This is a genomic window from Foetidibacter luteolus (assembly GCF_009650435.1).
GTDB lineage: Bacteria > Bacteroidota > Bacteroidia > Chitinophagales > Chitinophagaceae > Foetidibacter > Foetidibacter luteolus.
On the sequence record NZ_VVIP01000050.1, the window covers coordinates 18,697 to 76,367 of the forward strand.

General features: G+C 43.7%; 55 protein-coding genes and 2 pseudogenes (1 of these 57 running past the window's edge). 33 read left to right on the forward strand and 24 right to left on the reverse strand.

What is annotated here, in order from left to right:
* Positions 1–66: 66 nt before the first annotated feature.
* From F0364_RS15825 to tnpC, 13 genes are all read left to right on the forward strand, one after another.
* Positions 67–540, forward strand: coding sequence for a hypothetical protein (locus F0364_RS15825; protein WP_153798776.1), 474 nt, complete (start codon positions 67–69; stop codon positions 538–540).
* Between the two features lie 227 nt (positions 541–767).
* On the forward strand, positions 768–1,406 hold the full coding sequence (locus F0364_RS15830) for a hypothetical protein (protein ID WP_153798777.1): 639 nt from the start codon (positions 768–770) through the stop codon (positions 1,404–1,406).
* A 266-nt stretch (positions 1,407–1,672) separates the two neighbouring features.
* Positions 1,673–2,134: a hypothetical protein gene (locus F0364_RS15835; protein WP_153798778.1), complete on the forward strand. Its 462-nt coding sequence runs from the start codon at positions 1,673–1,675 to the stop codon at positions 2,132–2,134.
* 218 nt (positions 2,135–2,352) lie between these two features.
* Complete coding sequence (locus F0364_RS15840) at positions 2,353–3,132, forward strand: hypothetical protein (protein WP_153798779.1); 780 nt, start codon at positions 2,353–2,355, stop codon at positions 3,130–3,132.
* 227 nt (positions 3,133–3,359) lie between these two features.
* Positions 3,360–4,133 carry a DUF1444 family protein gene (locus tag F0364_RS15845; RefSeq protein ID WP_207632712.1) on the forward strand — a complete coding sequence of 258 codons (774 nt, stop codon included), beginning with the start codon at positions 3,360–3,362 and terminating at the stop codon, positions 4,131–4,133.
* A gap of 233 nt (positions 4,134–4,366) precedes the next feature.
* On the forward strand, positions 4,367–4,858 hold the full coding sequence (locus tag F0364_RS15850) for a hypothetical protein (protein ID WP_153798781.1): 492 nt from the start codon (positions 4,367–4,369) through the stop codon (positions 4,856–4,858).
* Between the two features lie 221 nt (positions 4,859–5,079).
* On the forward strand, positions 5,080–5,646 hold the full coding sequence (locus F0364_RS15855; RefSeq protein WP_153798782.1) for a hypothetical protein: 567 nt from the start codon (positions 5,080–5,082) through the stop codon (positions 5,644–5,646).
* Between the two features lie 213 nt (positions 5,647–5,859).
* Positions 5,860–6,486 carry a DUF4241 domain-containing protein gene (locus F0364_RS15860; RefSeq protein WP_153798783.1) on the forward strand — a complete coding sequence of 209 codons (627 nt, stop codon included), beginning with the start codon at positions 5,860–5,862 and terminating at the stop codon, positions 6,484–6,486.
* Between the two features lie 223 nt (positions 6,487–6,709).
* Positions 6,710–7,177 carry a hypothetical protein gene (locus tag F0364_RS15865; protein ID WP_153798784.1) on the forward strand — a complete coding sequence of 156 codons (468 nt, stop codon included), beginning with the start codon at positions 6,710–6,712 and terminating at the stop codon, positions 7,175–7,177.
* A 309-nt stretch (positions 7,178–7,486) separates the two neighbouring features.
* Positions 7,487–7,909 carry a GCN5 family acetyltransferase gene (locus F0364_RS15870; protein ID WP_153798785.1) on the forward strand — a complete coding sequence of 141 codons (423 nt, stop codon included), beginning with the start codon at positions 7,487–7,489 and terminating at the stop codon, positions 7,907–7,909.
* 306 nt (positions 7,910–8,215) lie between these two features.
* Entirely contained in the window at positions 8,216–8,509 is a 294-nt protein-coding gene (gene tnpA / locus F0364_RS15875) for an IS66 family insertion sequence element accessory protein TnpA (protein ID WP_153798786.1), read from the forward strand.
* Between the two features lie 2 nt (positions 8,510–8,511).
* Positions 8,512–8,877 carry an IS66 family insertion sequence element accessory protein TnpB gene (gene tnpB, locus F0364_RS15880; protein WP_153798787.1) on the forward strand — a complete coding sequence of 122 codons (366 nt, stop codon included), beginning with the start codon at positions 8,512–8,514 and terminating at the stop codon, positions 8,875–8,877.
* A gap of 50 nt (positions 8,878–8,927) precedes the next feature.
* On the forward strand, positions 8,928–10,121 hold the full coding sequence (gene tnpC, locus F0364_RS15885; protein WP_153798788.1) for an IS66 family transposase: 1,194 nt from the start codon (positions 8,928–8,930) through the stop codon (positions 10,119–10,121).
* A 418-nt stretch (positions 10,122–10,539) separates the two neighbouring features.
* Here the strand turns inward: tnpC and F0364_RS15890 are convergent, their stop codons facing one another.
* From F0364_RS15890 to F0364_RS15905, 4 genes are all read right to left on the reverse strand, one after another.
* Positions 10,540–11,103 (reverse strand): hypothetical protein, encoded by a 564-nt coding sequence (locus F0364_RS15890; protein WP_153798789.1) that lies wholly within the window; start codon positions 11,101–11,103, stop codon positions 10,540–10,542.
* Positions 11,103–12,644, reverse strand: a complete 1,542-nt coding sequence (locus F0364_RS15895; protein WP_153798790.1) for an RHS repeat domain-containing protein — start codon at positions 12,642–12,644, stop codon at positions 11,103–11,105. The genes F0364_RS15890 and F0364_RS15895 overlap by 1 nt, the downstream gene beginning before the upstream one ends.
* Before the next feature lie 7 nt (positions 12,645–12,651).
* Complete coding sequence (gene xylA, locus F0364_RS15900; RefSeq protein ID WP_153798791.1) at positions 12,652–13,980, reverse strand: xylose isomerase; 1,329 nt, start codon at positions 13,978–13,980, stop codon at positions 12,652–12,654.
* 675 nt (positions 13,981–14,655) lie between these two features.
* Positions 14,656–16,140 (reverse strand): xylulokinase, encoded by a 1,485-nt coding sequence (locus F0364_RS15905; protein WP_153798792.1) that lies wholly within the window; start codon positions 16,138–16,140, stop codon positions 14,656–14,658.
* A 242-nt stretch (positions 16,141–16,382) separates the two neighbouring features.
* On the opposite strand from F0364_RS15905, the gene F0364_RS15910 reads away from it, so the two are divergent.
* The 6 genes from F0364_RS15910 to F0364_RS15935 all read left to right on the forward strand — a co-directional run bounded on the left by F0364_RS15910 (position 16,383) and on the right by F0364_RS15935 (position 20,186).
* Positions 16,383–17,243 carry an AraC family transcriptional regulator gene (locus F0364_RS15910; protein WP_153798793.1) on the forward strand — a complete coding sequence of 287 codons (861 nt, stop codon included), beginning with the start codon at positions 16,383–16,385 and terminating at the stop codon, positions 17,241–17,243.
* Between the two features lie 74 nt (positions 17,244–17,317).
* A complete protein-coding gene (locus F0364_RS15915; RefSeq protein ID WP_153798794.1) occupies positions 17,318–17,785 on the forward strand; it encodes a hypothetical protein in 468 nt (155 codons plus the stop codon).
* An 85-nt stretch (positions 17,786–17,870) separates the two neighbouring features.
* Positions 17,871–18,131 (forward strand): Ada metal-binding domain-containing protein, encoded by a 261-nt coding sequence (locus tag F0364_RS15920; protein WP_153798795.1) that lies wholly within the window; start codon positions 17,871–17,873, stop codon positions 18,129–18,131.
* Between the two features lie 4 nt (positions 18,132–18,135).
* Positions 18,136–18,741: an alpha-ketoglutarate-dependent dioxygenase AlkB family protein gene (locus F0364_RS15925; protein WP_153798796.1), complete on the forward strand. Its 606-nt coding sequence runs from the start codon at positions 18,136–18,138 to the stop codon at positions 18,739–18,741.
* A gap of 65 nt (positions 18,742–18,806) precedes the next feature.
* Positions 18,807–19,418 carry a GDSL-type esterase/lipase family protein gene (locus F0364_RS15930; protein WP_153798797.1) on the forward strand — a complete coding sequence of 204 codons (612 nt, stop codon included), beginning with the start codon at positions 18,807–18,809 and terminating at the stop codon, positions 19,416–19,418.
* Positions 19,419–19,460: 42 nt separating this feature from the next.
* On the forward strand, positions 19,461–20,186 hold the full coding sequence (locus F0364_RS15935) for an esterase family protein (protein ID WP_153798798.1): 726 nt from the start codon (positions 19,461–19,463) through the stop codon (positions 20,184–20,186).
* A gap of 6 nt (positions 20,187–20,192) precedes the next feature.
* On the opposite strand, the gene F0364_RS15940 is transcribed toward F0364_RS15935, so the two are convergent.
* The 10 genes from F0364_RS15940 to F0364_RS15985 all read right to left on the reverse strand — a co-directional run bounded on the left by F0364_RS15940 (position 20,193) and on the right by F0364_RS15985 (position 28,721).
* The gene (locus F0364_RS15940; protein ID WP_153798799.1) at positions 20,193–20,459 is read right to left on the reverse strand and encodes a DUF6496 domain-containing protein; all 267 of its coding nucleotides are present in this window, start codon (positions 20,457–20,459) and stop codon (positions 20,193–20,195) included.
* A 103-nt stretch (positions 20,460–20,562) separates the two neighbouring features.
* Positions 20,563–21,618 carry an ATP-grasp domain-containing protein gene (locus F0364_RS15945; protein WP_207632713.1) on the reverse strand — a complete coding sequence of 352 codons (1,056 nt, stop codon included), beginning with the start codon at positions 21,616–21,618 and terminating at the stop codon, positions 20,563–20,565.
* 14 nt (positions 21,619–21,632) lie between these two features.
* Positions 21,633–22,364: an NRDE family protein gene (locus F0364_RS15950; RefSeq protein WP_153798800.1), complete on the reverse strand. Its 732-nt coding sequence runs from the start codon at positions 22,362–22,364 to the stop codon at positions 21,633–21,635.
* A complete protein-coding gene (locus F0364_RS15955) occupies positions 22,352–22,852 on the reverse strand; it encodes a DinB family protein (protein WP_153798801.1) in 501 nt (166 codons plus the stop codon). The genes F0364_RS15950 and F0364_RS15955 overlap by 13 nt, the downstream gene beginning before the upstream one ends.
* A gap of 79 nt (positions 22,853–22,931) precedes the next feature.
* Positions 22,932–23,330, reverse strand: a complete 399-nt coding sequence (locus F0364_RS15960; RefSeq protein ID WP_153798802.1) for a DoxX family membrane protein — start codon at positions 23,328–23,330, stop codon at positions 22,932–22,934.
* 377 nt (positions 23,331–23,707) lie between these two features.
* Complete coding sequence (locus F0364_RS15965) at positions 23,708–24,844, reverse strand: NAD(P)/FAD-dependent oxidoreductase (protein ID WP_153798803.1); 1,137 nt, start codon at positions 24,842–24,844, stop codon at positions 23,708–23,710.
* Positions 24,837–25,532: a methyltransferase domain-containing protein gene (locus F0364_RS15970; protein WP_153798804.1), complete on the reverse strand. Its 696-nt coding sequence runs from the start codon at positions 25,530–25,532 to the stop codon at positions 24,837–24,839. Before F0364_RS15970 ends, F0364_RS15965 begins: the two co-directional genes overlap by 8 nt.
* Positions 25,529–26,611, reverse strand: coding sequence for a type III polyketide synthase (locus F0364_RS15975; protein ID WP_153798805.1), 1,083 nt, complete (start codon positions 26,609–26,611; stop codon positions 25,529–25,531). Before F0364_RS15975 ends, F0364_RS15970 begins: the two co-directional genes overlap by 4 nt.
* Positions 26,604–27,470, reverse strand: a complete 867-nt coding sequence (locus tag F0364_RS15980) for a UbiA family prenyltransferase (protein ID WP_235921126.1) — start codon at positions 27,468–27,470, stop codon at positions 26,604–26,606. Before F0364_RS15980 ends, F0364_RS15975 begins: the two co-directional genes overlap by 8 nt.
* Before the next feature lie 75 nt (positions 27,471–27,545).
* Positions 27,546–28,721 (reverse strand): RsmB/NOP family class I SAM-dependent RNA methyltransferase, encoded by a 1,176-nt coding sequence (locus F0364_RS15985; protein ID WP_153798806.1) that lies wholly within the window; start codon positions 28,719–28,721, stop codon positions 27,546–27,548.
* 330 nt (positions 28,722–29,051) lie between these two features.
* Between F0364_RS15985 and F0364_RS15990 the strand changes: the two genes are divergently transcribed.
* From F0364_RS15990 to pgi, 3 genes are all read left to right on the forward strand, one after another.
* A complete protein-coding gene (locus F0364_RS15990) occupies positions 29,052–29,402 on the forward strand; it encodes a VOC family protein (RefSeq protein ID WP_153798807.1) in 351 nt (116 codons plus the stop codon).
* 115 nt (positions 29,403–29,517) lie between these two features.
* Positions 29,518–30,327: a class I SAM-dependent methyltransferase gene (locus F0364_RS15995; RefSeq protein ID WP_153798808.1), complete on the forward strand. Its 810-nt coding sequence runs from the start codon at positions 29,518–29,520 to the stop codon at positions 30,325–30,327.
* A gap of 280 nt (positions 30,328–30,607) precedes the next feature.
* On the forward strand, positions 30,608–32,266 hold the full coding sequence (gene pgi, locus F0364_RS16000; RefSeq protein WP_153798809.1) for a glucose-6-phosphate isomerase: 1,659 nt from the start codon (positions 30,608–30,610) through the stop codon (positions 32,264–32,266).
* Positions 32,267–32,463: 197 nt separating this feature from the next.
* Here the strand turns inward: pgi and F0364_RS16005 are convergent, their stop codons facing one another.
* The 3 genes from F0364_RS16005 to F0364_RS16015 form a co-directional block, all read right to left on the reverse strand.
* Complete coding sequence (locus tag F0364_RS16005) at positions 32,464–33,660, reverse strand: NAD(P)/FAD-dependent oxidoreductase (protein ID WP_153798810.1); 1,197 nt, start codon at positions 33,658–33,660, stop codon at positions 32,464–32,466.
* Positions 33,661–34,135: 475 nt separating this feature from the next.
* Positions 34,136–35,812 (reverse strand): amino acid permease, encoded by a 1,677-nt coding sequence (locus F0364_RS16010; protein ID WP_153798811.1) that lies wholly within the window; start codon positions 35,810–35,812, stop codon positions 34,136–34,138.
* Between the two features lie 250 nt (positions 35,813–36,062).
* The gene (locus tag F0364_RS16015) at positions 36,063–37,088 is read right to left on the reverse strand and encodes a Smr/MutS family protein (RefSeq protein WP_153798812.1); all 1,026 of its coding nucleotides are present in this window, start codon (positions 37,086–37,088) and stop codon (positions 36,063–36,065) included.
* 401 nt (positions 37,089–37,489) lie between these two features.
* Here F0364_RS16015 and F0364_RS16020 point away from each other — a divergent pair, with 401 nt between their 5' ends.
* The gene (locus F0364_RS16020) at positions 37,490–39,331 is read left to right on the forward strand and encodes a BamA/TamA family outer membrane protein (RefSeq protein WP_235921127.1); all 1,842 of its coding nucleotides are present in this window, start codon (positions 37,490–37,492) and stop codon (positions 39,329–39,331) included.
* On the opposite strand, the gene F0364_RS16025 is transcribed toward F0364_RS16020, so the two are convergent.
* Complete coding sequence (locus tag F0364_RS16025; RefSeq protein WP_153798813.1) at positions 39,332–39,478, reverse strand: hypothetical protein; 147 nt, start codon at positions 39,476–39,478, stop codon at positions 39,332–39,334. It abuts the gene before it with no gap.
* A gap of 259 nt (positions 39,479–39,737) precedes the next feature.
* On the opposite strand from F0364_RS16025, the gene F0364_RS16030 reads away from it, so the two are divergent.
* Entirely contained in the window at positions 39,738–40,331 is a 594-nt protein-coding gene (locus F0364_RS16030; RefSeq protein ID WP_153798814.1) for a superoxide dismutase family protein, read from the forward strand.
* A gap of 99 nt (positions 40,332–40,430) precedes the next feature.
* Here the strand turns inward: F0364_RS16030 and bla are convergent.
* Positions 40,431–41,319 (reverse strand): annotated as a pseudogene (gene bla / locus F0364_RS16035) (subclass B3 metallo-beta-lactamase).
* 210 nt (positions 41,320–41,529) lie between these two features.
* On the opposite strand from bla, the gene F0364_RS16040 reads away from it, so the two are divergent.
* The 4 genes from F0364_RS16040 (at position 41,530) to F0364_RS16055 (ending at position 46,238) form a co-directional block, all read left to right on the forward strand.
* Positions 41,530–42,990 carry a TonB-dependent receptor gene (locus tag F0364_RS16040; RefSeq protein ID WP_153798815.1) on the forward strand — a complete coding sequence of 487 codons (1,461 nt, stop codon included), beginning with the start codon at positions 41,530–41,532 and terminating at the stop codon, positions 42,988–42,990.
* A gap of 517 nt (positions 42,991–43,507) precedes the next feature.
* Positions 43,508–44,446: an alpha/beta hydrolase gene (locus tag F0364_RS16045; protein WP_153798816.1), complete on the forward strand. Its 939-nt coding sequence runs from the start codon at positions 43,508–43,510 to the stop codon at positions 44,444–44,446.
* A 118-nt stretch (positions 44,447–44,564) separates the two neighbouring features.
* The gene (locus F0364_RS16050; protein ID WP_153798817.1) at positions 44,565–44,957 is read left to right on the forward strand and encodes an ACT domain-containing protein; all 393 of its coding nucleotides are present in this window, start codon (positions 44,565–44,567) and stop codon (positions 44,955–44,957) included.
* Between the two features lie 216 nt (positions 44,958–45,173).
* Complete coding sequence (locus tag F0364_RS16055) at positions 45,174–46,238, forward strand: DUF2652 domain-containing protein (protein ID WP_153798818.1); 1,065 nt, start codon at positions 45,174–45,176, stop codon at positions 46,236–46,238.
* Here F0364_RS16055 and F0364_RS16060 read toward each other — a convergent pair.
* Complete coding sequence (locus F0364_RS16060) at positions 46,233–47,129, reverse strand: bestrophin family protein (protein ID WP_153798819.1); 897 nt, start codon at positions 47,127–47,129, stop codon at positions 46,233–46,235. The two genes, F0364_RS16055 and F0364_RS16060, sit on opposite strands and share 6 nt — an antisense overlap.
* A gap of 272 nt (positions 47,130–47,401) precedes the next feature.
* Between F0364_RS16060 and F0364_RS16065 the strand changes: the two genes are divergently transcribed.
* A complete protein-coding gene (locus tag F0364_RS16065; protein WP_153798820.1) occupies positions 47,402–48,280 on the forward strand; it encodes a MerR family transcriptional regulator in 879 nt (292 codons plus the stop codon).
* Positions 48,281–48,282: 2 nt separating this feature from the next.
* On the opposite strand, the gene F0364_RS16070 is transcribed toward F0364_RS16065, so the two are convergent.
* Entirely contained in the window at positions 48,283–49,002 is a 720-nt protein-coding gene (locus F0364_RS16070) for a head GIN domain-containing protein (RefSeq protein WP_153798821.1), read from the reverse strand.
* 637 nt (positions 49,003–49,639) lie between these two features.
* Between F0364_RS16070 and guaA the strand changes: the two genes are divergently transcribed.
* Together guaA and F0364_RS16080 are read left to right on the forward strand one after the other, a co-directional pair.
* A complete protein-coding gene (gene guaA, locus F0364_RS16075; RefSeq protein WP_153798822.1) occupies positions 49,640–51,175 on the forward strand; it encodes a glutamine-hydrolyzing GMP synthase in 1,536 nt (511 codons plus the stop codon).
* Positions 51,176–51,200: 25 nt separating this feature from the next.
* A complete protein-coding gene (locus F0364_RS16080) occupies positions 51,201–52,382 on the forward strand; it encodes an ABC transporter substrate-binding protein (protein WP_153798823.1) in 1,182 nt (393 codons plus the stop codon).
* A gap of 7 nt (positions 52,383–52,389) precedes the next feature.
* On the opposite strand, the gene F0364_RS16085 is transcribed toward F0364_RS16080, so the two are convergent.
* Positions 52,390–52,965, reverse strand: a complete 576-nt coding sequence (locus tag F0364_RS16085) for an RNA polymerase sigma-70 factor (protein ID WP_207632714.1) — start codon at positions 52,963–52,965, stop codon at positions 52,390–52,392.
* A 104-nt stretch (positions 52,966–53,069) separates the two neighbouring features.
* Complete coding sequence (locus F0364_RS16090; protein WP_153798825.1) at positions 53,070–53,651, reverse strand: hypothetical protein; 582 nt, start codon at positions 53,649–53,651, stop codon at positions 53,070–53,072.
* Between the two features lie 408 nt (positions 53,652–54,059).
* Between F0364_RS16090 and F0364_RS16095 the strand changes: the two genes are divergently transcribed.
* Both F0364_RS16095 and F0364_RS29235 read left to right on the forward strand, forming a co-directional pair.
* Positions 54,060–54,401 carry an ArsR/SmtB family transcription factor gene (locus tag F0364_RS16095; protein WP_153798826.1) on the forward strand — a complete coding sequence of 114 codons (342 nt, stop codon included), beginning with the start codon at positions 54,060–54,062 and terminating at the stop codon, positions 54,399–54,401.
* A 67-nt stretch (positions 54,402–54,468) separates the two neighbouring features.
* Positions 54,469–54,884: pseudogene (locus F0364_RS29235) on the forward strand (SRPBCC family protein).
* A gap of 275 nt (positions 54,885–55,159) precedes the next feature.
* Here F0364_RS29235 and F0364_RS16105 read toward each other — a convergent pair.
* Positions 55,160–57,671, reverse strand: the 3' portion of a protein-coding gene (locus tag F0364_RS16105; protein WP_153798827.1) for a family 78 glycoside hydrolase catalytic domain. 191 nt of this gene lie beyond the right edge of the window; 2,512 of the gene's 2,703 nt are visible here — the last part of the coding sequence; its start codon lies beyond the right edge, outside the window; its stop codon occupies positions 55,160–55,162.

Sequence of the window (57,671 nt, forward strand, 5' to 3'; positions counted from 1 at the left end):
ACCGTTAGGTGCAAGCAAAGCCACAGTCAGATTTCCTTGTTTTGCCCCAACTCTTAGACTGACCTTATGACAGAAAAAGATTTTATAGACGTAGTAGAATCAACTAACTGGAAAGCATTTAGAGGACCAGAATATTTTAACCCAGACAGTGTCGCTCCAGCGTTATCAAGCCTTATTCACTTGAGACAGGACAATGATAAATGGAAAGTCTATAATAACGTCTTATTTGCCATCGGAAATAATCATGGAGGAACATATTACCCAGCAGTTTTGTCTGCCCTTCCGCTACTTGTGCGACTATTGAAAACTACCGAAAATGAAGTAACTCGAAACTGCATTTTTGAAATATTCAGTGAATGGTATTACAGTTTCGACCCTGAAATAGGAACATACAAACTCATGACAGAGATTCAATTGGAGAGTTATGTCAGGACAAATATTAAAAGCTGTATAGCTGGGAATGTATGGAATGAGAGTGAAAGAAATATGATACTTATTGCTGACTTCCTTAACTACTTCAACGAAGAAGCAAGCACCTAACATTGGGCTTTACGCAAGTTAGGCAAGACATTTTAAAATCAGCTAATTGCAAATCCAGGCTGTAGTTCGTGCAGGACAAACACTTTCAACTTTACTTCTTAAATTCAACTTTATATTTTCAATCAGCAGCGGTTGTGGGCAGACGGAATGCTAATTCCCAACCTGCATAAAGCCCTGTTCGTTGGCTGCTATAATTTGACCACCCTACTAACTGACGATTTATTAAAGTGATTACGACAACAATTAGAAATCTGACACAAGACGAAACGCAACGACAGATTAAAAGATTACCAAGTGTCTATAAGCGGTTTGAGAACTTCGTTCTTAAACTGATAGTTGTTGTTTTAGTGTTACTTGCTCCACTTCTAATTTATGACCGCTTCAACCCAGTTCCATCACATACACAAGCGGTGTACTGTATTGTAATCGTCATTCTTGCCGTCCTTATTGTATTTTGGGTAACAAAAAAATTTGAGGGTGGACTGACAAACTCAAAACAAATTGACAATATAAAATCAGGACAAGTTGAAGTTGTTAAAGTACAAACCACAAGAGCAATTAAGAGAGAAGATTTTGAAGACTTTGGAGTTGCATTTTATCTCGCTGTTGTTGACAATGGACAACCCAAAACACTGTTTTTATGGGGACAATACTTAGACGAACTTGAATATGAAAAAACTTTTCCAAATACAGAGTTTGAATTTATAAGAAAAGTTGGAAGTGACGAATTTATAGACTTTAAAACATCTGGACAATATTTTATAGAGGAGAAAGTTCTACCAGCGTTTGACAAGGAAGTATGGAAAACTGGACGTTATCCTGTAAATGGACAATTGCTTGACCAAGTAATTGACGATATAGTGTAGTGCGACTAATTCAGCAGCCAACATTTGGTTTTATGCAAGTTGGGCTTGACCTTGCAACGTCAGCTAATTGCAAATCCCAGCGCCAGTTCAAGCAGACGAACATCTATCAGCTTTTGTACTTAACTTCATCAACATATTTTCAATCAGCAGCGGTTTTGGGCAGACGGAATACTAATTCCCAACCTGCATAAAGCCCTGCACGTTGGTAGCAATTGTAAATGGACACACCGCAAATTTTCAAAGGATTTTATTGACAGATACTTTTAATGCAAAAGACTGAAGACTTCATGGTAAATAGGTTGAAATGGAAAGCAGACAAATTCGGTTTACCAACAGAATTTGCGTTTTACTTTAATGACCTTTCTTTGGAAACAAAAAATAATTTAGTTAGTTACATCAACAAAATGAATAGTGGGACACCTGTTTTGTTTTTTACCAAGCCGACATATGAATGGACATTGGTTTGCACTCGCCAAGTAATTTGTAATGACAATACAAAACTGGTGACGCTTAACATTAGTGATATAAAACGGATTCTGCCTACTGCTTTTGACATTACTTTAATTGGACAGCCAATTGATATTACTACTGTGAAAAAGAAAAGTGAGTGGGACACAATCAATATAGTTGACAAGCAAGATGAATCAACTATTTTTTACGCAAACAAAGGCGACGACTTGTTTGCATTATGGAATATTTTATTGATGGCAAAACAGCTATACGAGTGACAGAAAACAACTGCTACCAACATTGGGTTTTATGCAAGTTGGGCATGACCAGCAAATAGCAACCAATTGCAAATCCTGGCAGTGGTTCGGGCTGGACAAACAACATTCAACTTTAGTTCTTAAATACAACTTTATATTTCAATCGGCAGCGGTTATCAGCAGACGGAATATTAGTTCCCAACCTGCATAAAGCCCTGCCCGTTGTGTGCTATATTAAAATGACTCCTCGTTTAAAAATATCAATCGAAAATCTTTACGACACCTTCGCAAAGTATCATGGCAACCCAAACATGACAGGGAGTCCTTTGTATGACGACTTAGCGAAATGGAATAAATCTTTATTTTCCAAGTCACTTCAAAATTTAACAAGTGAAGACCTTTCAAGATTTGCTGGCAAGGTTATTTCTACGTGGGGTGACACAAACGACTTGAAACATTTCTTGCCAAGATTATTTGAATTGACAGCACTGCTTGACACGCCATACGACGTTTGGATTTTGTATCAGAAACTTCAAGATGGCAACTTTCAAACATGGGACACAGAAGAACAAAATGCAATCAATGAGTTTAGCTTAGCCTTGTGGGACAATTTGCTTTCTGACAACAGCGAAAAAGCAGAATGGGAATTTGATGATTATTTTGCTGCACTTGCACACTTCTATCCGAGTTTTAATGACTTGACAGATTTATGGATGATAAATGATTCTTTCAGCTCCATTAAACATTTGAGCAACTATATTTATGACGAAGCTCACACTCTTTTCCAGAAAAATCATATCAAAAGAAATGAGAAAAGTACAAGAAACGTTGTTGTATTTAAAATTTGGTTGCTCTCTAACAGCTTAATTGAAAAACTAACTAAAGCTTTCTATCAATTTGAAAAGACAGAATTAGCAGAAAGAATTTCATGGGTATTAAAAATACTTGAGGACGAGAAATACAGCACACAACAGGCAGTTTTGCGTCAACAGGGGGCGACGAATAAATCCTCATCTTAGTGCTACTATTAGCTGAATATCCGGCTGACCGAACACGGATGAGCAACAGAATGTATTTTCAACTTTTGTAACTTACATCGGCTGCAGTTCCGGGCTGAACGTTTTCCAAATGCCCTGCCGAACGCAAAGCTGTGGCCGTTGCCCGTAATATTAAAATGACTATGCGTTCAATTTCAACATTTCTACTTGGACTTTTCATTTTTAGCTGTAACTCTAAAAACTCAATAATGACAGAGAAAGATTTTGCCAAAGTGTATCTAGATTCTCTGAACAAGAAATATCCGTCTGTAAAATTTGAGTTAAACGCTGACTTGACAATTACATCGAAAAAAGGAGACTTAGAATACAAGCACTATATTGATAATGCTTTTATAGCTTACAAAGCAGAACCTGATTCCATTAATGACATTATTAGTAGGTATGTTGCTTCGACAACGGACTTATATGTAGACCAAAAGGCGGTAAATGTCGAAAATGTAGTTCCAGTAATAAAACCCGTTGAGTACTTAGACGAAATAAATTCTTTAAGTAAAGACGGTAAATCATTCCCAATGATTACGGAAAAGTACAACGGCCAATTAATAATTGCCTATGCCGAAGATTCTAAAAACAGCATCAAGTATTTAACAGAAGATGATTTCAAGACCCTTTCAATTTCAAGGGACACATTAAAGTCTATTGCTTTAAGAAACTTTGACAAAATAATACCTAACATCCAAAGGCAAGGTGACAACGGCTTATTTATGGTAACAGCAGGCGGGGATTATGAAGCCAGCTTAATTCTATTATCTTCCATTTGGACAAAGGAAAACTTTCCTGTTGACGGGGATTTCATTGTTGCAATTCCTAATAGAGACATGCTAATGGTTACGGGAAGCAAAAACAAAACTGGAATTGCCAAAATAAAAGAGATTGTAGCTGATTCGTATAAGACAGGGAATTACCAAGTTTCTGACCAATTATATAGGTGGACAGGAAACAAATTTGAGAAGTACGACTAAATACTACGGGCAACATTCAGTTTTGCGTCAGCAGGGGGACGAACAAATCCTCGTCGACAATGCTACTATCAACTACGTATCCGGCTGACGTAACACGGATGAGCAGCAGAATATATTATCAACTTCAGTAACTTACATCGGCTGCAGGTTCGGGCTGGACGTTTTTCAAATGCCCTGCCGAACGCAAAGCTGTGGCTGTTGGTGGCAACCTTAAAATTACATTACGCTCCTATATGTGGACAACAATAAAATCCTTATTTTCTTCAAAAGGGCCCAAGTTTGATCAGCCATTGCCAAGTGACTTTGACAAACAAGTAAAACGGGCAATAGTTTTAGTCAGAAATACCAATACTGTCAAAACTGACGAAGAGTTTTTAAATTATCTCATTGAGAATGGAATAGAATTTAAAGCAGCTGTAGAAATCCTGCTATTCTTACCAATTGCATTCGTTAGACATTTAATTGCCACACTAAAATGGCCTGACACATACTTGGAGCTTATAAACGCCGACAAAAAGATTGAAAGAAGGTACAGTGAGACAAAGTCTTATCAAATTATTTGGAACGTAACATCAGAATACTTTAATGACAATCCAGACAAAGACACTGTTTTCAAAATTGCTGGAAGGAGTGCCGAATTCAATGCTCTTAATAATTTGTTGAACGAAAATCCAGATTCAAAACTGGAGGACGTAGAAGTATCGTCGACTGTAATTGTGAGATAGTACGAAAGGCTGCCACCAACATTGGTATTGCTGTAATACGGGCAGAAGGAAGTAAAATTGGCAGTTATGCGCTATTGCACTTCATTCACGGCTTGACCGTTTTCAATCGTGGTTTCGTTTAAATAAATAATTTCGTTTCTTATTTTACATTCGTGGGTGGGCAGACTCAGCAACAAATTCCCGTACTACAAGCAATACCTGCCCGTTATAAGCCATTTTAAATGAAGCTGCTTCTCTTATTCATGTGTTTGTTGACATTTTCCTGTAATACTGGACAAACTGGCAATGTTGACAAACCAAAAGTATATTCCGACACTTCAAGTTTGTTTTGCAAAGGGACACCACTTTTTGTTTTTAATGAAAGTATTGACAAACTTGGTTCAAGAGCATCCTTTTACAAAGACACAGTAAATAGACAAGGTGGTTGTTATTCATATTTGATCGTTGACACATTCTTTACTGTACGACAGAGTACTGGGACAATGATTGGTAACTTACTTATAGAAACAAATAATCTTAGACAAATTCAAAGAGTTCGTGGCTATTGGGAAATTAGTGTTCAAATGAATGACAAAACAAGACAAGAAGCGATTGACTCGATTAGACAAAGGTTTTTTCCAAATATGCCACAAAACTTTTTACTTACGGAGGCTGATACAACTAGACATAAAAGCTTTGTAGAAGAGTTTAAATTTTTCCCATCGCCTGACAGTGGTGACATAGACCATGGTTATGTACCACATTGGAGTTTTTACTATGACGCTAAACGTTCAAAAAACGGCTTATAACACTGGGTTTTATGCAAGTTGGGCATGACCAGCAAACATCAACAAATTGCAAATCCAGGCTATAGTTCGGGCTGGACAAACAACTTTCAACTTTAGTTCTTACATTCAACTTTATATTTCCAATCAGCAGCGGTGGCGGGCGGACGGAATTCTAATTCCCAACCTGCATAAAGCCCTGCTCGTTACATGCAAGCCTAATTGACACATCATACTATGCAAGATTTTTTAGAGAACGCATTTCAGAACAACTTCTCTCATTTAGAGGAAGAAAAGAATGAGTATAAATTTTATCGAGTAGACATCGGGAAGCTAAATGTTGCGAATGGACAGATTATTGCCTGTGACCCATTTTTATTCAATGACGACAAGCCTTTTGACACAGTTTTTCCAATCGGACACTTCCCTATTGAATTAGCAATTGCTTGTATTGATGATGACGAACGAATAGGTTTTTCGAGAATTAAGTTCTCCGACAAATCCCCAGTTCGCTGGACAATTGCTGTTACAGTTGACCAAGACGCAACTAAATTAAGTGATGATGAAATATTTGGATACGGTGTTGACTCTGGCACCGGTTGCTTCATGGACACTTCTGGTGCAGAAAAATATTCTGATTACTTAAACCAAAAAGAGGACAATTTCAACGTTGTAATTGACGAAATGGAGGCAACCTACAAACATACTCGTTCATGGCTTATATGGGACAGAGACGGTTTTAATGTTGCAATGTATTCTACTGGTTGGGGTGACGGACTTTATGCAACTTACATTGGCTATGACAGTGAAAACTCAATTTGCAGGCTTGTATCTGACTTTGGACTTTTAGAATGGCAGCAGTAGAAGGCTATGCATGTAACATTGGGTTTTATGCAAGTTGGGCACGACCAGCAAACTTAAGCCAATTGCAAAGCCAGGCTGTAGTTCGGGGCTGGACAAACATACTTGAGCTTTTGTACTTAATTTCATCATTAGTTTTTCAATCGGCAGCGGCGCCGGGCGGACGGAAGACTATTTCCCAACCTGCATAAAGCCCTGCCCGTTACATGCCATTTGACAGACCACTATGCCTAACATAAATTCCTTTGACATACTTGACAGTGAAATTCAAAAAGCTTCAGGACGACCTACTGTATTGGAGGCTCTATGGGACGGTGACACGCAAGGTTGGTTCTTGATTTTGAATTTATATACGGAAACAGGCAAATTCTTTTGGAAAAGAGAGACAAGACAGCATTTAGGCACTGTAAGTTTTGGTGGCGACATAAGACTTTTTAACGGAGAAGTTCCTTCATGGCCAGAAGCCGAATTAACTAAAGAATGGGGACAAAAAGCAGCGAGCAAATACGGTTTGACATTTTATTTTCCATCGGACTCAGAGCCAGACGACGATTGCCCAAATTGGACTCAAAGACATTTAGCGATTAATTGTGCTGACTGTAACAAGCTCATTATTCCTACTGACAGTGAGTACTTACCAAAGGACATATGTTACAACTGTCACTTAAAAAGAGAGTTTAGAAACAAGGATTAATTGCATGCATAGCTTGACAGAAAACGGCATGTAACATTGGGTTTTATACAAGTTGGGCTTAACCTTATAACATCAGCTAATTGCAAATCTCAGCTTCAGTTCCAACAGACGAATATCTATCAGCTTTTGTACTTAACTTCATCAACATACTTTCAATCAGCAGCGGTTGTGGGCAGACGGAATACTAATTCCCAACCTGCATAAAGCCCTGCTCGTTGCAGGCAATGCCGACACAAACACTCTAAACATTCGACAGACATATTTTGACTCCAAAAATTAATTGACATTTCTAAAACAGGCAAGTGCCAAATGACCGTCTATCCAAAAGCTAAAGACCCCGATTTAGTAGGTGAATACCCTGGACTTGTAAAATCGGGTGGCGGTTTTGTTTGGGACGAAGTATTAGAATATAGAGTTTGGCGTCATCCGCATGACGGAGCACCTGACACAGAGGACGGTGACCACTATTATTATGCCTTTGCAACTTATGAAGAAGCACTTGCATATTCACAATCAAATCACGGCTGCGAAGAACCGCTTGCATTGGTTTTGCAAGAAGAGTATATTGACGAACCAGAGCCAGGAAAGTATGTGCATGTAAAAGAACGTCGGTTGACAGAATGGCCAGTGGACTTTTTGAAAAGACCTATACGAACGGACAAAACAATCCCTGACTTTTTTTCACCTCATGCACCATCAAACCGACTTGACATTTTGCGTGGACTTGCCTAAGCAGATGTTATTAGGCTGACAAACTTAACGACAAGGCACATGCCTGCAACATTCAGTTTTGCGTCAGCAGGGACGACGAATAAATCCTCATCGGCAGTACTACTAGCTACATATCCGGCTGACCGAACACGGATGAGCAACAGAATATCTTTTCAACTTTTGTAACTTCGGTCGGCTGCAGTTCCGGGCTGGATGTTTTCCAAATGCCCTGCCGAACGCAAAGCTGTGGCCGTTAGCAGGTATCCCTGCCAGCAAGTACATCTTGTTGCGCCTTTTAATTGACCGTTACTTTGCCAATAAAAAATTATGCAAAAGGATATTGAGGTCAGAGAACAAATGTTTAGTATGATTGGAGACTGGCAGCAAAGCGGGCTTAGTCAGAAGGCGTTCTGTGCTCAGCACGGTATCCGCTACCATGTTTTTCACTATTGGTACAAAAATTATCGCAATAGCCATGTTTTGCCCGAGGCTTCTTTTGTTAAGTTACGGGTTGCTCCATCGCCTGGCTTGTCGTCGGCAGAATTGATTTGCACCGATGGCAAACGCCTGGTGTTTCATCAGCCGGTGAGCGCTGATTACTTAAAGGCATTGATCAGTTAAGCATGCTGCACCTTTCAGCAAACTGCAGCTATTATCTGTATACCGGTCCGGCCGATATGCGCAAGGGCTTCGACAGTTTAAGCGGGCTGGTAACTTCATGCATGCAACTCAATGTGTTCTGTGGTTCAGTTTTCATCTTTTTAAATAAAAAACACAACCAGGTTAAACTGCTGTTGTGGGAAGGCGATGGCTTTGCCATATATTACAAACGGCTGGAAAAAGGAACCTATGAACTGCCTGCTATTGATAATAAAAATGATAGCCTTTCCATCAGTTCCCAGCAACTTCAATTCATCCTGCAGGGCATCTCATTAAAGAGTATCCGAAGGCGTACACGTTATCAACATTTAGCCCGCGAAAGTGGATAAAACCTGCATTGATATTGCAGGTATATTTCTTTGTTTTGCCTTAATAGAAAATGCAGCAAACCACCATTATACCTGTTGATTACAAAAGCCTGTACGAGGGTTCGCTTGTGCAGATAGAGCAGCTAAAACTTCAATTGGCACAGTTGCAAAAGATGGTGTTTGGCAGCCGTCACGAACGTTTTATACCCGACAGCGCAGCAGTGGTTCAACAGATGGCCTTAGGTTTACAAGCCGAAGCTGTAGGTGAGCGTACTGTTACCACACAAGAAGTAACAGTTACAAAAACCAACATCAAGGTAGAAAAGAAAGCACATCCCGGCCGCATGGCATTACCTGCCGGTCTGCCCCGCGAAGTGATTGTAATAGAGCCTAAAGAAGATGTAAGCAATCTTACAAAAATTGGCGAAGAGATTACCGAGCAACTGGATGTAACTCCTTCTAAATTTTTTGTGCGCCGCTATGTTCGCAACAAATATGCGCTACCCCAGGGCGAAGGTGTTGTTATTGGTAAACTGCCCTGGCAGCCTATCGACAAATGCATGGCAGGCCCGGGCTTGCTGGCGCAGGTCATCATTGATAAATACGTTGATCATCTTCCCTTGTATCGCCAGGAGCAACGCTTTAGCCGGGTGGGTATTACACTGGCACCTTCAACGCTTTGCAACTGGAAAGGCAGTGTCTGCAACCTCATCACTCCATTATACGATGCATTGGTTAAAGAGGTATTACAAACCAATTACCTGCATGTGGATGAAACACCCATCAAGGTGCTTGATCAGGACAAGGCAGGTACCACACACCGCGGATATTTTTGGGTGTATCACAACAGTCATCAAAAGATTGTCATCTTCGATTATCGAAAAGGACGGGACAGAGAAGGCCCTTTGAAAATACTGAAAAATTTTATAGGGCACCTGCAGGCAGATGGCTACCAGGTGTATGAAGATTTTGAGGACAGTTCGGGTATTACGTTGCTGCACTGTATGGCCCATGCCAGGCGAAAATTTAGTGAAGCCCTGGACAACGACAAAGCCAGAAGTGAATATGTGCTTCAGCACATGCAGCAATTGTATGCCATAGAGCAACAGGCGCGGGATAAAAAGATGTCCTTCGATGAAATATATCAATTACGTCAGCAACAGGCCATACCTATACTTGAGCATCTGGGCAAATGGATGAAAGAATCTTATGTGCAGGTAACGCCCAAAAGCAGCATAGGCAAAGCGCTTGCGGCGGAACTATAAAATGCTTCACATACTCATTGGTGCTGCCGGGATAGAATACAAAAACCAATTCTAATACCAGCGACGGGCTTCGGTTTGGTTTTTTATGTTCTGTTTTGGCTTCTTTTGGTTGTTCTTTTTTGGTTGTAGTGGTTTGGTTTTTGGTTTGTTTTATTTGTTCGCTTCCTGCCTTAAAAGCCTTGTGGAATGGAGGTTTTAGAGAGAAAAGAAGAAAAATGAAAATACAATCACAAAGCCTTGACAGTAAAGGTTTTGAGAGAAAAAATAAGATTGTGGAAAACTTTTTTAAAAGCAATGATTTGAAGCCCCTAAAACGACCTTAAAAGTGAAAAATTTGCAAAGCAATTAAATTGTAATGTGGCAAAGCCACACATTTTTTTGCCCCCTTTTTTTGAACACAGCGAAGCTGTGTTTATTATCAATTAGAATATGGATTTATCCAAGAGTATTTAGAATTTTGTATTGGTGATTTTATTACTTGTATTTTATCATTAAAGTTTGAAAAGTATTTTTTATAAACAAGATATATTTTATTTACTTCCTTTTTAGATTTTGTTATTTTTATATTAGTGTCATTACCATTAGTATAATCTAATAAAATATTTTTACTTTTATTGTTTAAAATGTACTTTTCTTCTAATAATTTTCTTGCTATTATACATTCAATAATCCACATTTTTTTTTGCAAATTACTTTTGGAATACTCAGTCTCATAGCTTCCTTGACGATATTTTGCATCGTCTCCTATTATTACTTTTTTAGACGTATCAGTTTTTACCCATTCATTTGTGTCGTAACCTTTATCCTCAACTAACAGTTCTTTGATTGCTAATATTCTTGTACTGTAAGTTGCAGTATCAAGCCAATTACTATGCTCAATAATTTTTATTAAATCTTTTAAATTTTGAGCATTTGCATATTCAAATTGCATTACAATAAAACTTGTTAGTAAAAAAAAATTACTAATAACCTTAAATTTCATTACTTCTTCTTTTTGGGTTTCATAGCTTGTTGCACTTTGTTCATATCACTACTGCTTACTTCTCTATATCCTGCACTATTTGTAGTGTTTGATGATAAAGTAACTTTTACATCTCCTGTTGCAGAAACAACTTTATCTTTCATTGACTTCTTATATACTTTATATTTATTCCCTTTTGAAAAGGTTTCATTAGTGCCAGGTTTGGCTTCAGCAGGAATGGCAGCAATACCTCCTTTTCCAGCTACATTGCCATTTGCTAAAAATTTCTCAACGTGATGAAATACTCCATCTGCCCCAACGTAAGCCCCAACATCTCCTTCTGTTGCATTTTTTACATCTGACAAAACGTAGCTATCTTGCTTCATAAATTGTTCAGTCATAGCAGCACCATTTTCTCCAAATGCACCGTATATATTAATTGTAGATGCTGCATCAGCAATGCAATTTCCTACACAATTATAAGAATTGTCTAACCCTTGTGTTTCTTGATTGGTTATGTATTGAGCTTCTCCTAATTGTTCTTTGCCATTTGCTCCTTTGGTAACTTCTTGAATTTTAATTTGTACTTGATTAGAAGTTGCAATCATAATTTCAACTTTTTTACCTGAGTTGTCTAAAGCATATCCTTTATCAACTGTAAATCCGACAGTGTATTTATAAACTTTTCCAGTATTAGGGTCTTTATAGGTTTGTGGTTGCATTGTAGTCCACCATACTCCAGATTGTGTCTTTGTGAAAATAATTCTACCACTTTCATCCCTAACAAGATTTCCATCAAGGTCTGTAAATTTTATAGGATTATTTAATGAATATCCGTAAGGTGTCATATCAGGATACTTATCGGCTTGTTTATCTATGCTCAACCATCTTCCAAGCCTACTATCATACATTCTAGCACCATAATCAATTGAGTTTCCCTCTCCTTTTATCTCATCATCTTTCTCTTTGCCTCCATATCCAAACCTATAACTCCCCGCATTAAACTTCCTCCCCGGCATCAACATGCCAAAAGGATAATAATCATTCGCACTCACCACATCCGCCACATAGTAATCCGCTTCAGGGTCACTGTCGTTGTTAACACCCGTCACCTTATCACTCACCGTAGCCAAAACATTACCTAAATGATTGCTCAACTCAAAGAACTTATCACCGCTCCGGCCCCAGGCTGTTTTGGAATCCCCAATCCCATTCTGCTTCGCCACAATGCCCGGCTTCCATATACCCAAACGGCTGCTGCCATACAGGTGCTGCTCATCCCAGGTAAAGTTACTGCCTGCAGATGTATAAACAGCCATCGTATTGCCCTGCGCATCACGACTATAAAATGTAGTGGTGGTGGTACTGCCCGCAGCTACCGTTTTCGTAATACGGTTGCCGGCAGCGTCATAACCATAACTGATCGTTTTACCCGTCATGGTTATCTGCTTAATCTTGCCATATACCGTCCACTGTATGCCGGTTATCTTTTCCTTCGTGTCTTTCCAAGCCCCCCCAACAAAAAAGCCCCTTCTTTCGAAGAGGCTTTTTTTCAAAGTCATCCAATCACTATATAAACCGGTTGATCAGATTCTCAAAATGTTCCTGTTTGCCGCTCCTCACTTCGGGTTCGCCGTTGGCGAGGGCATAAGCACGCAGGTCTTCCAGGGAGAGTTGCTTGGCTTCAAACTCGGCGCCTTTGCCAGTATCGTAAGAGGCATAACGCTCTTTGCGCAGCCTGCTGTATTCGCCGTGTTGCAGCACTTTATCTGCCGTAACCAGCGCCCTGGCGAATGTATCAATGCCGCCGATGTGGGCGTAGAACAGGTCGGCAGGGTCGGTGGAGTTGCGCCTTATCTTAGCATCGAAATTAATACCGCCACCGCCAAAGCCACCAGCCTGAAGAATGATAAGCATCGCTTCAGTAAGTTCATTAAGATCGTTGGGAAACTGGTCTGTATCCCAGCCATTTTGGTAATCGCCGCGGTTGGCATCAATGCTGCCGAGCAGGCCGGCATCTGCAGCCACCTGCAGCTCATGCGTAAAAGTATGGCCCGCCAGTGTTGCATGGTTCACTTCCACATTCAGTTTAAAATCGCCCAGCAGGTCATGTGCCCGCAGAAAGCCGATAACTGTAGCGGAATCATAATCATACTGGTGTTTGGTTGGTTCGCAAGGTTTGGGCTCTATAAAGAAACTGCCTTTAAAACCGTTAGCCCTTGCATATTCTTTGGCCTTGTGTAAAAATATGGCCAGGTGTTCCTGTTCACGTTTCATGTCTGTGTTCAGCAGGCTCATGTAGCCCTCTCTGCCACCCCAGAAAACATAGTTTTCGCCACCCAATGCAATGGTGGCATCCAGTGCAGCTTTTACCTGCGCGGCGCCATGTGCCAGTACATGAAAATCAGGGTTGGTAGATGCCCCGTTCATATAACGCTTGTGAGAAAACAGGTTAGCAGTGCCCCACAACAGTTTAACGCCGGTTTGCTGTTGCTTGTCTTTGGCGTAATCTACCAGTGCCTGCAATCTTTTATCGTTATCCTCTATGTCGTTAGTATAGTCCACCACGTCTACATCGTGAAAGCAGTAGTAAGGAAGGTTAAGCTTGGTAATAAATTCAAACGCCGCATCCATTTTGTCTTTTGCACGGGCTACAGCGTCTGTTTTTTTATCCCATTCAAAATCGTGGGTGGGACCGCCAAAGGGGTCGCTGCCATTGCCGCAGAAGCTGTGCCAGTAAGCAACCGCAAATCGCAGGTGGTCTTTCATGGTTTTACCGGCAATAACTTTGCTTTCATCATACCAGCGGTAGGCAAGCGGGTTATCTGTTTCCGGGCCCTCGTATTTTATTTGCCCGATTCCTTTAAAATACTCTTTTTCACCAATTAGTACTGACATGGTTTTACAGTTTGTAGTTTATAATCGAATGTACGATGTTTGAGATAAGATGTTACGTTCAGCACGGCCCGCTCCCTTCAGCTTCCCTCTCCCCTATTTGCCCTCATAGTAATATTTTTAAAATCCCACTTACAACTCCCTACTCCCCACTTGCTTTTTATGATACCAACCCTAGCCTTTCATGGCATCTTCGTTGCGTCGCAATCCGTTCATCGTCCGGTTCATTGGGCAACTTTTCAGACCCGGGTATAACTGGTGCGTGGAGACATGCACCAGGGCGGCTAGAGTGTCTGCCAGCTTTGCTGCCAGACACGTTGCAACTAAAAGCGCTGGTCATGGGGACACGCCCAGGCACCTACAGTGTCTGCCAGCTCTGCTGCCAGACACATTGCAACTAAAAGCTCTCGCCATGGAGACATGCACCAGGGCATCTACAGTGTCTGCCAGCTTTGCTACCAGACACATTGCAAACAAAAGCGCTACTGCATGGAGACACGCCCAGGGGCGGTCTTACAAATTGCTTTTATATTGCACCTTGAATAAAAGAGCATTAAACTATCAAAACCTGCTGCACAATGCTGCGTAGCGGACAAGGCGTACAAGTGAGTGACACAACCGGCGCTTAATAGCAGCAATACTGCCAAGTGCCAAAACCTGTTTCACGTGGGGCGTTTCTTACGCACCGCCCAGTTCCTTTTCCAGGTATTTTTTCCAGCTTTCATAATGCCCTTCATAACCCTTGTTACCGTTGGGCTCTATGGTTTGCAAACGCTTCATTTTACTAAACGCCTCTTTGGCTGTGCTGAAAATATTGGCGCCGATACCGGCGCCCAATGCAGCGCCAACACTGCCATCGCTTTCGTACAGTTCAACAGGTGTGTTGGTAATGTTTACAAACGCATCAGCGAAAACACTGCTTAAAAACATGTTTGTTTTTCCGGCACGTATTACCGACGGGTTCATACCGTTGCCACGCATGATATCAAGGCCATACTTAAACGCGAAAGCTATGCCCTCCTGCCCTGCGCGGTATAAATGCGCCGAGGTATGTTTGTTTAAATCTATATTGTGTATATGTGCGCCTACCAGTTTATTGTTCAGCATTCTTTCTGCGCCATTGCCAAACGGCAGTATGTATAAGTTTTCACTTCCTTCTTTAATACCTGATGCGGCTTGGTTAAGCGCCACATAAGAACTGGTTGACCCGGCAATATTCTTGATCCATTTGTTTAAAATACCGGTACCGTTAATGCATAGCAGTATGCCTAACCTTTTTTGTTCACTTGTGTAGTTAACATGCGCAAACGTATTTACCCTTGACTGTTTATCGTAAGCCAGCACATCGCTAACCCCATAAATAACGCCTGAAGTGCCCGCTGTTGCCGCTACTTCGCCGGGCTCCAGCACATTTAACGACAGCGCATTGTTAGGTTGGTCGCCAGCCTTGTAACTTACGGGTATGCCGGCTTTTAGCTGCAGCGCATCTGCAACAGTACTGGTAACATATCCATGTTCGCTAAATACCTCATTAACGGCAGGTATTACTGATGTATCAAAACCAAAATAGTTCATTACATCAGCGGAAAGCTGGTCTTTTGAAAAATCCCAGAAAATACCTTCGGACAGGGATGACACACTTGTGGTAATGCTGCCGGTAAGCATCATTCCAATATAATCGCCGGGCAGCATCAGCTTATCCACCTGGCTGTAAATGCCGGGCTCATTTTCTTTAACCCAGGCCAGCTTGGCAGCGGTAAAGTTGCCGGGTGAATTAAGCAAACAGGACAAACATTTTTCCTCGCCAATAGCGGCAAAAGCTTTGTCGCCATAAGGCACCGCCCGGCTATCGCACCAAATGATGCTGTCACGCAACACCTGCTGGTTTTTGTCTACCAGCACCAGGCCGTGCATTTGATATGCTATACCTATTGCGGCAATTTCTTTAGGGTTATACTTTCCGGAAGCATGCGCTTTTAAGATGGCCTGTTGGGCAAACTGCCACCAGCTTTGCGGGGATTGTTCTGCCCAGCCGCTTTGCTTTGAGATAATCTCAGCTTCCGTTTCCGGGTATTGTGCTGAAACTATGCACTGCTGCGTTTGCGCATCTACAATTGAAACTTTTACTGAGGAAGTACCTATATCTAAACCAAGTAATAACATATAGCTGAAGGTTATAAGAGCAATCGAAACCGGGTGCTAAATTATACTTTGGTTGCAACAAACAGTTCAACTTTATTGTTGATTACTGAAACTATTTTAATAAATATATTAGATTTGAAGATGTTTATTGATTAATATAGTTTGGAATCTAACAATTAGAGGAGATTTCAACGTGAATGTGAAACCTTATTGAAAGTCAACTTTGCAGACTTTGTGCCTTTGCCGGCAATTAAATATACATAATGAAACCATTAATAGAAAAATTACCGCTTAACGCCAACACTTCTTTTGTTGCGCAAACGCACCGCACACCCAAATTTGAAGTGCCCTGGCACCAGCATGTGGAGTATGAGCTTATTCTTTTTACCGAAGGCGAGGGCGCCAGCTTCATAGGCAATTATGTAGGCGAGTTTAAAACCGGCGATGTTTTTTTTCTTGGGTCTAACCTGCCGCATACTTTTCAGAAAGCGTATAAAGAACTTATCACCAGCGCGGTGGTGGTGCATTTTAAAGAAGATTTTTGGGGAGATGCTTTTATGAACCTGCCGGAATGCCGCATTATTCGCCAACTGTTTGAAACGGCCTTACAGGGCCTTAAAATAAAAAGCGGCACCAAAGAACTGCTTACAGTTTGGATTAAAGAACTGGAACACGCCAAGGGCTTTCAACGCATCATTAAACTGTGCAACTGCCTGGCCCTTATTGCGGAGAAAAAAGAATACGACACACTCTCTACACAGGAAGTTAAAGCCTATAACAGCAAACATAAAGAACGTATTGACAAGATTTACCAGTACACGATTGATTATTTCCAGGAGCCTGTTACGCTTACAGATGTAGCCAAAAACGCCGGCATGAGTGTACCCGCTTTTTGCAGCTATTTTAAAAAAAGCACTAAGAAAACCTATATTGATTTTTTGAACGAAGTACGTGTTGGTTATGCCTGCCAGCAACTGATTGATACGCAAAAAACCATTGAAACCATTTGTTATGAAAGCGGTTTTAATACCCTGGCCAACTTCAACAAACAGTTTTTGAAAATACGCCGGCTAACACCTTCCAGCTACCGCAAAAACTTTATCAGCAGCAATACAGTTGATTAAAACCGCTTGTCATTATTTGCATGCGGGGCAATCTTAATTTAGCCGAAATTGCCGCCTCTTAAAATTTTCGCGTTATGAGCTTATACCAATGCCAGCAGGAAATTGATGCGCTAATGCAGGGCTTTAACAACAAAACGTTGCCGAAAGAACAATGGACACACCAGGCACATTTAACTGCCGCGGTATGGCATCTTAAACACTATGACATTAATGAAGCAACCTGCCTGTTGAAGTCTGGTATTATTTCCTACAATCTTTCTGTGGGCGGCGTTAACAACGGCTTTGGCGGCTACCATGAAACACTCACCATTTTCTGGATAAGTATCGTGGATTTTTATGTCCGCAGGTACAATAACCTTTCTGTAACAGAAACCTGTAACAATTTCCTGGAAAGTAACCTTGCAGACAGGGCGCTGCCATTTAAGTTTTATGCTAAGGAGTATATCTTATCCCCGGCTGCAAGGGCCAGGTTTATGCAGCCGGATATTCTGCCGCTTTCTGATGAAAACATCTTAAGTGTACTGAACAGGCCGCAACAATAACCTTATTCTGCAGAAAACCCGCCACTGTTTACTCATCATTGCGCCACCTGGATATGACTTAGTTGCTAATTTTACAGCAACAGGCATGATACATCACTCAACATTTGAAAACACACAGGAAGGCAAACAAAAGCTGCTGCGGATGATTAAAGCCGGAAACATTGTATTCGGCGGCAACAAAAACCTGAAAATTTACGGCAGGCTACATTGCAGCTCCGGCAAAAGAATGCTTAGGGAAAATCGTGTTTTCTTTGCAGGTGAAGATGAAGCAGTGGCCCTGGGCTACAGGTCCTGCGGGCATTGCATGAAAAAAGCATATGAACAGTGGAAAGCCCTGAAAGCTTAATGCTATGCAACAGGAATTATTCAACAGCACTACAGAAAACCTGCTCCCTTTTGATGGGGAAGTATATTTCTATCCCGCTTTTTTCAACAAAGCAGAAAGCGACCATTACTTAAAAAACATTCTTGCTAACATTCAGTGGAAACAGGAACCTATTAAAATTTTTGGCAAAACCCTAATGCAACCCAGGCTTACCGCATGGTATGGAGATGCCACCAAAAAATACAGCTACTCCGGCATTACCATGCAACCCCTGCCATGGACGCCAGACTTAATAGCCATTAAGCAAAAAATTGAAACAATTGCCGCCGTAAACTTTACAAGCGCCCTGCTAAACCTGTACCGCAACGGGCAGGACAGTATGGGCTGGCACCGGGATAATGAGCCTGAACTGGGCATTAACCCGGTCATTGGCTCCGTAAGTTTTGGGGACGCCAGGATGTTTAAGCTAAGGAACTATGCAGATAAAAAAATTATTCGCCAGGCGATATTAACCCACGGCAGTTTTTTATTGATGAAGGGCGCCACCCAGCACTATTGGGAGCACCAGGTACCCAAAACAAATGCGGCATTAAAAGAAAGAATAAACATTACGTTCAGGATAATAAATTAATAAAGCCCGGCACGCCATCTCTAAACGTATGGCAGTATATTTGAAAGTTCAGAAATATAACAATTATGGTTTGGTATGAAGATGAGATTAAGAGAATTGAACAACAGAAAAGTAAACTAACTTATGAACCACAGATGGTTTTTTACGGCAGTTCTTCCATACGGCTCTGGGATAAACTGAACGATGATTTTGCAGCCTTTAAGCCCGTTAACCTGGGTTTTGGCGGCTCTACCCTCGCAGCATGTGTATGGTTTTTTAAACGGGTACTTAAGCCCTACCACCCCAAACACATTGTAATTTACGCAGGCGATAACGACCTGGGCGATGGAAGGAACCCTGAAGAGGTCTTTATTTTTTTTCAGCAGTTAATGTGGCACATCAACCACTATTACCACGATGTTCCGCTTACTTACATCTCTATTAAACCAAGTATAGCCCGCTGGAACATCAACGAAAAAATACGCTATACCAATACGCTGATAAAAAAGGCTATTGACAACAGCAAACCGCATTATCGTTTCATTAATATTTACGATGCTATGACAGACAGTAAAGGCTACCCTCTTAAAGACCTGTACGATGCAGACGGGTTGCACCTTAGCCCCAAGGGGTATTGGCTGTGGAAGCAGATTTTGTTAACAAATTTTTCATCTGAACATGAAAATTTTTTAACTTAAGTAACTGCCATGTTAACCTAATTTTCCACTTTATTTTCCTGAATGAACAGAGAATATCATAAATGGTTCAGCACCACGCTTAACAGAGATATGGAATTGCTGGTGTTTGGCCACAGTGGCGAGCCCGTGATATTTTTCCCCACCCGCACTGCCAGGTTTTACGATTATGAAAACTGGAGAATAGTAGAAGCCCTTTCCGCAAAAACCGCTAATGGAGAAATGCAATTGTTCTGCGTGGACAGTGTAGATATAGAAAGCTTTTATTCACCCGTGTATCCCGCCGAAAGAATCAAACGGCACCAGCAATACGAGCAATATATACTGGATGAGGTTATCCCCTTCATCAAAAAAAATAACAACCACGCTTCCTTAACTGCTGCCGGTTGCAGCCTGGGCGGTTATCATGCGGTTAATATTGCTTTCAGGCACCCGCAACTATTTAGCAAAGTGGTGGGCATGAGCGCCCGGTACGACCTTACCTTATCCACGCCCTCTTTTGCCAACCTTTTTGACGGGTATTTCGATGAAAACATTTACTTCAACATGCCGGGTATGTTCATACCTAACCTAAATGATGAAGACATTCTACGCAACCTTAAAAAAATGGACATTATTATTGTAATAGGCCGCGAAGACCCTTTTTTTGAAAATAACCTGCATCTTGTTTCCGCCCTTACCGCAAAAAACATAACACCATCTTTTTACGTTTGGAACGAAGAAGCACACCGTGCCAAATACTGGCGCAAAATGGTGCAGTTATATCTATAAGCGAGACTACTTTTTTGCCGCGGCCTTACTGGCCTTTTTAAGCGCAGCCTTTTTTGCGGTTTTCTTAGGCGATGCTTTTTTGGCTGTTTTTTTTGCTGCAGCTTTTTCAGGCACTTTAGCGCCTTCTTTTCTTGCTTCGGATAGCCCTATAGCAATTGCCCGCTTGCGGCTTTTAACTTTATTGCCGCTCTTTCCGCTCTTAAGCTTGCCTTCTTTCATTTCATCCATTACATCAGCAACTTTCTGCTGCGCTTTTTTCGAATACTTTGCCATAAATAAAAGATTTTAAGGAGTACCAATATACATACAGCACAAAATGCCTGCCAGCGTATTTGATATGTGGCCGGGTAAGCTGTTTTACAGCACGGCGAATAGTTTAACTGTTGGATATTTTGCTAACGTAAGCGCTGTTATCCCTGAACATTTGAATGCCGGACGAGAAACGCATATAGGGCAGTTTTTTTTGCCGGTGGTTTAAAAGGCTTATGCGGAAAAGTATATTCCAGTGGCGTATGATTTCCTTCCAGGCAAAAAAGATGGATTGCCGTGGGTCGTACATGTGCGTAGGTTCACTGCCTGCGCCATTTAATTCTATAATGGAAAAATTTTCCCCTTGCTTCAGTTGCTGCCAATTGCTGTACTTAATATCAAGCCGGCCGTAATAAAAGCCGGGCACCTGCCGGCAAATGGCATCCATGGTATTGGTAAGTTCTTCATCTGCCAGGTGGGATATATTAATAAACTTTGCGCCGCGGGCATGGTTGCCATAAGGCACCAGCAGCTTTTCTTCACCGGCAGCAGGCACTTCAGTCATCAGGCTTTTAAAGCTGGCTTTTAATACAGGTAATTGCAACACAAACCGTTTATCCCGCTTCAACAATTCTTCAATGGAAGAACGCCCGTCGCCGGTTACGGTCAAGAATTCTTTTTCTACTATGCCGGAAATGTGGCCGCGGGCCTCACCGGGATAACGGTAATAAAAAATACCCACTTCTTTATCAAAAGCAACAAATTGCTGTACCAGGTAATCTACATCGCTGGCTGCAGCGTATTGCAGCAGGTCATCCACGTTTTCCATTTTTTTAACTGACAAGCCCCGCATCCCTATATCTGGCTTGGCAATTAGCGGGTAGGTAAATCCTTGCCCGGCAAGTTGCTGCACAATGGTGCTAAAAGGTGTACCTGCCTTAAAAAACAAAGTTTTAGGGTAATAAGCAGGCGGTATAATGTCATAGATTTCTTTCTTAGACTCCATTAGAAAGCCGCCGTTTTTAATAGAGGGGTTGGCTGTATTGAAAAAGAAAAAAGACTTTGCCCTTAAGCACAGCCATATCCAGTAAAAATAGATGGGCGCATACACCACGCTGAATGGCCAGTACTCCCAGTTAAACAGCTTTATAAAAAAAGGGCGATATAAAAGTCTTTTCATCATGGAACCTCAGAAAGTTATATGGCGCAATAATCCACCTGTGTTACCGGCAATACTACCTGGTAATTGTTGTTCTCTTTAATATCCAGGTAAGTCATACCCGCTTCCTTTTCAGTTAATTCAATACCGGTAATACTTACTGTAAGCATTTTGCCATCCCTGTTCATGCAAAAGTTATTCTCTGCGCCGCCTTCGCCGCCAAACCTGTGAAAGTGCAGCACATCTTCCATTTGAGGATTTGTATTACCCGATAACCACCGCGAAAACCACATTTCCCGTTTCATAATTACGTCATTAGCGTACAGGGTTACAGAAGACCATATATGAGGCTGTTGTGCATCCAATTGCCGGCTAAATTTCCGTAACCCATTCCACCGGCATTCATACAGGCCGGCTTTATGCCATATTACCAAAGTAAATGGTTCAATATTGTAAAGTATAGCTTTAAGAAAATATTTCAACGGCTCCGTGGCTTTCGCTATTTCAAGAAATACAAGGCCACGGCTTTTGCCGTATGGCGGCTGTGGAATATGCCTGGTAAAAGCGCCGTTAAGCAGTACCAGCGCATCGCCATTGCTTTTGGCTGTAATCCACCCCCCTCCTGCCGCAGCATCTTTAGGAAAAACCATTTCGTCATTATCAAACACATAACGGGCGGGTGGTAATGCCGCGGGCCTTGCAGCGGCTTCATCCCGGCTTGAAGTAATAAATACCCTCTCTCTGGCAGGAATAAAGGTTACTGTGCACATGTTTTTCTATGCTTTACGGTTGAAGAAGCAATGCCAAAATTTTCAGGCAGCACAACAGAAGATACCTCGCTAATGCCAACCCTTATCAGCGCCATGTGGTGCACCGTATGTTCCAGGTTATATACAACTTCCCGGTAATAGTTCGTAGATATTAGCATTGTTTCATCGCTGTGCTCGTCATAACCGGCTTCAAGCATCAGTTGCTTGTCCTTTCTGTCTATGCCGCTGTAGATTTCATGCAGCAACGTAATGGCAAAATCCCTGCTTGTTTCAATATGGGTATCCCGGTTTCTTTTTTCGTAATTAACCGTGCCTGCGCTGTACCCTTTTTCCAAACAAAGAAACAGTTCAATAATATGCCGTACGTGCTGGCCTACCGACGCATTGAAAAGCGATGGACATGGCTGGCAGTATTGTTCGTTGGTAAGGGACAGTAAAGATTGTTCAAGCTGTACAAATACATGCTGAACAGATTGTTGAAGGTGCATGCCGTTGTTGTTTAAAATGTGTTTATGCTAAACCTTGATACGCAGGCTGGCCGCAAACCTTACAAAAAAAATAATTTTTTTATGTACGCTTTATTCCAATTACGTTTAACAAAGGTTTTCTGTATATAATAGCCAGCATTGCGCAACAGATAAATACAATTACCGCGTATGCAAAAAGCAATGCATCGCCACCAAAGAAAATGCCAAGTTTGGTAACGTGAAAAAATATTGCACCAGCCATTAGCCCCATGCCCAGTAAAGCGCCATAGCCAGTTGTACGCGGGTACAATATCAGCAAAGAAGCGATGAGTTCAAAAACTCCCGTACCAATTCTGCCCCAGGGTTCCATACCCAGAATGGTAAACAGCCTTACCGATTCTTCCGCCGCTGAAAATTTAAAGAATAAAGTTTGAAGCATAATAAGCGCTGACACAATGCGCAATAACCAGGTAACAATGGATAATGTTTTCGTTGTCATAGAAGGGTATTTAAGTTTACCGACACTAATACGGCAGGCATACAAGAATGGATTGTTGCACAGCTTACGTTAAACTGTAATTTAGTAATTATTAACAGCAAATCTTTTTTTTTAGATACCAGCCGGGGTTTTTCATGGCGACCCAATTGCGTCGCAATCCGTTCATCGTTCGGTTCAATGGGCGGCTTTTCAGACCCGTATAGATTGTCTGAACCACGATTTTCTACCGATGTAGCTGATTAGCCTGATTAAGAACGGTTGCAATAACCGAAGCCTGAAGATGCTACGGAGACGGATTGCTGCGTAGCGGACAAGGCGTACAAGTGAGTGACACAACGATGCTTAATTGAAAAGCCGAAAGCCCGTACCATAAAAAACTAAAATGGCTTGCCATGTGTTTGTTTAATTACCTGCCGGGCCAAAAATGGCAGGGCGCCCATTGTTCTGAGAAAAAGAATGCTGCTGGTATTGCCAAACAACCGCTGCACCGTTCTGCCCATCCACAACCTGCGGCTAAACTGCCTGTTCCAGTTGCGCTCATATCTATGCTCCATCTGCTCCCGGGTAATTTGTTGCCGCAAAAAAGCATCTATGCTTTCAAAAGCCAGTTTACTGCCATGCATGGCCATGCTCATGCCGTTACCGCACAGGGGCGTTATCATGCCCGCCGCATCGCCAAGCATCAGCAGGTGGTTTTCCACCTGGGTCTTCACATCAAAGCTTACCTGGGAAATGGTGAGCGGCTCCTGGTACAAAAAGCTGGCTGTGCTGAATATTTTCTTAAGGTGCGGGTTTTGAAACAACACTTGTTTTTCCATTTCACTTATGGAATTATTGTTGTTCTTTAAATGCTGCGCAGTAGCAAGGTAACAAAGGCAATACCTGTCGTCTTCTATTTTAGAAAGGCCGCAGTAGCCATTATCAAAATTATGCAGCGCAATACTGTTAACGGGGTGGCTGGTGCTGATGTGATATTTGACGGCAATGTAATTATTAAGCTTATTGTTTTTTTTAAGGGCAAACAAGCGGTTTTTCTTAATGTCAAGATTGGCCCGTTTGCCATAAGCGCCGGCAGCTACTGAAGCTTTAGTAATGCCATTGGCATGCTGCAATACAAACCCGTCACTAACAAACTGTACATCCTGCACTTTGTTGCCTGTAAATACCTGCACCCCTTTTTGTACAGCCAGGTAGTACAATAAATCGTCCAGCTTATAACGGCTTATGCCGAAACCTCCTAAGGGCAGGCGGAACTGGTACAGGTTTCCTTTTATATCGCTAATCTGAAGGCGGCTGATGGCTGGCAACTGCAACTCGTGTAAGTTTACACCCAGGCGCAGCAAAAAATCATGGCTCTCAAAACTTATATACTCCCCGCAAACCTTGTGAAACGGGTAAACCTCTTTTTCAAACAACGCTACAGTATAGCCTGCATCCGCACACTGAATGGCAAGCGTAAGCCCAGCCAGGCCACCACCGATAACGGCTACATCATATTTTGCCTGTTCATCCATGCCGGTATATTAGCAGGTAACGAAATGCCCATTTCCATTGCACCTGGCAAGGCCCGGTTTCAGCAGACTTAACAACCTGTTGCCATTCATTTTTAGTAAACCCCCTGGCCACGCTTAAGGGGGCATCGTTTTTTACCAGGTAAGACGAAGAAAAAAGCCGGGTAAGTATTTTGATGGCGTGATATGCCAGTACGTGCCGCTGTAAATCGTTCACAAAAAAACCAATCGTAGAGTTAGCTTTCATCCACTGCAATTGCTTAGCCAGTTGTGCCTCCGTAAAATGGTGGCAAAAAAGGCTTGAGAAAATAATATCGGGCTTGCGCTCAAATTCCACAGCCTGGTAATCACTGGCTATCCAGGTAACGGTTACGGGATGCCTCCATTGTTCTTTCGCATATTCAATACAGTCCCGCTTAATATCAATACCAATACAGTTGACGGCAATTTTGTTCTGCCTGCAATACTTTGAGATGGCATGCAGGTTATCCCCACCGCCGCATCCTATTTCACAAATAGTAACGGTTTTCCTTGCACCCAATAGCCTTTTTAAACCCGCCAGTGTAATAGCGTGGCCACCCAGCCAGGTATTGATGACGTTAAGCTCTTTCATGTTTTGCCTGATGTCATCAAACGGTATATCATCATTGTCCAGCAGTTCTTTGCTGTAACTGCGTTTTGAAAGGTTCATATACTGGAGGCAATAAAAGATTCCATTGTAAGGCCCGGACCAAAAGCCACCCCGAACACATTTGTAACCGGCAGTTTGCTTTGCATAATGTCCTTCAATACAAAAAGAATTGATGGAGACGACATATTGCCATAATCTCTCATTACTGTCCGGGAGTAGCAAACATCATCCATACTTAAGCCAAGCTTTTTCTGTATGGCTTCAATTATTCTTTTGCCGCCGGGGTGCAGGCACCAGTGAGAAATATCTTTTTGTGAAAGACCGCTGTGCTGCAAAGCTTTTTGCACCAGAGCGGCAATATCTTCCTCGACCAGTTGTGGAATATACCCGCTGAGCTTCATCAAAAAGCCCCTGCTGCTCAATTCCCAGGCCATATCGTTCTTACCCTTATAAGTAATGGATGAATAGAAATTTTTCAGCTTTATGCCCCTGGCGCCACGCAGTTGGTTGGATACAAGCACTGCCGCGCTGCCGTCCGCGAACAACAAACTGCTGGCAGCGTTATCAGGCGTGTACTGCTGCTGAAAATGCAGGGTACAAAGCTCCGTAGCCACAATTAAAACATGGCTGGCAGGTGTGCTGTCACAAATCATTTTGGCCAGCTTAAGTGCGTGTACGGCGGCATAACAGCCCATAAAGTTTACAGATGTCCTGAACACATCTGTTGGCAGTTGCAACGCTTCAGCTATCTGCAGGTCAAGGCCCGGCGCACTCATGCCGGTACAGGTAACTGTTATTAAATGCGTTACCTGTTGTGGGCTTATATAACCTTGCAGGCAACTTTCAACAGCTTTTAACGATAGCGGTAAAGCACATTCATTGTACAACTTCATCCGCTCATCCAGTAAAGGGAACGGCGCCTGCCTGTCCTGCGGTATAAAGCTCCACTCCTGCTCAGGCCTGCCGTAGTCCTCTACTACAGAATATCTTTTATCAATATCACTGTGCCTGTACAAAAAAGCCAGCTTCCGTTTCTCCGTTTCATCCAGAGCATACGCTTTCTGCATAAAATGCAAAATATCTTCCTGCCTGTGGCAAAACTCCGGAACCGCGGTTGCTATAGATACTATTTCAGCCAAATTGTTTTACTATTAATATGGTGATAAATGCCAGGCTTGTGCAGGTGCTTGCCAGCCAATTCATACGCATGGTGTGCTTAAAATCAGCCTTACGGCTATCTTTCCATACCTGCAGCAGCCACCACAAAAAGAATACTATCACAGGAACGAAAAACAGTTGAAGTATAACAAACAAGCGCATGGCGCCTTGTTGATGGTAGTATTGAAACAACAAACTGAATGCCACCATGTACATGATGGCGCAAAAAGCGAATGTTCCGCGTTTGCCCAGCGTCATACTAATTGTTTTTACCTCATCTTTCGCATCTGCCTCGTGCTGGTACACCTGTGTTATCGGGTAAAAGCCCCCTATCAAAAAGCTGGCTGCAACCAGGCCCTGCCATGGCACATTCAGCAACATAGCTTCGCTGCACCCATGATACACCATGAAAAAAGTAACTGCCCCCTGGTTAACAATTACAACCAAATACCCTGTTAGCGGGTATTGCTTAAGGCGTACGCCCCTGTAACTATATAACCTGGAGCATGCTATGTAAAAAGCAATAGCGGCAGCAAACAAACCTGAAACCAATAAAGACAATGCTATTGCCATAATATCCATCACAACAGTAACAACAAATAACTGCCGTGTTGGTTGCATGGGATTTGCAATTCCGCCAACGCTTTCTGTATCCCTGTCCATATAACTGTTATAACCATTGCTGGATGGGTACACCAGCAAATGGATAATGGCAAACACCAGCACAGCCCTTGGCAGGTTGATCAACTCAACAAAGCTCAACGCGAACCAATACACCGGCATCAGGAAGTAAGAGAAATGAAAACGAAGTAATTGTAACGTGGATGGATGGATCGTCATGGTAGCTGATACAACTTTTGCTGGTTATAGCAACTAAATATAGCGTATTTAAAACCCAATTAACAGAATTGAATTTTATAGCGGCCGCCTGAACAAAGCGGCAAACATGCTGTCTGCTTTTTTATCATAGCCGGGCAGCAACTCTTTCTTAACCAGGGCAAGCCCGCATTGCTGTTCAATAAAGCCAGCTACTTGCTCATTCTCCCTTTCAAAAACTGAACAGGTAATGTAGAGAAAGTAACCATTGGCTGAAAGCCGGGTAACAGCATTGCTGACAATCCTTTTCTGCAAAGCAGCATATTCATCTACGCGGCTGCTCTCAAAAAAGCAAAGTTGTTCAGGCGTACGGCCCCAGGTACCGCTGCCACTGCAGGGGGCATCGCAGATAATCAAATCGTAGTTGGTGTTTAACAAGTCTGCCTGCAAAGTTTTACTAAGGTCTGCTACAGCGGCGTTATATTCCGCAATACCGGCCTCTGCAAAGCGGCGTCTTAGGTTGCTGATAATAGAAGGCCGTATATCCGTAACCGTCAAATCAATATTGCCCAGCGTATCCTTTGCCAGTATTGATTTTCCGCCGCTTGCCGCGCAGCAATCCCAAACCTTCAGTTGGGGCTTGCGTGGTACCAATGCAAAAAAATCCGCAACCCGTTGCGACGAATAATCCTGCACCACGGCTTCACGATTTATAGCAAACAAACCTTCTGTTTTAGTAGCGTTGGGTAAGCCTATGCAACCTGCGCCATAGTCGGCATAAGCTATACTTTGTGCGGCCAGCCTCTGCTTAACAGCGGCTTCAAAGCCCGGGCGTACGCGGATAAACAAATCGGGTTGTATTAAATGAGCAACCGTAAATGCAGTTACATCACCTGCAGCGCTCAATGCCTGCCCAAACTGAAACAGATCGCCGATATTAAATTCCTCAAACTGCAAAGCCACAAAAGCTATCCTTTTATCAATATCAGCACGCCAGTTATCTATCCAATCAGTATTAAACAAAGCTGCCCATTCCGCGGGTTCGCTATTACACATAAACAGGCTTGCTTTCAATCTTTCTTCAGCGGGCTGGTTGGGTAATGCCCTGCCCAGGCGGTAATAGCAATAGCACGCATGCGTAATCTGCTTCCTGTCACGTGAGCCATGCTTTTTATTAGCGGCAAAATACTGTTTCAGGTAATGCTGCAACGGCATTTTTCCATCGTATTGCGCTGTAATTTTTAAAGCCGTATTGAAGTAAGAGAGTACCCGCATGCACCTGTTTTTGTGCAAAAGAAGCTGAAACTTTTAATCATTCCCATAATTTCTTTTTGGGGCTTTCTGCTTTGTCTCATTCATCAGCTACTGTCCGGGCTGTCCGTTGCAACTCCGCCGCAGAGGCCGGCGCACAAGGCCTCAGCGGGGTTTCCACTGCCATCCCGCAGCCATTCATCAGTTGGAATACTGCCCGGCAAACGCTCCGTTGTAAACATCCTGCGCAATGGTAACAAACGGCAAAACTGTTCTACACCTGGATAGGAGATTTGGTTGCTTTATTCACCAATCACACAAACAAGAGTACCTTACCATAAAATTCATATTGCCATGCAATTCATATCACTCGCCCCATTTGTTCCTTCAGGAGAGCATTTTGAAAGCGCCAAAGATCTTTTTAAAGAACTGGGGTTCAATATATCCTGGGATGCCGGCGATTATGTTGGTTTTAAAAAAGATGACTGCAGCTTTATCCTGCAGAACTTTGACAATGCTGAATTCGCCGCTAATTTTATGATCAGTGTCAACATAAGCAGTGCTGCAGAATTCTGGCAGCAGGTAACCGAAAAAAAACTTGCGGAAAAATTTGGCATCCGCATAGCGCCGCCAACACAACAGCCCTACGGAATAGAAGTAAACGTGATTGATATGGCGGGTGTATGCTGGCATTTTGTAGAGTAGCTGCCTGTAAAAGGCTGCAAACAGCCATTTATTCCCGTTCCGCATCCCCGCTTTCGTGCATGAAAAATGCAGGATGACAGCGTATTTTTACTTTACACTGTAAAACATCGCCGCCATGAAACCTGTATCAAAAACCGCCTACTACTGCTGCGGCGTACGCATGCAGGATGCGGAATCCCGCCACCCCATTATCGGTGATAACTACGCAAAACAACTGCTTGGCGAACAGGGCCTTGCTTACTGGCAGGAGTTTAAGCAGTTTACCAACCCCAATGCCAGCAATGTAGCCAGGCACTATATTATTGACCAGCACCTGCATTACCTTCTGGGCAAAGAACCGGACAGCACCATAATACTTATTGGCGCAGGCCTTGACAGCCGTGCCTATCGTTTTAAAGGTGGCAACTGGCTTGAACTGGATGAGCCCGCTGTAATAGAGTATAAAAACAACAGGTTGCCGCCTGCCGGATGCCCCAACAGGTTAACCCGCATTGCAATAGATTTTGAGAAAGAAAAACTGGCAGACAAACTAAACAGTTTTGCAGGTGTTCAGCCAGTTATTTTTATCGTAGAAGGGGTGCTGATGTACCTTTCCCGTTCGCAAAAAGAAGCGCTTATCCAAACTCTTACATCGCTGTTTCCAAAGCATGTGCTCCTCTGCGATTTAATGACCAGGCAATTCTTTAACCGCCTGGGCCATAAGATACATAATAAGCTGCTGGCGCATGGCTCTTCCTTTACCGATTTAAGCTCTTACCCGGCATCCATTTTTACAGAATACGGCTACCAGTTACATAGCTATACCTCTACCATAAGAAAAGCCAGGGAACTTGGTATTATGCGCATACCTAAACTATTCACCAATTTTCTGTTCAAAAAATTCCTGGAAGGCTATTCGGTTTATCATTTTATTTATACCGGATAATATGCCTGCATGGCTAAACAATAGTAACTTTTCTATCCTGTGGGCAAAGCTGCACAGCGTATCCAACCCTTCGTTATACTCAGGGCAGGCTACTGAGGCAATTGTTGAATAGAATTGCCTCAGTACAAGTGTGCGACGCAAGGGACGCCACATAGCAGTACCTCCTGCCGGGCCCATAATTATTCTTCAACAGCGTTAGCTGTTTTCTACAAACTATTACCACTCTACGGCAATCGTTTGTATATTGTCGGCCAATTCAGAATAATTTTAAACATTCACCATGTTTCCAAAAATTAATCCCACTACTACGCAAGCCTGGCTATTATTGAAAAAGCACCAACAGGAGGAAATGCAAAGGGTAAATATGAAAAGCCTTTTTGCACAGGACAAAGACAGGTTTCAAAAATTTTCACTCAGTTTCGGAGACATTTTGTTCGACTACTCCAAGAATATCATTAACCCCAAAACCGTACAACTGCTTTTACAACTGGCCGAAGAATGCAAGGTTAAAGAAGCTATTGAAGCCATGTTTAGCGGAGAGGTGATTAATGAAACTGAACAACGTTCTGTACTGCATACCGCGCTGCGCAATTTTTCCGGCAAGGAAGTTTTAAGTGATGGGAAGGATGTAATGCCCGATGTAAAAGCTGTGCTGGAACAGATGAAAAACTTTTGCGCTAAAATACACAGCGGCGAATGGAAAGGCTATACAGGCAAAAAGATAAAATACATTGTTAACATAGGTATTGGTGGCAGCGACCTTGGCCCGGTAATGGTAACCGAAGCGCTGAAACCTTATTGGGTGGATGGCATTCAGACTTACTTTGTCAGCAATGTGGATGGCACCCATATAGCCGAAACACTTAAAAAAGTAACACCGGATGAAACATTGTTCCTGGTAGCCTCCAAAACATTTACCACGCAGGAAACCATGACCAATGCGCATACCGCACGTAGCTGGTTCCTGGAGTCTGCAAAAGATGAAAGCCATGTGGCAGCACATTTTGCAGCGCTAAGCACCAATGAAAAAGAAGTAACAAAATTTGGCATTAACCCGGCCAACATGTTTGCTTTTTGGGATTGGGTGGGTGGCCGTTATTCCTTGTGGAGCGCCATTGGCCTTTCCATAGCACTTACTATTGGTTACGACAATTTTGAAGCCTTGCTAAAGGGGGGCTATGAAGTGGATGAGCATTTCAAAACCGCTGCATTCAATAAAAACATACCGGTATTGATGGCGTTGATCGGCCTGTGGTACACCAATTTCTTTGGTTCGCAAACAGAAGCCATACTGCCTTACGATCAGTACATGCACCGCTTTTCCGCATACTTTCAGCAAGGCAATATGGAAAGCAATGGTAAGTATGTTGACAGAAACCGTAACGAAGTTAACTACAGCACAGGCCCGGTTATATGGGGCGAACCCGGCACCAACGGCCAGCATGCTTTTTACCAGCTAATTCACCAGGGCACATTGATGATACCCTGCGATTTTATTGCACCAGCCATTACACATAACCCCATCGGCGACCACCACGTAAAACTGTTGAGCAACTTTTTTGCGCAAACTGAAGCGCTGATGAATGGCAAAGATGAAGCTGAAGTAAAAGAAGAACTGGTAAAAGCCGGCAAAAAAGAGGATGAGATAAAAAAGCTGGCGCCATTTAAAGTATTTGAAGGCAACAGGCCCACCAATTCATTCCTGGTTAAAAAAATAACACCCGCCACACTGGGCAACCTGATAGCGCTGTATGAACATAAAATATTTGTACAGGGCGTAATCTGGAACATCTTTAGTTTTGACCAATGGGGTGTTGAACTGGGCAAACAATTGGCCAACAAAATTCTACCCGAGCTGCAGAATGATGAGGCAGTTACTTCTCACGATTCTTCTACCAACGGCCTGATAGCTGCCTTTAAACAAATGAGGAAGGGTTAGAGGAAGTCAGTAAGTCAAGAAGACAAAAAGTCAAAAAAGTCAGAAAGTCAAGAAGAAAAATAGTCATAAAGGAAAAGCCGGAACGAAATTTTGTTCGGCTTTTTAGTTGTTAGCAGATGCCCTTCTTGTCTTTTTGACTCATTGACTTATTGACTCATTGTCTTCTTGACTCCTTGACTTCTTGACTCTTTTGTTTTTCACCTGTCAAAAGAATACAAATCAATATCCGGGTGCTTTTTGCCCAATATCTGCTGTGCAATTATTTCCGCCGCAATGGCGCTGAATGTAATTCCATTACCGCCAAATCCCAATGCAAAAAAGCTGTTGGACAGCGGCTTGTATTTTCCTATATAAGGCAGCCCGTCTTTGGTGCTGCCAAACGTACCGGCCCAGCGGAACTCAGGTTTAAATGGCATTCCGGGAAACAGCTTCTTTACATCCTGCTCCAACAGGGCAGATTTGCGTTTTATCAGCGCATCACGTTTGGCAGGGTTTGAAAACTCTTCATCGCGGCCACCTACCAGTATCCTGTTGCCCACACTGCGCATATACAAATAAGGTGTTTTTGTTTCCCATATTAAACAGTCGTCGTGCCACTTGAAAGCTGGCTCCATCTGCTCGCTGATGACAGCGAAAGTTGATTGCAGGTCCACCACGTGCTTGCGGATATGGTTAACCACTTCATAGCCGGTAGCGTACACCAGGTAACGGCACGTAATAGTGCACCTCTCTTCTGTAACCAGTTGTACAGAACGCTGGTGGTGTGTAATATCCACCACCTTTGTCCGGTCAAATACTTCCAGGCCCTTTTTTAAGTTGTGCTGCAGCAACGCATGTGTAAAAGTATAGGCATTGGTAACCGCGCTATGGTTGCTGTACAGTGCATTGGGCTTATCAAAACCAAAAAGCTTTTTTATATCGCCGCTTTCCAGTTTCTCTACCTTAAAGCCGGCAGCTTTATGCAGTTCGTACTCTTTGTTGATAATGGCAGTGTCTTTTTTTGAAGAGGCAAAGAACAATGTTTTCTTTCTTTCCAATTCTTTGTACTTAATTGTTTTGGCTATAGCCTGCAGGCTGTCAATAGAGGCGGCGCAGGCGGCATAGGCCCTCTCCGCAACCTTAAGCCCACGCTTTTCTGCCAGTTGCTGCAAAGGTTCATCAATTTGGTACTGCAACAGCGACGTGCTGGCGCAGGTACTGCCCAGGCCAATAGACCGGCCGTCTATTACAGCGCAGTCAATCCCTGCCTCGCAAAAGGCATGAGCTATTAACGCCCCGGATATACCTCCACCCAGTACCACCACGTCCTTACGATAATCTTTCTGCAATTTCGGGTAACTGTAAGGCAGCCCCGCAGATATTAGCCAGTACGGATAACCAGATTGTAGGTTCATTCAACATTAGGTTTAGCAAATTTGTTTAGTAAGCCAGGTATTTTTTATGTACCCGGCGACATTTCATGCATGAGGCTTCTCTTGCGTCGCACTCTTGTACACCTTGTCCGTTATGCGGCAAGTGTGGAACAGGTTTTGTTTGTTCAATGTTCTTTTGTTCAAAGTTCAATGTCGCACTTTACCGCTTTCAAACAGCCTTAATCACTTACACATCAACAGACCGGCAACCAGCAACTGGTAACCGGTAACTGGCTTTTGCGTGAGGGATTGAAGCGGTTACCCCGGTGAAGCCATAGCAGTATGGCCTTGTGCCGGAGTAATAGCACAACCGAGAAAAACCAACTAAATGTTGCTTTAGCGAAGGTTGCGAACGCAGTTCTTCCCGACCCCTTGCGATAGCTTGGGGGCACGCCCAAAATATTCCAATAACAATATCTGTACAGAAAGGTTGTTTTGCAACAGGAAAATTTGCCTGTTAAGCCCTGGCCAGCCTGCTTTTTTGCCTGCCGTATAAAAAGTAAAAGATAAGTCCTATAGCCATCCATACAAAAAACCAAAGCCAGCTAATGGCCGGAATTTCTATCATAAGATACAGGCAGCAAAGTGCCCCAAGCACGGGTATGGCGGAGAGGCTACGGATAAAGCTGTAAACCGATATGGCAATGATTAAAAAAACAAACACAAGGAACAAAATTTCCTGGTAGCCCTCTGCGGCAATATGTGTTACAGCGCTGCCAAGCCTTTCGCGGAAGGCAAAGAGAAATAATGCAGTGGCGGCAGGTACAATAAATCTGCCATTAATATAAGGCAGCCTGAAGGAGCGCTGTACATTGGCAGACAATTTAGGCAATGTTAGTACACCAAAACATACCAGCACAAAGGCAAAGAGGGTACCGATGCTTGTAAGGTCTGTCATTAATGTGCTGGGCAAAAACAGCGACGGTATAGCAACAATAAAACCGGTAACTACGGTAGCGAAGGATGGCGTATGGAATTTAGGATGCACGGTAGCGAATTTTTTGGGCATAAGGCCATCGCGGCTCATGGTCATCCATATCCTGGGCTGCCCTAATTGAAACACCAGCAGTACGCTGGTAGTGGCTATTACAGCACTTACGGAAATAATGTAGCCAATCTCTTTCAACTGCAGCTTTTCAAACACATATGCCAGGGGATCGTTTACCTGCAGTTCTTTGTAGCTTACCATGCCGGTTAACACCAATGCAATAAGTATGTACAGAACGGTACAGATAACCAGTGAGTAAATCATGCCGCGGGGCAGGTCACGCTGCGGGCTGCGGCATTCTTCGGCCGTGGTGGATATGGCGTCAAAGCCTATGTAAGCATAAAACACTGCTGATACCCCGGCCATTACGCCGCCAAATCCGTTGGGTAAAAAAGGGCTCCAGTTAGCTGGGGTAACGTAAAAGAAACCGAGTATGATGACCAGGATGATTACGGCAATCTTAAACATTACCATAAAGTTGGTGGTCTTTTTACTTTCCTTAATACCCACGTATGCAAGGATGGTGATGAGTATAACGATGATGCATGCCGGAAAGTTCATAAAGAAATGTTTACCGGCTATAACAGGTGCGCTGTTCCATGCCGCGATGGCTTCTTTCATAGCATCGGTAACAGGGCCGCCTGCAGCGATAGCGTCTGTTGCAGCCTTGTAGTTTTCGGCGGCGGTAATCGGGTCTATAAGCAGCCAGCCGGGCAGGTTAATGCCAAAACCCTGCAGCAGGTTATCAAAATAGCCGCTCCAGCTTATGGCCACTACAATATTGCCGATGGCGTACTCCAATATCAGGGCCCAGCCTATTATCCAGGCTACAATTTCGCCAAAACTTACATAGGCATAGGTGTAGGCACTGCCGGCTATGGGCACACGGCTGGCAAATTCTGCATAACACAGGGCGCTGAAACCACAGGTAACGGCTGTAATAATAAACAGGAAAACAATACCCGGCCCCCCGTTAAATGCTGCCTTGCCAATGGTTGAAAAAATACCTGCGCCAATTACAGCGGCAATGCCCATAAAAGTAAGGTCCCGCACGCCCAATACCTTGTTTAGTTTATGGTGGTGGCCATCGCCTTCGCCGGCCTCGAGAGTAATTTTGTCAATAGATTTTTTACGGAATAAAGACATGCAATTGGTTTGGTTTTAAACTTGCAAATAGTACAGCTACTAATGTAAGAGAAATAAAACCAAAGCGGAAAAAGAATTGTTGCAAAAAAGGGGTGGAGCTACATGGTGGAGGGTAAATGTTTTTTTATTGGATTGGGCTACGCCCAATATTGGATGCCTTTACATCTTAATTCCCAAGTGTCCGGTTATGCCCAATTAAAAATTTTGCATCCCCCACTCACCACTCCCCCACTTACCACTCGCCCTTTCTTTAATATTGAAAAAATATTTCCGTAGCCCCGTAACCAAATCGTGGATCGTACTGGTTAATAAAAGTTTTTACTTCCTTGCGCACTTTTAGCAGGCTGTGTATCTCATCCCGCAGGCGGCCGCTGCCAACGCCGTGTATTACTGTAAGGGAGGCCTGGTAATGTGCAAGGGCCAGCTCATACCATTTTTCAAACTCTTTTAATTGTATGTTGAGTATTTCAAAATTGTCCAGGTGCTTAAAATCGCTCATGAGTTTTTCTATGTGCAGGTCAACCACGCTGCGTGCAGGCTCCAGGTGTTGCCTGGCTTTGGAAGCTTCGTACACTTTGTACCCTTTGGAAACAAGCGGCGAAACATCGGGACGGTCATCAAACGCTTTATCAGGGAAGGTTTTGAAAAGCTCGTAAGAAATGGTGGGCTGGTTACGCTCTTTCATTTCTTCAATGCGTTGAAAAACCTGTTTTGCTTTTAGTTTAACGGTAGCTTCAAAATGCTCCGCTTTCTTTTTGTCTGGCACAGTTAGCGTAAACTCAAAGCTGAAAGAAGGGTTATCGTTGAGGTTTTCAAACGGAATATCGTGCAGGTAAAAATCATGAAAAGCCAGCACTTCATTCTTCAACTCAAAATCCGGCTGGCCAAAAAACTGTTGTTTATATACAAAACCGTACGCTTTATCTGTTTTGTTTACCAGGTATAGCTTAAAAAGCTCCACCACTTCATCGTTAAAATCGTCCAGCCCAAATTTAGGCAGCATGGAAAGCCATACCCCTTCCTCTACTTTAATTTTATTGGCAGTGGGTTTTTCTTTGGGCACCTGGTCAACATACTTTTTAACCGGCTTTTTTTCTTCTACCACCTTTTTTTTGGTAAAGCGGTGAAAGTAGGGAAAATCAATCTGGTCCATATAAGCGGGAAATTTTACCCCGCGAACCTCTATCATCACCATTTTATCGCTGATTACTTCAATAACTTTCCCTTCCTCGTTGCTGTGCAGCACCAGTATATCATCTCCAACCTGGTATTTCATATATTTCGCTTTTAAAAACTTTGCAAAAGTACTAAGCTTACGCTTTTTGCAACGTGCAAGATAACTGAGGCAGGTTATATTTAACTTTTAAAACACCTGTGTAATTGGCATGGTTTGGGATGAATGTGAGTTTTGCCGGTTGCCAAAGCGCCTGCAGGTATAAAAATAAGCAGGCTGCACCTGCGGGTGAGGGATTGAAGCGGTTACCCCGCTGAAGCCATCGCAGCGCTGGCCTTGTGGCGGAGTAATAGCGGAAAGCCCGACCCCTTGCGATAGCTTGGGGGCACCCCCTAAAAAATATGGGCATGATAAGTATATGATAACCTGCCCTGGTAAGAAAATTGATATATTGAATTTGCCCGGCCCGGGAAGTGCGTACGACCGGTGAAAAATAAAACGATTTGAGACCAACTGTAAAATACTTTTTAACCTGCCTGGCCATTTGCCTTTGCCTGGGTATTGGCGCCAACGCACAGGAAAAAGATTCTACCAAAAAGAAAAACGGTAACATTCTGGGCTTTGCTGTTAATGCGTTTAAACGCACCCCTGACACCTCGAAAACACCCGCCGCCATTAACAGCAAGAACGAAACACCCTACCTGCCTTACAGCGGCAAAATAATACGTAAGATTACCATTAAACAGTACGGGTTTGATAAGGTTTTTACCGACACCAGCAAACGCATTGCGTACTTTGGTACCCGTATTATAAACGGCCTGCACCATAACACAGAAGCCTGGGTGGTGCGCAACAACCTGTATATAAAAGAAAATACGCCCCTTAACCCTTATGTTGTGGCGGATAATGAACGTTTCCTGCGGTCGCTTGAGTATATGCAGGATGCCCGTATTTTAGTAAACTACCTGGATGACAGCCCTGACTCAGTTGACCTGGTGGTGGTTACCAAAGATTTGTTCTCACTTTCCGGCGATGTGGGCGAAATAAGCACCGGTAAGTTCCGCGGCAAAATATCTGATGCTAATGTAATGGGCACCGGCCAAAAAATACAACTGACACCGTTTATTGAAAGTACCCGTACACCCAGCTTTGCCTACGAAGTGCTGTACAGCTTTAACAACATTGCCCACACTTTTATAACAGGCTCTGCCTTTTACTCCCGCATACGCAACAACATTGCCAGCGGTAGCCCCGATGAACACCAGTGGTACCTGCGGCTGGAGCGGCCACTGGTATCGCAATACAAACACATGGCCGGCGCCATAACAGTTGGCCGTGTACAGGCTGCCAACGATTACCGCCGGCCCGACAGCCTGTTTTACAATTACCGCTATACCAATTTTGATGCATGGCTGGGCTACAACCTTGGCGTAAAAGATGCACGCCTTAATGCTGACAACAAAGGCCGCAAATTTATAAGCCTGCGGTACTTTAACAACAACTTTACCCGCACACCTTACCAGTTGGGTAATAAGCTGGATATGCGCTTTAATAACCGCCAGGCGGTACTTGGCCAGTTTACTTTTTTTAAACAGCAATTTTATAAAAGCAACTACATTTTTGGCTTTGGCACTACAGAAGATATTCCTTACGGCTACAATATTTCTTTTACTTCCGGCTGGTACCGGCAAAGCTATCTTAACAGGCTATACCTGGGCACAGATGCCAACCGATACATCGTTAACAGGCAGGGCGATATTATACAATTGTTCTTGCGCAGCGAGGCTTTTGTACGAAAAGGGAGTTTTGAAGATGCCAGTGTGCTGGGCGGCATAAGCATGTTCAGGCGGCTTATAGAATATAACAGCGTTAAAATAAGGCAATACCTGCGGGTATCTTATACCAAACAGTTTAACCGGCTGGGCTTAAACCCGCTGCAGATTAATAATACGTTTGGCATACGCTCTTTCAACTCCGATTCCGCCCGGGGCGACCAACGGTTAAGTGTGCATTCTGAAACGTATATGTACCTTAAATACAAGTTATTTGGTTTTAAGTTTGCACCATTCGTTTTTGGTGACGCCGCCATGCTTACGCCTGAGAAAAAAGGGTTTACGCGTTCTTCCCTCTATTATGGCCTGGGTGGCGGTGTAAGGACACGCAATGAGAATTTTATTTTCAATACCATTGAAATGCGTTTTGTTTTCTTTCCGCGTAAGGAAGAAAACAACACTTCCTTTAAAATTGACATCAGTACCAATATCAATTTCCGCTACAACAGTAACTACGTAAAATCCCCTGACATTATACAATTGAATAACGACCCGTACAACAGCTTGTTTTAATCACTCGCCATTCACCACTTCCCACTTGCCTTTCAGATACCAGCAATATAACCCTGTAGCATCGCCTGTTGCAAATATGATTTTGTTATGATTGGGTCTTTCAGTGAAAGAACCAATCATAATCAATCCGTTCATCTGTTGGTACATTGGGCGGCTTTTCAGACCCGGGTATGTTGGTGCGTGGAGACACGCACCAAGGGGTAGAAATATCGAACAAGGAACAAGGAATTTTGAATGACGAACGAAAAGCCAAACTTGCGGTTCACGATTAACTCACGAAATGAATATCGAACAAGGAATGATGAATTGAATCACCCACTCACCACTCACCACTCACCACTCACCCGCTCAAAGGCTGGTAAGGTATTTGTACTGCTAAGAATATTCATTAAACAAACTTATATACATGAAACATTTGCAAATGAAACACCTGTTACTTGGCTCGATGGCCGCTTTTTGTTTTGCCATAATCTCTTGCGGCGGACCAGCCGAAAATGAAAACAGTGCCGAAGCTGATACCTCAACCATGCCCATGGATGCTCCGGCCGCGGCTGCAACCCATGCAGAGGCAACCATAACCGGTACCAAAACCGATACTACGGTGGATGGTAAAATAACTTTCGACACCGATAACGGCAAAGTGAAAATGGCGCTAAACCTTACTGTGCCCAAACTGGCCAACAAAAGTGTAGCGGTTCATATACATGAACACCCTGACTGTGGAGACAATGGCAACGCGTCTCACGGTCACTGGAACCCCACTCATTCACCACACGGCAAATGGGGCTCAGACAGTTTTCACCTGGGCGACATCGGCAATGTAAAACTGGATGCGGAAGGCAAAGGAACGCTGGAAATGTCAACAGATTTATGGACACTGGGCACAGACAGCAGCAGTGTATTGAACAGGGCTATTATTGTACACAGTGGTGTTGATGATTACAAAACACAGCCTACCGGTAACGCCGGCTCAAGAATTGGCTGCAGTGTTATTAAATAGTGGAAATACTAATCGTCTGTCAGCCTGAGCCTGTCGAAGGCCTGTAAAACAATAAAGCCTGCATTAAGTGCGGGCTTTATTGTTTTTGTTACAGCTTATTTATTGTGCCGGTTGCTCTTTCAATTTCTCCTCGTATTGTTCCTGCAGGTCTTTAAGGGCTTCATCATAACCCTCCCGGTCATCAAATACAGATGGGTTATACTTATCGCCGGGCTGGTGTTTTTCGTGCAGGTTAAACTGGCTGGCATGAGAAGCCAGCCACAGGTTAAAAGAAATGCCCTTCATAGCCTTTAACGTGTATGCGTGCGTAATCTTCAGCTATGCCGGGGTAGGAAGTTACCTCCGCAAACGGTCTTTCTGTAATAATGCTGGGCATATTGGCAATAAGCACCTTGTATGCCTGCTGTTCATCGTTTACGGTAAACAAATAGCTGCAGGAGCCTTTGGTATGGCCCGGGTGGTGCAGTATAACCAACTTCATGTTATCAAGCGCTATTGTATCACCATCTCGCAGCAAACGGGCTGGCTGCACAGGCTCAAAAGCGCTTGCATCGCCACCCATCTCGTAGTCTGATTTACCGCCATCCCGCAATACATCCGCATCTTTTTCATCCACCATCATTTCCGCGCCGGTCATTTTTTTAATAGCCGCCATAGCACCCAGGTGGTCAAAATGGGCCTGTGTGGTCAACAGTATTTTTGTATCGGCCAGCCTGAACCCGAGTTGCTCAATGCTGCTTTTAATTTGTGCCGCCGAACTGGCCACCCCGGTATTGATAAGTATATTGCCCTTTGCCGTAACAATAAGGTAGCAGGCAAGGTCGTAGGTGCCTACATAATACAGGTTGCCCGCAATTCTGAATGGCGGGTATGGCTTTAACCATTCCTGTTTTGTAACCTTGGGTTCCCGCACCTGCTGGGCAATTGCCGGTGCTGTTATAAGCAGAACAAGCGTACACAAAATACTGGTTATCGAAGTTTTAAGCATAACAGGAAAATAAATTGTACGCTCAAATATATTGGCTTGTTGTGTAATGCTTGCAATGGGTAAGTTATTTTATGACAACCGGCAGCATGGGCTGATGATTTTTGCGCAAACGATTGTTAACACACCGAAGGGCAACAAGGCACAAAAAAGGTTATCTTTAGCACTCTTTTTTTTATGAGCATAGCAGTTATCATTTAAAAGACTACGTGCATGACACCACCCCAGAGCAGTAACATTGGAACCAAACAAAAAGCGCTGGAAATTAATCTGAACCCAAGAATCTACGGCACTTTCGCTGAAATTGGCGCCGGCCAGGATGTGGCAGCCAATTTTTTTAAGGCTGGCGGGGCTTCAGGTACTATCGCGAAGACCATGTCTGCCTACGACATGATTTTTTCCGACGCCATTTACGGTGCGGAACAAAAGCGGCGTTATGTAAGCGAACACCGGCTTATAACCATGCTGGACAGGGAGTATGGCCTGCTGATTGAACGCCTGGCAGAGCAGCGTGGCGAAACTTCTACCTTTTTCGCTTTTGCCAATACGGTTGCCGCGCTTAATTACCACAAAACCAATGTGGGGCATGGATGGCTGGGCGTACGCTTTCAACTGCAGCCCGGCGGCGGCTACAATGATGTTGCCCTGCACGTAAAGCTGCTGGATAACGATAACAACCTGCAACAGCAGGCTGTTGGCATTTTGGGTGTTAACCTTATATACGCCTGTTTTAAATATTACGAAACCCCTACCCTGTTCCTGCTCTCGCTGATGGATGACTTGTCCAAAGACCGTTTGCAAATAGACATGATACGTTTTGAAGGCCCCGATTTTACCAAAGTGGATAACCGCCTGATGAGCCTGCACCTGGTAAAGTATGGCTTTTCCGACGCTGCCGTTTTTGGACCGGACGGCAAAAACCAGCAACCATCGGAAGTGCTGTACAAAAAACACATCGTGGTAGTGCGTGGCCGTTTTCGCCCCGTGACCAACGTGCACATGGATATGCTTGAAACCGGCATGAAACAGTTTTTGGAAGAACCGGATGTTGACCCTGCTAATGTAGTGGTGCTTACGGAGCTTACACTGCAGGCCTTAAAGGAAAGAAATGCGGCTTTGGATGCGGATATTGATGAAAAGGATTTTCTTGACAGGGTGGATATCCTGTGCTCACTGGGGCAAACAGTAATGATTTCCAATTTTCACGAGTATTATAAACTAGTAGCCTATCTCTCTACCATCACCAAGTTAAAGCTGGGCGTGGTATTGGGCTACCCCAACCTGGAATATATTTTCTCCGAAGACCATTATGCCAACCTGCCGGGCGGAATCCTGGAATCCTTTGCCACCCTGTTCAGCCGCAAGGTAAAGCTGTTCATTTACCCCACCCTGCGGGATGGTGTTTTACAAAATTGCCAGCGCTTTCAGCTACCGCCCCACCTGATTGACCTGTACCGTTACCTTATTGCCAACGATAAAATAGAAGATGTGCTTGATTACAAGCGCAACAACCTGAACATGCAGACGGACAAAGTGCTGGAACTGATTAAACAAGGCGCCGGCGACTGGGAAGAACTTGTACCTGCCGAAGTAGCCGCTATTATAAAAGAGCGCTGCCTGTTCGGCTACCCCTGCGAGGTAAAACCTGTTAATGAAAATACGGCTGCTGGTTAAGGCGCCGTTCCCACTGTGCTTTTTGCTACGCAAAAAATTTTTCTTTATGGGCCCGGCAGAAGAATAAGCATTAGGCTTTACTTGCGTCGCACTCTTGTACGCTCTGTTCGCTATGCAGCTTTGCCCGCAGAATAGAGAATGGGAAGATGCATTTTTGTATTAATACAATACTTCATCATAAAATTACAAAAGTGGTTATCGCAAAAAGGAATGTAAAAAAGCATATTCAGGCCCTGAGTGTTCCCGCGGAACACTTTGTGGGTAGCAGCAGGCGATATCATTTTTCCCTGCGTTCCGGAGGAACGCTTTGTGCTTACCTCTCGTGTGAATTGCACAAAATGTTCCTCTGGAACATAAGAGAGAAGAAATGGTTGTTCTACCCACAACATGTTCGTCCGGAACATAACAACTCCTGCACTTGTTAATGAATTACCCTATACAAATAACACCGAGAAGTCACGCAACCACAAGTTGACAGATTGATGAATAAAATTACCCTCATTAAAATTTTAATAAAATGCGGAAATGGAGAAGACGTATCATTTGGGCACTGGTTTCTATTTTCATTTTAATGAACGTGATTGCGATTTTCCATTCGTATAAATTTACCCACTTTACAAATAGTAAAACAGAAAAAACAAAAGACCCAAAAGCCCTCACGACAGGGCAAAAGATAAAAACACTATTTTTTGGAGTAAGTAACCCAAGGCCTGAGAATAAGGATACCCCAACAGCCGAATATCAAACAATCAAACTGAATAGCAACAGGGTACTTGAAGCCTGGCATATAAAGACAGCAAACCCAAAAGGTACAGTTATCCTGTTTCATGGTTTTAGCGGTGAAAAATCTTCCATGCTCGATAAATCTGAAGTTTTTCAAACGCTTGGGTATAACACTTTTCTCGTTGATTTTATGGGCTCTGGCGGCTCAGAAGGCAACCAGACAACAATTGGCTTTATGGAAGCCACGCAGGTAAAAACCTGTTTTGATTACCTGTCTGAAACCGGAGAGAAAAACATTTACCTCTTTGGCACTTCAATGGGTGCGGTAGCAATAATGAAGTCAATTAACGACTACGGAATTAAACCAAAAGGTATAATTATTGAATGCCCGTTTGGCTCAATGTATCAAACCGTTTGTGCAAGGTTTAAAACAATGAATGCACCAACTTTTCCCATGGCAGGGTTATTGGTTTTCTGGGGAGGGTTGCAGAATGGTTTTTGGGCATTTGGACATAACCCGGTTAACTATGCAAAGAAAATTAACTGTCCCACTCTCCTGCTGTATGGTGCAAAAGATGAAAAAGTAAGCAAACAGGAAACAGATGACATTTTCAATAATTTGACCGGAAAGAAAAAACTGAAAATATACCAGGAAGCAGGACATGAAAATTATTTGATAAAATATAAACACGAGTGGACACAGGATATTCAGCAATTCTTGACGGGAAATTAGGGCTACATAGATCGTTGCTGCGAATCTTAAAAATTTTAAGCCGTTGTAACTTACAACAACAAGACCTTCACTGCAACATAGTACAGAAGCCTTCATTTATTCTAAGAAAATCTAAACAATGACAGGGGAATCAAACTTAAGCATCCTGTTAAAAACAATGAAACCCAAACTGAACGAGGGCGATTTTGTTTTTTGCAGCATACAAGATTTACAACTGGTTGACATAAAAGACACCATATTGGTGTTTAGAGAGGATGAAGGTTTTACTGTCATCATAAAACAAGAAATAGCGGATAAACTGCAACTCACATATTCATTCATTGCTTCCTGGATTACGCTTACGGTGCATTCTTCCCTGGAAGCTGTGGGGTTGACCGCTACATTTTCTGCAGCACTTTCAGAAGGCGGGATAAGCTGCAATGTAGTTGCAGCCTTTTATCATGACCATATTTTTGTAGATAAAAAGGATGCGGATAAAGCCATGGAAATTTTAAACCGGCTTTCAGCTTAGCCTATTGGGGAAAGAATGCTAAAGCCTCCATCCTGCATAGTCTACGCTTCGGTAAAAGCTGCATAGCGAACCCAACAGCACAAGAGTGCGACGCAAGTAAAGCCTCATAATAGTTCCCGCTGCCGGGCCCATAAAAATTCTTAGGCAAAGGCCGCAGGCCGCCCATACCAATGCCTGCAGTAGTTATATCTAACCTTGCTACCTTTACCACAAAAAATGGAAAACAAGGGGCTGATTTTTATTCCTGACATTAGCGGGTTTACCCGTTTTGTAAATGAAACGGAGATAGACCACAGCCGCCTTATTATACAGGAACTGCTGGAAATACTGATTAACGCTAACGAAACCGGGCTGCAGGTTTCGGAAATTGAGGGCGACGCCATTTTGTTTTACCGGTTTGGGGAACCGCCGCCGTTGGATGAAATGTACAGGCAGGTAGAGCGGATGTTCTGCGACTTTCACCAAAATCTTATAGCTTACGAAAACCGGCGCTATTGTCAATGCACGGCATGTAAGTCTGCCGTTAACCTGTCTTTAAAAGTAATTACCCATTATGGTGAGTTTACCGGCTACAACGTAAAGAATTTTAGTAAGCTTATTGGCAAAGACATTATTGTGGCGCACCAGCTTTTAAAAAATGATATAGACCAGCATGAATACTGGCTGGTTACCAAAAGCCTGCTGCAAAACAGTACCCCCGGAACATTTAAGGAATGGATGCAGTGGAGCGGCAGCGCCAAACAAACGGAGATTGGGGAAATACCTTTTCAGTACACGCAGTTGGGGCAGCTAAAAAAAGAAATACCGAGGGAACCGCCTTTTCCCCCGGAAACACTGGGCAAAACAAAAACACTGTCTTTTTCACGGGAGTATAATACAGATATTATCACACTGTTTCATGCCACCGGCGATTTTAACTACCGCCACCGCTGGCAGCATGGCGTAAAAAGTGTTGAGGAAGTAGGCCATTTTTTACCGCGTGTAGGCATGCGCTGCCGTTGTGTACTGGAAGATGGCGAAATGATGATACGGGCCGGCAGCTATAGTTACCGGGATGAGCAGATAACCTTTAACGAAACCGACGAAAAGACCAACCATACCACCCGCTTTACGCTGTACAAAACAGGACCTTTAACAACAAGGCTTACCCTTGACTATTATGTGCCCGGCAATTTGTTACAACGCCTCGGCTTTGCTGTTTCCGGCAAAAAGAAAACGGCTGAAATGTTCAAAAGGTCCATACAAAACCTGGAAACGCTGGTGAAAGAAATTAGGTTATAAAACATACTCGTTGTTAATGGGCTTTACGGGCTCGGGTATGGCCTGCTCATTCAGCATTTCCAGCAGGTTTATTTCTATGGTTCTTGTTATCTGGTTCAGGGGAATGGAAACAGCCGTATTCTCAAATGGGTTTACCAGGCTCATGCCATTTATTTGCGTGGATACAAATACAAAGCCCAGCAGCCAGCTTGCAAAAATGCTCCACACACCCAGCGTTTGCGCGGTAACCAGTGAAACAGCCACCACAAAAAGCCAGATAAAAAGCTTGGTTAAATAGCTGTAGGTAGTGGGAAAAACGGTGTTCTTTATCCGCTCACTCATGCCCATTTCATCTGAAAACTTTACCAGCAAAGCATCCATCTGCATAAACCTGAAGCCGTCTATGGCGCCGGCTTCCCGTAACTGGTGCAGGTACTTTGACTGAAGGTTAAGTATGGCGTTATGCTTGTTGGATTGGCGGCCTATTTCTTTAATGTCATCTTCTGTAAGGTATTTGGGGTAAGAAGAATCTTCAGTTTTGCGCAGAGCGCTTTTTAAGGCGTACAGGAAAGCTATATGGCGGTAAACCATTTGCTTTTTCATCTCTTCCATTTCGGGGGCGGGCACATAGTTAATTACAGATCTTGCCCAGGACCGTGAATCGTTTACGAGTGCGCCCCACACTTTGCGGGCTTCCCACCAGCGGTCGTAAGCCTGGTTGTTATTAAAGCCGATAAAAAATGCAATGGCAGTACCCAGCAGCGTAGGTACAATAACGGGCACTTCGATATGATACTTGATCAGGTTATCATGCATCAGGTAAACTACTGTACAGGTAACTACCATAATAATATCTACCTGCCAGGTGTTTTTGAGTATTCTTCCTAAACGAATGTTTTGTCCGGTGAGCATAGATTAGTTTTAACAGTACACAATCTATTGCATCAACCGCAAACAAACAAAGGATGTTGGTTGCAGGTGCGTGGCAGCTTGTTACTGCCTTATTGAAAGGTAAAACGTTGATAGTTCCGCAAAAAGATGGCGGCAAGACTGCCTACTCACTATTCTCTATTCCTGTCTGCCACGCACATGCCTTAATCACTTGGCATTTACATACCCACACCCAACAATTATAAATAACAAATACATCAAACCAGTAATTTTAGCATTTTAAATCGCTGCCTGTGGATCAGTTTAGCATTAAGGACATAGAAAACCTGAGCGGAATTAAAGCACACACGTTACGTATTTGGGAGCAACGTTATAACCTGGTTATACCCAGGAGAAAAGAGAGCAACCACCGCATTTACGACAATGAAGATTTAAAGCATATACTCCGCATTGCGTACCTGTATAATAACGGCACAAAGATTTCTAAAATAGCGGGCCTTAATAAAGAAGAGTTGAGACTGGCCATTCCTGTTATGGATAAGCCTGCCCACTTCCTGTCACAGCTTGTAGAAGCGGCGCTTGATTTTAACGAAGCAAAGTTTGAGGAAACGCTTAACGGCGTAATAAGTCAGTTAGGTATGGAACAGGCGATTGTAAAAGTAATTTACCCTTACCTGGAAAAGGTGGGCCTGCTATGGCTTTCAGACGCAGGCATACCCGCCCAGGAACATTTTGCCAGCTATCTTATACAGCGCAAGCTTATTTATGGCATTAATAAACTGCCAAAAGTTGCACCTGCATCTGCAGAACTGATACTCCTATACACACCCGAGGGCGAAATGCACGAAATACCGCTGCTCTTTATGCAGTACCTGCTTAAAAAGAATAACCGGGCCACCATTTATTGCGGCGCTAATGTTAACCTGGCCGCGCTGCAGGATATTACCGGCGCCAGGGCGGTAACGCATATTTACCTGCATGGCATAACCGGTTTTGTTAAACCTGGTGTACAACAATACATCAACAGCATTTGCAACCGCTTTAAAAAAATGCAGGTAATTGTAAGCGGGCCAATAAGTAAAGAGATAGCTTCTGTGCCAACTAACCTGGCATTGCTAACCTGTTTGGAAGATCAAATAAACTTTGCAAAAAAACTGGCTTTGCCCCGCTAAGGTTACCTTTTTTCTACCTTGCCGCTGCCCATAATGTTAGATTTTACGGTGGCGTTGCCTTTGTAATAAACATCGCCGCTGCCAACTACATCAACCTTCAATTCGTTATCAGCAAATATTTCAGCATTACCGCTGCCGGCTATGCTAACACTGGCTTTTTCAGCCATCAGTTTTTCTCCTTTAAAGTCGCCGCTGCCGGCAATATCAATATCCAGGCTGCGGGTTTCGCCGGTAATTTCCACGTCGCCGCTGCCGGCAATGTTAACGCTAACTGAGGGGGTGTTAACCTCCAGCGATACCTCACTGTTGCCAGCAAGGTCAATATCCAGTTTATCAGCGCCAGAGAATTTGCCCTTGCCATTTACGTCGCCACTGCCGGCAATATCCAGGTTGCGCAAAGTAGCAGTGGTAATTTCCACCTTAATGTCGTTATCAGAACGCAGGCTGTAGTCGTCCTTAACCTTTATAACCAGCCAGCCATTTTCATTTTTTGTTTCAACGTACTCCTGCAGGTTTTCATCGGCAATCACTTTAATGCCCGGGCCATCGCCGGGAATAAGGTCAATATTCATGGAGCCATGCAGTTTTATTTTATCGGCCGTACCAATGCTTCTTGTTTGTGTGGTATGCTGGCCGTTACCCTTAACAGAGCGTTTCGTAATAATATCGCAGGAAGAAAATAATAATGCAATAATGGCTGTACCCAGTAGTATTGGTTTCATTTGCAGAGTTTTATGCTTGCAAAAATTGGTAAAATTAAGTAAACGGTAAAGCCGTTTATAAATTAAAATTCCAGAAAGGGCTAAAGGCACTTAAACTGCATGGCATTGGTGTCTTAAGACAGCAAATTGCGTTAGGGGGTGCCCCCAAGCTATCGCAAGGGGTCGGGCTTTCCGCTCATACTCCGGCACAAGGCACTGCTGCAATAGCTTCACCGGGGTATCCGCTTCAATCCCTCACCCAAAGTGTAACACGCTGTTGTTTTTGCAGGCAGGTTCGTACCTAACAATTATAGCCCAACATCCCCTGCGCAACCGGCATTACCTTTCTGAAATAATAAATTTCTATTGTATCCTCAAGTTTAGCAAGGCCCGCTGATAGAAGATATATTGTGGAAGTTACAGTAGTAAAAAAGCTTAATCAGGGCGCAAGAAAGAAACGGGCTGTATATCGTTTCTTTCTTGACTTTTTTTACGCAACCTCCCATTCCGGTTGCCTTTTTTGTGTCAAGCCTGTCCCGGACTTGTTCCGGGGACAAAAAAGTAAACAGCGCCATTACCTTCTACCCTGCCACAATCGTTAAGCCTCCGGTACCAAAACGGCTTTCCATTTAACACCATTTACTATACCTTCGCAGCCATGACGGAAAAAATACTGATTCTTGATTTTGGCAGCCAGTACACCCAGCTTATAGCAAGGGCGGTACGCGAAGCCAATGTTTACTGCGAAATAATTCCCTACCATAAACCTGTCGTTGCCGACAACTCTCTGAAAGGCATCATTTTAAGTGGCTCTCCCTTCAGCGTTAACGAAGAAAATGCACCGGCAGTCAATATAGCCTCCTTTATAGAAACACTACCCGTACTGGGCGTTTGTTATGGCGCACAGCTTACCGCAAAAGAATTTGGCGGCCGTGTTGATAAATCCAACAAACGCGAATACGGCAGGGCCAAACTCCTGAAACAAAAAGACGATGTACTGCTGGAAAACGTTACCGACCATAGCCAGGTATGGATGAGCCACAGCGACTCCATTACCGTTTTGCCGGAAGGCTTTGAACTGCTTGCCACCACAGACAGCATACCCATTGCCGCGTTTAAAAAGAATGGCAACTCATCAAAGGCGTTGTATGGCCTGCAGTTTCACCCGGAAGTTTATCATTCTACAGAAGGGAAAAAAATCATCCATAATTTCCTGGTTAATATTTGCGGCTGCAGCCAGAACTGGACGCCAGCATCCTTCGTTAATGAAACCGTTGAACAGCTAAAACAGCAAATTGGCGATGCGCATGTTATTATGGCCCTAAGTGGCGGTGTTGACAGTACCGTTGCTGCAACACTCATCAGCAAAGCCATTGGCGGCAGGCTGCATGGCATTTTTGTAGATAACGGCGTATTGCGCAAGAACGAATTTGAATCAGTTTTGGCTACTTATAATAAACTGGGCCTTAATGTAACCGGTATAGATGCCAAACAACGTTTTTATACTGAGCTAAGCGGCAAAACAGACCCCGAAGCCAAACGTAAAATAATCGGCAAACTCTTCATTGATGTTTTTCAGGAAGAGGCCGCGAAAGTTGAAGGTGTAAAGTTCCTGGGGCAGGGCACCATTTACCCGGATGTAATTGAAAGCGTAAGCGTTCACGGCCCTTCTGTAACCATTAAAAGCCATCACAATGTAGGAGGCCTGCCCGAAAAAATGCACCTGCAACTGGTAGAGCCGTTGCGTTACCTGTTTAAAGATGAGGTGCGTAAAGTGGGGCTTGAGCTGGGCATACCGGAAGAGATGATTTTCCGGCACCCGTTTCCCGGCCCCGGTTTAGCTATACGCATTCTGGGCGAGATAACTGAAGAAAAAGTTAAACTGCTGCAGGAAGCAGACCATATTTATACGCAACAGTTAAAGCAATACGATTTATATACAAAGGTTTGGCAGGCAGGGGCTATATTGTTGCCTGTGAAAAGCGTAGGTGTTATGGGCGACGAAAGAACATACGAGTACACCGTTGCGCTTAGGGCCGTAACATCTGTAGATGGGATGACGGCAGACTGGGCACACCTGCCTTACGAATTCCTCGCCAATATTTCCAATGAAATCATTAATAACGTAAGGGGAATAAACCGTGTTGTGTATGATATCAGCAGTAAACCGCCCGCTACCATTGAATGGGAATAGGCATATAATTTGCACCACCGTGATTATGAAAAAAATCGCCCTTCACGCTGTTTTGTTTCATTGCTGCCTGCTGTTATTTTTTGTAAGCCGTGCCCAAACAGAAGCTATCCAGCCCAAACAAAAAGTAGCCGTACTTGCGCCGCTGTATTTAGACTCAGCCTTCGATGGCAGCAGCTATAAACTTTCCGGCAACAACATACCCAGGTATATACTGCCCGGCCTGGATTTTTACCATGGTATTATGGACGCTGTGGATTCCCTTAAACAGGATGATGCATCTGTTGATGTTTTTATTTATGATACCAAAAGAAAGGGCGGCGGCATTGCTGCTGTTTTGAAGGAAGTAAAGGCAGAAAACGCCGGGCTTATTATAGCCGCGTTTAACAATGCCGGCGAGCAAAAAATTGTTTCAGATTTTTCACTCAACGAAAACATACCGGTAATTTCCGCCACCTACCCCAACGATGCCAACCTTTCGGGCAACCCTTTCTTTGTAGTAGTTAACTCAACCATTAACACCCATGTTTCGGCTTTGTACAATTACCTGCAGCAAAACTATTCTAAAAGCAAAATTATTTACCTAACCAAACCCGGCGCTTTTGAAACCCGCATCAAAAACCAGTTTGCCAGCCTGAATAAAAAAATAAAACCGCTCAGCCTAAAAACAGTATCGCTAACGGATAATTTTGAACCCGGCTACCTGCTAAGCCTGCTGGACAGTACCCGGCAAAATGTAGTTGTCTGCGGGTCTCTCAGCGAATCGTTCGGGGTAAATATTGTAAGAACCATCAGTGCGGCAAAATCTTACAAGGCCACGGTTATCGGCGCCCCCACATGGGAAAGCCAGGAAGCTTTTGATAATCCTGATTGTTTTGGTGTAGAAATAGTATATAGCACGCCCTATAATTATTCCCGCAAAGACAAAATTGAAGCCGGCCTCATCAACGATTACAGGGCGCAGCATTTTGGCCGGCCCAGCGATATGTATTTCAAAGGCTTTGAGTGCATGTATCATTTTTCCAAACTGCTCGTAAAACACCGCACCAACCTGCTCAACAATATTTCCGAGCCTTCCTTTAAAGTAATGAACGAATTTTATTTTGAGCCGGTAAGGCTTACAGAGCAATCTTTTGCACCGGATTACCTGGAGAACAAAAAAATCTACTTTGTAAAAAAGCAGGATGGCGTTACCAAATCTGTTAACTGATGGTGCTTCAGCTTATTACCGCGGCCACTACAACAGCCATGGCTTCTTTCAAAAAAACGCGAAGGCGGTGCAGCGCAATGGTCAACTGGTTTTCTACCGTTTTGGGAGAGATGGAAAGTTTCTCGGCTATTTCTTTGTGAGACAGGTGTGCTTCCCTGCTTAGCCTGTAAACCTGCCGGCATTTTTCAGGTAAGCCGGCAATCACTTTTTCCACCTGCCTGTTCAGGTCTTTTTGCAGCATTGGTTCTTCCGCAGTTACAATGATTAGCCTTGGCGCCAGCTTATCCAGGGCAGCTTCCCTGCCGGCGCATTTTTTAATATGCGCAAATACCTGGTAACGTGTAGCGGCAAAAAGATATGCCTGCAGTGACTCCTGTATTTCCAGCCTCTCCCGCTTTGCCCACAATTGCAGGAATATTTCCTGTAACAGATCTTCACATACAGCCTTGTCTTTTAATACATTGTAGGCAGAAATAAAGAGAGGTTTCCAGTACTGCCTGTAGATAACCGTTAAAGCAGTTTCATCGCCGGCGGCCAGGCGTGCAAGCAAATCCTGTTCCTGATATAAGAAGTTTTCTCGCAAAGCAATCGGTTGAGTTACGCGACAATAAATATAAATGAAATTTGAGTTACAGCATAAATCTTTTGAAGACGGTTTGGGATTGTCTCTTTTTGCAGAGCCCTTCATCACTTAGGTTTTTTATACACAATTGTCAGCATTTCCGGAAGCGGGTCAATCTCTGTATTCAAGAGATAATAGTTTACAACTACTTCATGCTCGCTGGTTTGCTGCATTCTAAATTTCTTTACGTCCTCTTTCCCAAAACATGCCACCCCAACTTCATTTACTGCTGTATATTTCCGCTCGTATAAAAAATGCTTCACAAATAAATCAGGCAAATGGCAGGTTGCCATTATGCCTCTGTCAGTATTTTCCATACGATACTTTTCGTCTTCGTAAAATAATTGTTTGTCATAATCGTGAGTCACTTCAACAACCAAAATACCAGAGCAAGCCATAAATATCAGTGACACAACAAACAATGCTGTACGGAAATAGCTGCCAAAAACTTCTCTTCTGTCAAGCAGCCAAAAAATTACGCCGGTTAATGTCATCAGTAAGAACAATATGCTGGTTGAGCGGTACCCTCTCAAATAGTAATTATGTTCTGATGCCACCAATACAATAACATACAGAATAATCATGATGATGTGAATGCTCAAAAAAAACTTGAGCCAGCCAGGTTTTGGATGGTTGTTTTGTCCCAAAGCGGCACGTGTTATTAAAAACAGGGCTGGGCCGGATAACAATAGCAGTGCAAAGATTTCCATAACGTTCAGGTACGGAAAGGTAAAAAATTATCAGATTGCTTTAAGATGCGCCGCCCCATATTAACAGCAGTTACTTTTTGCTTAATCCAATACCGGTTATAGGATTAAGCAGAATGAGTGCAGTACTGTACCTGTGTTCCGGCGGAACACCTTGTGGGTAGAACATTGCAGGGTGCTACCAGCGTTCCAGAGGAACGCTTTGTGCTTATATCTGTGGGGTAAGCACAAATGTTCCCTTCGAGACAAATAGACCTTTTGTACTTATCCCTTTAATCCTCATTTTTCAACAAAAATTTGCGCAAGTAAATACTTGCATTTATATTCGCAAGCAAACACTTGCGCAAAATGGAGATAAGAAGAGATGTATTCCAGGCCATAGCCGACCCCACCAGGCGGCAGATAATAAGAATGATTGCCCACCAGCCGCTTAACCTTAACGCCATAGCCGAAAAATTTGATGTAACCCGCCAGGCGGTTTCGCTGCATGTAAAAATTCTTACAGAATGCGGTTTGCTGGTTATTAAACAGCAAGGCCGGGAAAGGATATGTGAAGCCAGGCTGGATAGCCTTAAAGAAGTGGCCACCTGGGTGGATGAATGCACAGCTTTCTGGAAAAGCAGGTTTGCGCAACTGGAAAAGCATTTGGATAACGAGAAAACAAAAACTAAAAACTATGATAACAGGTAACCAACCGGGAACAATAACTTCCGGGCAGGACGTTTTAATTACCCATGTGTTTGATGCACCGAGGGAAATGGTGTTTAGGGCGTGGACAGATGCCGAACAGTTAAAAAAATGGTTTGCGCCGGATGGCTGTACCATACAGTTTAAAAAAGCCGATATAAGGCAAGGCGGCAGCTACCACTCCTGCATCTACAACCCTGTGCACGGCGATTGCTGGTGCAAGGGCAGTTACCTGGAGGTGACTTTCCATCTAAAATTGTATTTACGATGGTAGTAACCGATGAGCATGAAAACGATATTGAACCTGAAGACGCTGGCCTGGCGCCGGAATGGCCTGTAATGACAACTGTAACCATCACCTTAACCGAAGTCAACGGCAAAACCAAACTGGTTCTTCACCAGACAGTAGCAGAAGCCCTGGCGAAGAAAACAGGCGCCCACCCAAGCTGGATTGAAATGCTGAACAGGCTTGACCGTATGCTGTAATCATGCTTACAAAAAGCCTGCGCTTGTTGCTTATCCGTACATTTAACCTAAAGGCCGGCATGCCGGCCTTTAGGTTAAATGTATTATTCAATTATCAGCTTATCTATCCTGCGGGCAAAGCCCAATAGTAATTCTGTCGTTTAATGGCTGCCGGATTGCAGCGGAAAGCCCGCAGCCACGAGGTACGAGTGGCGAGGACTTGCAGCGAAAAGCCGGAACTACAGCTATAACAAAGCTGCAAAAGCTGAAAGCCCCAAAAAATAGCAACTGCCCAATCAGTTAACCGTAAAACTGTACTTACCAGAGCCCACTTCTACCACCACATACTTGTCCTCTGTTCCCTTTACCGTTAGGCCTGCAACAGAAGACAGTTCCGCATTATTCTCTTTAACTGAACCGGCTGATGACGCCGGTATATAAACCGTAGCTTTTGTATTGGCAGGTATGGTAACATTTAAACTGAAACCTGCACCTGTGGTACTCCAGGCACTTGTTACCGGGCCATAGTAAGTTTGCAGGGTAGCCGTAACATGGGTAAGGCCGCCACCACTATGCGGTTTTATGCGTATGTGTTTGTAACCCGGGGCATCGTCGTAGGTATCAATACCGGCTACAACCCGGTACATCCAATCTCCTATGGCGCCGTAAGCATAGTGGTTAAAAGAGTTCATGCCCGGGGTTTGAAAAGTGCTGTCAGGCTTTTGCCCGTCCCACCGTTCCCAAATGGTGGTGGCGCCCATTTTAACGGGGTATAGCCAGGATGGATAGGTTTCCTGCATCAGCAGTTTAAACGCTACCTCATCATAGCCAAAACGGCTGAGCACATGGCACAAATAAGGTGCACCTATAAAACCGGTAGTAAGGTGGTTATCATAATCAGCCACATTTTGCGCCAGCTTGGCGGCTGCCTGTGGCCGCAGGTTTTCCGGCAGCATGTCAAAATTAAGCGCCAATGCATAGGCGGTTTGCGTGCCGGATATCAGCCTGCCCGATGGCGTCATGTATTCCCTGGCAAAAGCCTCTTTTATCTTTTGCAGCAATTGAGTGTAAGTATTTACATCTTCTGTTTTGCCCAGCACTTTAGCGGCATTGGCCAGCAGTTGGGTAGAGTGTGCATAAAAGCACTGCGCAATAAGGTATTTGTCTGTAACGGCAGAGCGGCCATCATTGTCGTCAAAAGGACGGTAAAACAGCCAGTCGCCAAAATGAAAGCCTTTATTCCACAAATCGTTGGTGCTGTTGTTTTGCATATAACCCACCCATGCCTTCATGCTTTCGTATTGGTTTTGCAGTATGGCGGTATCGGCATACGCCAGGTACATGTTCCAGGGAATAATGGTAGCGGCATCGGCCCAGCCGGCAGAGCCACCAGCGCCATCGCCAAGTACATTGGGCACCACAAAAGGTACGCTGCCCTGTTTGTTTTGGTCTGCGGCTACATCCTTAAGCCATTTGGCAAAAAAGTTGTTTACGTTACGGTTAAAAGAAGCGGTGCGTGAAAAAGCCTGCGCATCACCCGTCCAGCCCAGGCGTTCATCACGTTGCGGGCAGTCTGTAGGAACATCTAAAAAGTTACCGTTTTGCCCCCACTGAATATTGTGCTGCAACTGGTTAATAAGCTTGTTGGAAGTAGAGAAGGTACCGGCCGGTTTCATATCGCTGTACAAGGCCACCGCGGTAAAGTTTTCAGCCGCAGGTTCTGTTTTAAAACCCACTACTTTTATATACCTGAAACCCTGGAAAGTAAAATGCGGTTCAAAAGTTTCTTCACCGCCGCCCTTTAGTACATACACATTTTCCTGCTTGGCAGCACGCAGGTTTTCTGTGTAAAAATTGCCTTCTTTATCCAGCACTTCGGCATGGTATATTTTAATGGTATCCCCCGCTTTGCCGCTTATTTTAAGTTGTACAAAGCCCACCAGGTTTTGCCCAAAATCAATCACCTGTTCGCCTTTTGGTGTTTTGAAAATACTGATGGGCAAAAACGTTTCATGCTTTTTAACCGTTTCGTTGTAAGTAGCTACCAGTACATTTTTAGGATAGTCTTTTACCTTAACGCCTGTCCAGCCGGCGTCGTTAAAACCTGCCGTTGCCCAGCTATCTTTTGCTAGCCTTGCATCCTGCGTTTCCCCGTGGTAAATCTCCGAATACCTTACAGCGCCGGTAGAAGATTTCCAGCTTTCATCAGAAACAACGGATGCTGTTGAACCGTCCGCATAAACAATATCCAACTGCATTAAAAGGCCCAGTGTTTTACCGAACAGGTTAAAAGTGCCAGCCCATGCCAGGTTGCCGCGGTACCAGCCGCTGCCAAGGGCTACGCCAATGGCATTGGCGCCGGGCTTAAGCATTTCCGTAACATCGTAAGCCTGGTATTGCAGGCGTTTGTTATAACTCGTCCACCCTGGTGTAAGGTAGGCATCGCCTACACGCTGGCCGTTAATAAATGCTTCATATAAGCCATGAGATGTAATAAACGCGGTGGCAGACTTTATTTTTTTGCCGGCAGTAAACTGCTTGCGCAAATACGGGCTTGGCCGCATAACGCTGTCTTCCACATAACCCGCTTCTATCCACTGTGCCTTCCAGTCCGCAGGTTGCAGCAGCCCCATTTGCCAGCTTGCCTGCTCACTCCAGGCAGATGGTTTGTTATCGTTATCCCATACCCTTACCTGCCAGTTATAATGGCCGCCTGGTTGCAAAGCTGTACCCGCGTAGGTAACATGTACAGACTGCGCCGAGTTAACACGGCCGCTGTTCCAAACCGTTTTTTCTTTGGCATCGGTA

Excerpts from the sequence above, each read along its gene's own strand:
- F0364_RS15955 (WP_153798801.1), bottom strand. The coding sequence starts at position 22,852 with ATGCACCTTCAACAATCTGTTCAGCATGTATTTGTACAGCTTGAACAA.
- F0364_RS16015 (WP_153798812.1), bottom strand. The coding sequence starts at position 37,088 with ATGAAATACCAGGTTGGAGATGATATACTGGTGCTGCACAGCAACGAG.
- F0364_RS15970 (WP_153798804.1), bottom strand. The coding sequence starts at position 25,532 with ATGAACCTTTCAAAACGCAGTTACAGCAAAGAACTGCTGGACAATGAT.
- F0364_RS15895 (WP_153798790.1), bottom strand. The coding sequence starts at position 12,644 with ATGACTTTGAAAAAAAGCCTCTTCGAAAGAAGGGGCTTTTTTGTTGGG.
- F0364_RS15985 (WP_153798806.1), bottom strand. The coding sequence starts at position 28,721 with ATGCGGGTACTCTCTTACTTCAATACGGCTTTAAAAATTACAGCGCAA.
- F0364_RS15935 (WP_153798798.1), top strand. The coding sequence starts at position 19,461 with ATGAACAGAGAATATCATAAATGGTTCAGCACCACGCTTAACAGAGAT.
- F0364_RS15845 (WP_207632712.1), top strand. The coding sequence starts at position 3,360 with ATGACAGAGAAAGATTTTGCCAAAGTGTATCTAGATTCTCTGAACAAG.
- xylA (WP_153798791.1), bottom strand. The coding sequence starts at position 13,980 with ATGTCAGTACTAATTGGTGAAAAAGAGTATTTTAAAGGAATCGGGCAA.
- F0364_RS15930 (WP_153798797.1), top strand. The coding sequence starts at position 18,807 with ATGGTTTGGTATGAAGATGAGATTAAGAGAATTGAACAACAGAAAAGT.
- F0364_RS16005 (WP_153798810.1), bottom strand. The coding sequence starts at position 33,660 with ATGAACCTACAATCTGGTTATCCGTACTGGCTAATATCTGCGGGGCTG.
- F0364_RS16055 (WP_153798818.1), top strand. The coding sequence starts at position 45,174 with ATGGAAAACAAGGGGCTGATTTTTATTCCTGACATTAGCGGGTTTACC.
- F0364_RS15860 (WP_153798783.1), top strand. The coding sequence starts at position 5,860 with ATGCAAGATTTTTTAGAGAACGCATTTCAGAACAACTTCTCTCATTTA.
- F0364_RS16070 (WP_153798821.1), bottom strand. The coding sequence starts at position 49,002 with ATGAAACCAATACTACTGGGTACAGCCATTATTGCATTATTATTTTCT.
- F0364_RS16080 (WP_153798823.1), top strand. The coding sequence starts at position 51,201 with ATGAAAAAAATCGCCCTTCACGCTGTTTTGTTTCATTGCTGCCTGCTG.
- F0364_RS15940 (WP_153798799.1), bottom strand. The coding sequence starts at position 20,459 with ATGGCAAAGTATTCGAAAAAAGCGCAGCAGAAAGTTGCTGATGTAATG.
- F0364_RS15925 (WP_153798796.1), top strand. The coding sequence starts at position 18,136 with ATGCAACAGGAATTATTCAACAGCACTACAGAAAACCTGCTCCCTTTT.
- F0364_RS15825 (WP_153798776.1), top strand. The coding sequence starts at position 67 with ATGACAGAAAAAGATTTTATAGACGTAGTAGAATCAACTAACTGGAAA.
- F0364_RS15870 (WP_153798785.1), top strand. The coding sequence starts at position 7,487 with ATGACCGTCTATCCAAAAGCTAAAGACCCCGATTTAGTAGGTGAATAC.
- tnpC (WP_153798788.1), top strand. The coding sequence starts at position 8,928 with ATGCAGCAAACCACCATTATACCTGTTGATTACAAAAGCCTGTACGAG.
- F0364_RS15990 (WP_153798807.1), top strand. The coding sequence starts at position 29,052 with ATGCAATTCATATCACTCGCCCCATTTGTTCCTTCAGGAGAGCATTTT.
- F0364_RS16040 (WP_153798815.1), top strand. The coding sequence starts at position 41,530 with ATGACACCACCCCAGAGCAGTAACATTGGAACCAAACAAAAAGCGCTG.
- F0364_RS15995 (WP_153798808.1), top strand. The coding sequence starts at position 29,518 with ATGAAACCTGTATCAAAAACCGCCTACTACTGCTGCGGCGTACGCATG.
- F0364_RS16010 (WP_153798811.1), bottom strand. The coding sequence starts at position 35,812 with ATGTCTTTATTCCGTAAAAAATCTATTGACAAAATTACTCTCGAGGCC.
- F0364_RS15840 (WP_153798779.1), top strand. The coding sequence starts at position 2,353 with ATGACTCCTCGTTTAAAAATATCAATCGAAAATCTTTACGACACCTTC.
- F0364_RS16030 (WP_153798814.1), top strand. The coding sequence starts at position 39,738 with ATGAAACATTTGCAAATGAAACACCTGTTACTTGGCTCGATGGCCGCT.
- F0364_RS15835 (WP_153798778.1), top strand. The coding sequence starts at position 1,673 with ATGCAAAAGACTGAAGACTTCATGGTAAATAGGTTGAAATGGAAAGCA.
- F0364_RS15915 (WP_153798794.1), top strand. The coding sequence starts at position 17,318 with ATGAGCTTATACCAATGCCAGCAGGAAATTGATGCGCTAATGCAGGGC.
- F0364_RS15865 (WP_153798784.1), top strand. The coding sequence starts at position 6,710 with ATGCCTAACATAAATTCCTTTGACATACTTGACAGTGAAATTCAAAAA.
- F0364_RS15850 (WP_153798781.1), top strand. The coding sequence starts at position 4,367 with ATGTGGACAACAATAAAATCCTTATTTTCTTCAAAAGGGCCCAAGTTT.
- F0364_RS16045 (WP_153798816.1), top strand. The coding sequence starts at position 43,508 with ATGCGGAAATGGAGAAGACGTATCATTTGGGCACTGGTTTCTATTTTC.
- F0364_RS15920 (WP_153798795.1), top strand. The coding sequence starts at position 17,871 with ATGATACATCACTCAACATTTGAAAACACACAGGAAGGCAAACAAAAG.
- F0364_RS15910 (WP_153798793.1), top strand. The coding sequence starts at position 16,383 with ATGAAACCATTAATAGAAAAATTACCGCTTAACGCCAACACTTCTTTT.
- pgi (WP_153798809.1), top strand. The coding sequence starts at position 30,608 with ATGTTTCCAAAAATTAATCCCACTACTACGCAAGCCTGGCTATTATTG.
- F0364_RS15980 (WP_235921126.1), bottom strand. The coding sequence starts at position 27,470 with ATGACGATCCATCCATCCACGTTACAATTACTTCGTTTTCATTTCTCT.
- F0364_RS16060 (WP_153798819.1), bottom strand. The coding sequence starts at position 47,129 with ATGCTCACCGGACAAAACATTCGTTTAGGAAGAATACTCAAAAACACC.
- tnpA (WP_153798786.1), top strand. The coding sequence starts at position 8,216 with ATGCAAAAGGATATTGAGGTCAGAGAACAAATGTTTAGTATGATTGGA.
- F0364_RS15855 (WP_153798782.1), top strand. The coding sequence starts at position 5,080 with ATGAAGCTGCTTCTCTTATTCATGTGTTTGTTGACATTTTCCTGTAAT.
- F0364_RS16025 (WP_153798813.1), bottom strand. The coding sequence starts at position 39,478 with ATGTACCAACAGATGAACGGATTGATTATGATTGGTTCTTTCACTGAA.
- tnpB (WP_153798787.1), top strand. The coding sequence starts at position 8,512 with ATGCTGCACCTTTCAGCAAACTGCAGCTATTATCTGTATACCGGTCCG.
- F0364_RS15890 (WP_153798789.1), bottom strand. The coding sequence starts at position 11,103 with ATGAAATTTAAGGTTATTAGTAATTTTTTTTTACTAACAAGTTTTATT.
- F0364_RS15905 (WP_153798792.1), bottom strand. The coding sequence starts at position 16,140 with ATGTTATTACTTGGTTTAGATATAGGTACTTCCTCAGTAAAAGTTTCA.
- F0364_RS15965 (WP_153798803.1), bottom strand. The coding sequence starts at position 24,844 with ATGGATGAACAGGCAAAATATGATGTAGCCGTTATCGGTGGTGGCCTG.
- F0364_RS16095 (WP_153798826.1), top strand. The coding sequence starts at position 54,060 with ATGGAGATAAGAAGAGATGTATTCCAGGCCATAGCCGACCCCACCAGG.
- F0364_RS15960 (WP_153798802.1), bottom strand. The coding sequence starts at position 23,330 with ATGACAACGAAAACATTATCCATTGTTACCTGGTTATTGCGCATTGTG.
- F0364_RS15945 (WP_207632713.1), bottom strand. The coding sequence starts at position 21,618 with ATGATGAAAAGACTTTTATATCGCCCTTTTTTTATAAAGCTGTTTAAC.
- F0364_RS15950 (WP_153798800.1), bottom strand. The coding sequence starts at position 22,364 with ATGTGCACAGTAACCTTTATTCCTGCCAGAGAGAGGGTATTTATTACT.
- guaA (WP_153798822.1), top strand. The coding sequence starts at position 49,640 with ATGACGGAAAAAATACTGATTCTTGATTTTGGCAGCCAGTACACCCAG.
- F0364_RS16050 (WP_153798817.1), top strand. The coding sequence starts at position 44,565 with ATGACAGGGGAATCAAACTTAAGCATCCTGTTAAAAACAATGAAACCC.